The organism is Microbulbifer sp. S227A, assembly GCF_049800935.1.
The window spans coordinates 287,095-330,245 of the sequence record NZ_JBNAFZ010000004.1 but is presented as its reverse complement, the minus strand read 5'-3'; the positions used below and the strand labels follow the sequence as shown (position 1 = coordinate 330,245).

Here is a 43,151-nt window from a genome sequence, read left to right as displayed (position 1 = left end):
ACCGCCCGATTTTGTCCGAACAGCGGGATGCGCTCAGAAGTTGAGCGACAGGTCCCGGTGTACCGAGTTGCACTTGGCCAGGAACAGCGCCTGGTCGCGGCTGAAGCGCGGCTGTTGACGTGCGCCGACAGTCTCCGAGATCCCGGCGATATAAGCTTCTATGCCCGGACGCACGGTCTGCTCGGCGGCGGCGCGCCAGCGCAGTTGCTCTTCATAGGCGGACAGCGCCTTGGCGTATTCCGACGCGGCCTTGGCACGATCTTCCTTGCCGTCCCGCAGGGCCCTGCGGGCCTGCGACAGCGGCGAGGACACGTCACGCGCGCCGGCGATCTTGGCGAAGGTCTTGCCAAGTTCGTCCACCGCCGATTCCGCCTCGGCCCGGTCGCCATTGTCCACCAGGTCGGACAGGGCCCGCAGGTCGGCTTCCAGCGCCGCAAACTCGGCATTGGCATCCATGATCGTGATGAACTCTGCCGCCGATTCCACCGCCTCGTCAGACGCCCGACGATATTGTACCCGTGCCGTTTCCTCGGCCTTGGTCAGGGTGGCAAAGGCGTCATGCGTCGCGTCCCAGCTCTCGGGGATGTCGGCGGCGATGATGTCCTTCTCGGCTTCCAGCTCGGCGATATGCTCTTCGATGCTTGCGCGCCGATCCGCATCGGTGTCGTCGTTCAGGAACCGGGCAGACTCGCGAAGCTCGTCGATTTCGACATCCAGCTTGCGCATGTCCTTTTGCAGATCCCGAACCACCCGCATCACCGGACGATATTCACCCGCCGCGGCCTGAACCGCAGCCTCGCCCGCCGAAATGTCACCAAGCAGTGCCACCGCGTTGGATGCGCTGTCAAACCCGCCCTTCAGCCCGGACGCCATGCTGGCTGGCAGCACCGACAGGTCGAGCGCCTTGGCCGTGGAAATCGCGCCATTGATCGCATCGCCGTTCAGCTTCACCTGATCGAGCACATATTCTTCGAGGCATTGCTGCAGCTTGGGGTTGCGTGGCGGCGGCGAGGTTTCCGACAGGAAGCTCATCCGGTTCGGCAGGTAGTTCACCAGCTGCGGATAATATCCGACAATCGCCAGCGCCACGAGTTGCAGAGCGATAAAGGATATCACGCCCTTGTAGATCTGCACCGTCTTGACGATGGCCGGGGCAACCCCGCGCAGGTAGAACAGCGCAAAGCCGAACGGAGGCGTCAGGAACGAGGTCTGGATGTTCAGACCGATCATGACCCCCAGCCACACGGCGGTGATGTTGGCCTCGGGATCCGCAAGCAGGATCGGGGCGACAATCGGCACCACGACCACGGCGATCTCGATAAAGTCGAGAAAGAAGCCAAGCACAAAGATCACCGCCATCACGATGACGAACTGGGTCCAGAACCCGCCGGGCAGCGAATTCAGGAAGTCACGAACCAGCTCTTCGCCGCCAAAGGCCCGGAACGCCGCCGTCAGCATGGCGGCCCCCAGCAAGATGATGAACACCAGCGACGTGGTCTTGGCGGTTTCGATCATCACTTCGTGCAGCGTGTTCTCGATCTTGAGAACCCGGATGCCGCTCCAGATCAGCGCGACAATCAACAGAACCACCGCCGTGACGCCGATCACGATGCCCGTCATGTCGCCACCGACCACCATGATCGCCTTGATGTTCATGTTGTAGCTGGACAGGGCAAACACGATCAGACCGAGCGCGACAAAGGTCAGCAGCGCCGGGTAATAGGTGAATTTGTTTTTTTCGGTGATCCGGTAACCGGCCATGATGATCGCACCGGCGGCCCCGATGGCCCCCGCCTGGTTCACCGTGGCGATACCCGCGATGATCGAGCCCAGAACCAGGAAGATCAGCGCAAGCGGCGGGATCAGCGTCAGCGAGACATTGACCCAGAACCCGAAATCCCGCGTGCCTTCATAGGGCACTGCCGGAGCGGATTTGGGACGCAGGATCGCGTAGACAAGGATAAAGACCATATAGACCAGAACCAGCACGATGCCCGGAACAAAGGCCCCCAGGAACATTTCACCGGCACTGGTCGAGGCGACATCAAAGACGCTCGGCATGCTGAGCTCACCGGTGGCATCCTTGTAGAGCGCTTTGCGCGCGGTGCTGGCCTGGTCAGAGGCGCTGGCCAGCTGGTCGGCAAGGATGATCAGCACGATCGACGGCGGAATGATCTGTCCGAGCGTACCGGATGCGGCAATTGTACCGGTGGCCAGCGATTGCGAATAATTGTTGCGCAGCATCGCCGGCAGCGAAATCATCCCCATCGCAACCACGGTTGCACCGACAATACCAGTCGTCGCCGCGAGCAGCGCGCCCACGAACACAACCGAAATGCCCAGACCGCCGGGAACCGGGCCAAACAGCCGCGCCATGGTCACCAGCAGGTCTTCGGCGATCTTGGAGCGTTGCAGCATGATGCCCATGAAGATGAATAGAGGAATCGCGATCAACGTATCCCGTTCGACCTCCCAATAGACCCCGCGCAGGTTGGTCACCCCCGCGGTCAGCCATTGCGATGGCCCGCCCGAATGGAAATAGGCGTCTGGATTGCCCGCGAACAAATAGCCGCTGCCAGCGGCCAGCGCGATCGTGATGATCGCCGATCCCGGCAACGCAAAGGCAACCGGGAAACCCGATGCCAGCGCCGAGGCCATGATGACGATCAGGATGAAGAGAAATAGGAGTTCCATACGTGCGGCCTCAGTGTGAAATAGCTGCGAATTCGCGCTTGCCCGGTTCGTCGCGCGCATCGGCGACGGCTTCGAACAGGTAGCTGACGAACTGGATGAGCATCGTCACCGCGAAAATCGCGAGGAACGCCGCCATCTGGTACTTGACGAACATGCCGGCGGTGCCGACCTGTGACACCTCGAAATTCGCCACCGGCGAGTTGATGATCGCCTGTTTCGAGCCGAGCCCGATGATGATGATCGTCCAGGTGGTGACAATGCCAAGGCAGATACAGCCGATGGAATTGACCCGCCCCTTGGTGCGCGCGGAAAAGCCCGCATACAGCACATCGACCCGCACATGGCCTTCTTCCAGCAGTGTATAGGCCGAGGCAAAAAGGAACAGCGCCGCGTACCAGTAGCGCACGAGGTCCCCCATCAGCGCCTGCTCATAAGAAAACACAAAGCGGGACACCACGATCAGCAGTTCGGCAACCACGATCAGCAGCGCCAGCCAGATGAACCCGAGCGTGCGCGAAAAGATCGCGGCGACAAAGCCCAGGATGATCAGCGGCACATGGACATAGGGGCCGATAAAGCGCGAGCGGGTCAGTTCCTTGGCCATGTCTTCCGAGACAAGTGCCGTCAACAGACCCTCGACCCGCAGGAACGCGATGGTGAAATCGGCAACCCCCACGAACAGCACCGCGAAATAGCAGCCGCGTATCAGGTAGGCGTTGAAATCGCTGATGATCCGCGCATCGTATCGGAGCGTGCGGTTCGGCGTTCGCATGACCAGCAACCCGGCAAGCACCAGCGCCAGACCATAGGTGGCGACCAGGACCCAGACACGGCTGTCGGCTCCGGAGAACAATGCCCCGAGCGTCGGGTAATCATACCAGACGATGAGCACGTTATTGATCAAAAAAGCAAGAAGGACCAGCAATGTGGCCCAGCCGAAATACCGTACATAGGGTGCGGGTGCACCGCGAGGCGACAGAATCTCTGCCTCAGTGGTAGCGTTCATCACGATTTTCCCAATCATGGGGCCCGGTTGTTCACGTCGGGCCAGTCTCGCGCGGGGTGGTCAGCGGAGCGTCTATAGAATGGCAGGGGGCAGCCCGCAAGCTGTCCCCTGCCCGGTTGTTGGCGCCCGGCGTCTAGCCGATATCTAGGATCCGGTTGCGCTGCTTGGTGAACTCGATCTCGGCGATGGCACGCCAGCCACCGATCTCGCGCAGCGCGGCCTGGTAGGCGTCGTTGATCTTGGCGGCGAGCGGCGAGTGATCGCGGGTTTCCTCGAACACTTCCTCCGCGGCGCTGCCGAACGCGTCCCAGACCTCTTCGTTGAAGGCACGCACCTGCACGCCATGCTCGTTCACCAGCTTGGTGAGATATTCGCCGTTCTTGGCCGATGCCTCTTCGATCTGCGCCGCCATTTCCTCGTTACAGCAGGCGGTGATCACGGCTTGTTCGTAATCCGACAGGCTCTCCCACCAGGACTTGTTCATGCCAAAGCCCAGACCGCCGCCCGGCTCGTGCATACCGGCGGTATAGTAGTATTTCGCGGCTTCGTAGAACTTCATGAAGTAGTCGTTATAGGGACCAACCCACTCGGTCGCTTCGATGGCACCGGACACCAGGTTTTCATAGATCTGACCACCCGGCAGCGACACGGTGGACACGCCCAGCTTGGTCATCACCGCACCGGCAAGACCCGGGATACGCATCTTGAGACCGTTCAGGTCATCCGGCGACAGGATTTCCTTGTTGAACCAGCCGCCGGCCTGCGCGCCGGTACCGCCACAGGTGATGGTCTTGAGCCCGAATTCACCGGCCAGCTCGTCCCAGAGTTCCTGGCCGCCCGCGAACTTGATCCAGGCGTTCCATTCCGGCGTGGTCATGCCAAACGGAACCGAGGTGAAATAGTTGAAGCCCGGGTGCTTTCCGCCAAAGTAATACTCGGCGCCGATATAGGCTTGGCTGTTGCCGCTGGCGACTTCGTCGAAAACGTCGAACGCGCCGACACGCTCGCCTGCCGCGAAATACTCGGTCCGCAGCGCGCCGCCGGAAACCACCGTGATTCGCTCGGCCAGACGCTGGGCCGACAGACCCAGACCGGGGAAGTCCCGGGGCCAGGTCGACACGATGGTGATCGTTTTGCCGCCCTGTGCGATTGCCGGTGCCGCCAGAGCCGCGCCGGTGCCTGCAATCGCAGCCCCTTTCAAAAACTTACGACGTTCCATATTCCCATTTTCCTCCTGTTGGGTCGGTACAGTCTTTTTATTGCGGGCGTCCGGCCTTGGTGCCGATCCGCCTTCAACGTCGCGTCAGCGTATTCGGAAGCCACCGAATTGCAATGGCCTTTGATCCCGAATGCGACACAAATGGCGGTTTAGCGTCATCGCCTTGCCATGCCAATCGCCTTTCCGCGTTCCTTTCCGCAGCGGCAATTGGAACCGATCATCGGCACGCGGCACCGCGGGCCGTCGCAGCGGTCCGGGCGATCATTTGGGCCGATGTGGCAATTGTTTCCGGGCCCTGAACCGGCACGATCCCTGGCCCGGATTGTTCGCACAACCCGCCAGCAAGACGCCCGCGCCTATCCTGAATGCTCCTCGGCGGTGGCGGCCTCGTTTCCCGGCAGGTGGACAACGCGGCTTCCGTCCTGGAAATCCCTGAGCGACAGCGGCCAGACCGTGCCCGGCCAACGCACTTCCATCTGGCGTTTGCGCGGCCGATAGACCGCCGTGTACAGCGTGCCAAAGCCAACCGAAAAGGCCGTCGAATAGAGCGGCGGTTTGAGAAAGGTATTGATAAAGGTCTCTTGCGGGTCGCGGTGCAGGCTCAGGCGGTGCAGCAGATAGCGCTCGCGTTCGACCGTGGCGGTGAACCGCGCATGGCTGACCCATTCCACCGCTTCCTGGTGATTGGTGGCGACGGCGGCATGGGTGACAACCGCCGGGCGATCCGGTGACATCATAACGGTCAGATAGTTGCGTTTGCGGTCCAGCACCGTGACGTTGTAGCTCATATGCGTCGGAATGCGGGCCAGCGCCTCGCCCGCCTCTTGCGTCGTCTTGCAGGTCTGCAGGACATAGCGCAGGATCAACGGCACCCCGAACCCCTCGCCCACGACACGCCGTCCGCCAAAGGTCAGCGACAGGGCAAGCCCCGCATCGTTCACCCCGTCCACCAGCCCCCAGAGCCCGTCGCTCGTGCCCATGACCGAGCGGCCCATCCAGTCGGTCTTGAGGATCAGGCTGTCAAAAGCGTTGGGGCTGTAATCATAGTTGCGCACCAACACCGGCTCCTTGCCGGTCCAGATCGCTTGCGAACATCCCGACAGGTAAGGCGGCGGGCAATAGAAACTCAGGAAACGCGACGCCTGATCGCCGCCCCCCGCCAGTTCGCAGAGCTGGTCATAGAGCGCCACCATCTCGGGCATATGCTGTTTCAGCGCCTGGCGGCTTTCCATGTAGGTCGGGCGCACGCTATCGCCCTCCCGCAACCACCATCTCCGGTAGTCGGGCCAGTATTCAGAAAACAACCCGGCCCATATGGGGCCGGGTGTCTCTTCGCTGATTGCACGCCAGAGCATGCGGACCCCTTACATGATCTTGAAGGCAGGATCACTCAGCGCCGGCTCGGCCTGCGCAACGGAAAGCGGCTTGGCCGAGACGCTTTGCTTAATCCCGTGGATCCAGCGCTTGGCCCGCTCATTGAGTTTGAATCCCTTGGTCATCGACCGCTCGCGGGTCACGAGGATACCGATATCCGCGCCCTCATAGCGATAGTCGCCCGGTTGCAGGATGCGCAGGAAGAACGCTTCGTTCTCGCTCTCGACCGCGCGGCGGTGATAGTCAAATCGATCAAACACCACCCGACCGTCGGACAGCATCTTGTAGATGCCGGTCTCGGGCGCCTGGGTGCAGATGTCAACGCTGTCCTCGGTATGTTTGATCACCATCTGCGACCAACTGTCGATCATCTCGGGATCGGCCCAGCGGGCGTTCAACTCGTCCACGTCGAGATCGAATTTCTTGCGCGAGAATTCCAGAAGGTGGAACAGGAACAGGGGCGCGTCCGCATGGGCAAAGGCCGCGTGGTTGGTCATCGAGGACGCCCCGGTGATGCGCGGATTCAACTCGCCCAGCCAGAGTTCACCGGTTTTCTTGTCGATCAGGAAATCCAGTTCGAAATAGCCGCGATAGCCTTCCTTGCGCAGTTGCTCGCCGAACTTGAAGGTCAGGTCGCGCGCCTGGTTGCGCACCTTGGGCGGAAAGGCGGTAGACAGGATTTCATTGCCGCACCAGCCGCCGCGATAGGGGGTCAGTTCCTTGAAACCCACCAGCTCGGTCATCAGCGGGCCGACAATGGTGCCCTCCTTGGTGGCGCAAGCCTCGATCGCCGACCCCCGGCAATCGATCCGCTTCATGATCTTGATCTCGCCCTCGCCGACGATCTCGTGTTCGTGGCGGCGGAAATCGGCCTCGTTCTTGATGAAGAAGGTCGTATGCCCGGAATCGCCAAAGGCCGATTGCAAAACAAGGTCATTGCCGATCCCGGCCTTGTCGCAGGTCTTTTTCAGATCCTCATAGGATTTCACCTCGGCCAGCACGTTGGGCACCGATGGCACGCCGGCCTTGTTGCCGATCCGAACGGTCTCGATCTTGTTGTCCATCTTGGTGCGCAGCTTGGCCTTGGGGAACCACACATCGGCCCCCAACTCCTTGGACAGGCGCTCGGTTTCCTCGTCGAACATCAGGAAGACAAATTTCGGCTTGCCCCCCCGGCGCTTGACGAAATCGATCACTTCCTTGTGTTGCAGCAGGTAATTGTTGATATCCTCGATCGACTGGAATTCCGCGTGCGGCTGTTCGGACGGCACGAATGTATTCGGGTGTTTGCCGTCATAACAATCGATGTAGCAGATATATTTGAAATTCTTCACCCATTCATCAATGCCGAGCAAATTGAAATTGGTTGCCGAGATGAAATAGACCGGGTCTTCGTTGCGGTGAAAGAACCGGCGAATTTCCGAAATGTTTTTCAATACTTTAGAGGCCATGTCTTTCTCCCAGTTCTTATTCTGCCGCAGTTTTCAGATTTGTTTCGGCATGTTGTGCAAGTGCCTCGGGCGTAAATACACGCAACCCGAGATCGGCCCGGTACCCATGAATCTCGTTAACATCCAATGCCCGCATAAACGCGAGGATCTCGCTGCTGATCACCTGCCCCGGCACCAGGATCGGGAATCCGGGCGGATAGGGTATGATGAAACTCGCGGACACCACTTCCTGTCCGCTGTCGAGCGCCTGTTTCAGCGAGCCGTCCAATTCCATGTAGTCGCAGTTTTCCCCTTCGTAGCTCAGGAAAAAGGCTGAGCGGATATCACCTTCTGACGTGTCCTGATCGGTGCGGAAAGCATCGTGGAAACGGCTGAAATCCGGCAGCGGCGGCAAATCCTCCATCAGGTTCCTGACCCGGCGGTCAAAGCCCAGCCGTTCCATCCGGCTGGCATCGTCCAGCAGGTCGTCCAGCCCCTTGGCGATCTCGACCAGAACCTCGATCAGATAGGCCACGCTTGACCGTGTGGTGCCGATATTGGTCATGAACAACACGGTATTGCGCGAGGTCTTGTTGATCTGGATGCCATAGCGATCCATCAGGATGTCGGTCTTGAACGTGTCGCCATCCCACCCGGTGCCGCCAACCGCGAGGGTCACGCGCGTCGGGTCAAGCGCGAACTCGTCCTGCTGCCAGCAATCCCATATGTCGGTCCAGCCCTGCTCGGCATCGAAATAGCTGGTGACACCGCTTTCGCGATGGCTCTCGGGGATCATGTCCCCGGCGGCAAGTACCTTGAAATACTTCTGCAACAAGGGATGCGTGGCAATCGACCGGCGCATCGACATCGCCGCTTCGACCTGCCGTTGCACGAACTCAAAGCCTTCGAGTTCGACCTGCCGCCGCCCCACGTCAAGGCTGGCGATGATCTGGTAATTCGGCGAGGTTGACGTATGCGTCATATAGGCTTCGTGGAACGATTGTTCGACCTCGCCCTTGAAGTCCTGGTCATGCACGTGGATCATCGACCCCTGCCTGAGCGAGGTCAGCGTCTTGTGCGTGGATTGCGTGGCATAGACCCGCACCCGTGCATCCGGCGGCGGTATCAGCCGCGTGTTCAGCAGCGTCTCGGTATCCGCATCGGCCAGGTCGGCCTGCTGCTTTTCATAGGCGGCGCGATGTTTGCCCGTCTTGAACCGGGCGCGCAGTTCCGACGCCGCGTGCATGGCGGTGCGCGGCCGATAGGTCGGGCTGAACCGGGCAAAGGCAAACCAGGCTTCGTCCCAGAGGAAGATCAGGTCCGGCTTGATCGCCAGGCATTCCTCCATCACCCGTTCGACATTATAGACAATCCCGTCAAAGGTGCAGTTGGTCAGGAGCAGCATCCGCACACGATCAAGCTTGCCCGCCGCCTTGAGCGCCAGAAGCTGGTGCTTGATCTCGCGGATCGGCACCGCGCCATACATCGAGTATTCATTGAGCGGATAGCTGTCGAGATAGACAACCTGAGCACCGGCCAGCACCATGCCGTAATGGTGGGATTTGTGGCAATCCCGGTCCACCAGAACGATGTCGCCGGGGCTGACCAGGGCCTGCACCACGATCTTGTTGCAGGTCGACGTGCCATTGGTGGCGAAAAAGGTCTGTTTTGAGCCGAAGGCCCGGCTGGCCAGTTCCTGCGCCCGCTTGATCGGACCATGGGGTTCAAGCAGTGAATCAAGCCCCCCGGAGGTGGCCGAAGTCTCGGCGAGAAAGATATTGGGCCCGTAAAACGCCCCCATATCCTGGATCCAGTGGCTGCGGCTGATCGATTTGCCGCGGCTGATCGGCATGGCGTGGAACACGCCAGTGGGTTGCTTGGAATATTCCACGAGCGCGGTAAAGAACGGCGTCTTGTAGCGCGACTGTACCCCGCGCAGGATATTCAGGTGCAGCTCCAGGAAATCTTCCTGATTATAGAACACCCTGCGGCAAATCCCGAGTTCGAGCCCGGCGATGTCCTCGACCGAGCGTTCGGTGATCAGATAGGCGTCCAGCTCCGGGCGGGCCCGCGCGATCAGGCGGCAGAGCTCGGGGCCGTAATCCTCGGGCTGCATCTCGTCGAACTGGTCCGAACCCCCTGCCCGGTCCAGGTATTTGTGCAGGATCGGTTGTTCGGTCCTGGAGCGCAGGGTCAGGCCCGGCCGCACCACGATGGCCTGGATGTTGTAGTTGAACAGCACCGCGATCAGCGCGTCCTCAAGGCTGGGAACCACCAGCGCCTGATAGACAAACGGGTCTTCGGAGCGGCGCATCCGGGACATGTTCGAGCGCAGCCAGCGCTCCTGGTCCTCGCCGACATTGTCGACAATCAGAACCTCGAAATAGGGTTTGCTGAGGGCACGCGCCTCGGGAGACAGCTGCGCCTCGTCGTCATGCTCCTCGCTGTCGGCGCTGTCGCGATCCAGCGGGATGTTGCGCCGCCGATAGGCGCCTGTGGTCAATGCGCGGGTCACCCTTCCGACGGAAAAGGCCAGATCGTCATAGTTCCCATGTCCAAGCTGGCGCCGCAGGTGGTCAAACGCCGCCATGCCCGGGAACGCCCAGTATTGCTCGATCAGGGCCAGCGAATTCAGAAGGTCTTCGGTCTTCTTTCTAAGCGTGGCCAGCCTTTTCTCGGAGTTCTCCTCGGTCAGCGCGCTGGTCGTGTCGCGAAGCGCGCTCCAGCGATCCGCCCGAAGTTGGATCGCTGAATAATAGTCAGAAACAGAATGCATCAGAAGTCCTCCTGAAGGACCAGCATCTGATCGTTGCACCAAAAGTTCAACAGGTTAGTTTGACGAATCCGTCAGCCATTGGAAATTTTGCCGGCAAAAGGAAGCGTCACGGGCGTGACCGCACCGGAATTGGGATCCGGTTGCCCCGCCGCACCGCCGTGGGTGGCGTCGGTGGGCACGTCGACATGCAGTCCGGCGCGGGTTCCCTGCCGTTGCATTTCGAGCGGGCCAAGGGTCTTGAGATAGGCATCGGTGCCGCTGTTGCGATCATAGACCGGGAAATCGGTCGAACGGTCGCGGAAGCTCTTGAGCACCTGGCCCAGCCCCTTCATCCCGGCCTCGCGCTGGCGGCGCACCATGTCGAGATCGATTTCGATCGGGAACATGTCCTCCTGGCCCGCCGACTGGTGCAGCACCATCGAGGTGGGATCGACCACGCAGGATTTGCCAACCCCGCCCGCGCCCAACCCGTTCACGTCAAAGACATAGCACTGGAACTGGGCGGCGGTGGCCCGCGCGATCGCCAGTTCGGCATCCCGGTCGGTGGTGCCGGTCAGAACCGGGTGCAACAACACCTCGACCCCCTGCGCCGTCAGCTGGCGCGTGGTTTCCGGGAACCAGATGTCATAACAGATCGACAGACCAAAGCGGCCCACTTCCGGCACGTCGAACACGCAGAAATCGGTGCCCGCCTCGACATCGGCCTCATAGGGGCGGAACGGAAACATCTTGTCATAGCTCGTCACCACGTCGCCATCCGGGTTGATGACAAAGGACGTGTTGCGCACCAGACCGTCTTCGCCCTTGATGAACATCGATCCGGGAATCAGCCAGACCTTGTGCCGACGCGCCGCTTCGCAGAACTGGGATACCGCGTCATTCTGTCGGGGCTGCGCATACCGGTGCAGCGGGCCGTAGGGCGACAATTCGCTGAACAGAACCATCTGGGTCCAGGGGAAACGCGCCATCAGGATGTCCAGTCTCTGGATCATGCCTTCGACATTGGATTGAAGCGCGGCAACGTGCATCTGCACGCCGGCGATAGCAAAGGGGGTCATACAACAAGTCTCCGTCTGTGCTGCGATCAGGGTGATCGGCACATGGTCTGCCTGTTTTGCCCATGTTTTCGTCATATGCAAGGGCGTCGCCGCGACAATCGGCACTCAGCCACCGGAACTGCCCAAGTCATGGGCAATCCGATGCGGTCTGAACACAGGCCGGGGCAGAAGATGCCTAGCGATTACCCAGGTAGTCCGCCATCCGTTCCACCGCCCGGCGGATATTGTCTTGGGAATTGGCATAGCTGAGTCGGATATAGCCCTCTCCGAGCACGCCGAAATCCGGGCCGCCAATCGTTGCCACCCCGGTCGTCTCCAGCAGATCCGCGGCCAGCGCCTTGGCCTTGAGCCCGGTGGCAGAAATGTTGGGAAAGGCATAGAACGCGCCCTTGGGGGTGATACAGCTGACACCCGGCAGGTCGTTGAGCAGCTCCACCACCAGCCGGCGCCGCGCGTCGAACTCCTGCAACATCACGCCCACCGCATCCTGCGGCCCGGTCAGCGCCGCCAGCGCCGCATATTGCGCCGGGGCATTGACACAGGACCAGGCATTGACCGCCAGCTTGCGCGCCTTTTCATAGAGATCGTCCGGCCAGACCGAATAGCCCAGCCGCCAGCCGGTCATCGCATAGGTCTTGGACCAGCCGTTCAGCAGGATCAGCCGGTCGCGGATTTCCGGATAGCTCAGCAGGCTGACATGTTCCTCGCCATCATAAAGCATCTGGTCATAAATCTCGTCGGACATGATCGCGATGTCCGGACGATCCGCCAGACCGGCAACCAGCGCGTCGACCTCGGCCTTGGGTGTCACGCCACCACAGGGATTGGCGGGTGAGTTGACGATGATCAGCCGGGTGTCCGGCGTGACCAGCGACAGCAATTCTTCGGCGGAAAACCCAAACCCGTTCTCTTCGCGGATCGGCACCGGGATCGGGCGCGCGCCGGTGAACTCGATCATCGAGCGATAGATCGGGAAACCCGGATCGGGATAGAGTATGTCGGCCCCCGGCTCGCCGAACATCATGATCGCGGTGAACATGGTGACCTTGCCGCCGGGGACGATCAGCACGTTGTCCGGGTTGACCTCGGTCGCGAAACGCCGATGCAAATCCGCCGACACCGCCTCGCGCAGCTGCGGAATGCCGGTGGCCGGGGTATATCCGTGGTGCCCGTCGCGCAGGGCCTTGATCGCGGCCTCGACGATATGCTCGGGCGTGCGGAAATCCGGCTGGCCGATGCCAAGGTTGATCACATCCATGCCCTGCGCCGCCAGCGCACCGGCCCGTGCCAGCACGGCAAACGCGTTCTCTTCGCCGATGCGGTCAAATCCAGCAATGGTCTTCATCATCATGTCCTTTGTTGCAATGGGCGGGGTCAATAGGTGGCGCGGCCGCCGGACAGGTCAAAGACTGCCCCCGTCGAGAACGAGTTTTCGGCACTGGCCAGCCAGACGATCATCGCCGCCGCCTCGTCCACTTCCAGGAACCGGTTGCGCGGGATCTTGGACAGCATGTAGTCGATATGCTCCTGGCTCATCTGGTCGAAAATCGGCGTGCGCGCAGCCGCCGGGGTGACGCAATTCACCGCAATGTCGAACCCCGCAAGCTCTTTGCCAAGCGACTTGGTAAAACCGATCACCCCCGCCTTGGACGCGGAATAGGCACAAGCATTGGGGTTGCCTTCCTTGCCGGCGATCGAGGCGATGTTGACGATGCGCCCGTAGTTGCGTGCCTTCATTCCGGTGATGACCGATTTGTTGGTGAAATAGGTGCCCGTCAGGTTGATCTGGACGATCTGCTGCCAGGCGTCGTTGTCATATTCTTCGACCGTGGCGTTGGGTCCGGCAATTCCGGCGCTGTTGACCAGGATATCGATGCGCCCGAATTTCGCTTCGGTGGCGCGGGTGGCCGCCTGAACGCTGTCCCAGTCAGAGACATCGCAACCGACAACCAGCACCCCCCGCCCCTCCAGTGCCGCCTGCGCGGCATCGGGGTTCATGTCCCACACCGCGACCTGCGCCCCCCTGGCGAGCAAGGCGTTGACAACCGCAAGCCCGATACCCTGCGCTCCACCCGTGACCACCGCGACGCGGTCCGACATACCCGGTTTCTCCGACAAATCCGACACCCTCCCCTGATCTGCAGCGCGGCCGCCATGTGGCGCCCGCGTGTTCCGGAACAGCTATGTCAGGATTTGCCGGAGGGGCAAGCGTGTTATTCGTCGCCGGTCAATCCGCCCAGCAGGCGGTCGCGCTCATCCACCAGCCGGATGCGGTAGCGGCGCATGGTCTTGCAGGCGAATTTGTTGTGGCGCGCCGCGTTGCTCTTGGGGTCGCGCCGGGCGTCGGCCTCGAGATCGGCGATACAGGTATCGACCTCTTCGATTTCGCGGATGGTTTCCGCCAGTTCCTTTGCCGTGTCGCTCATGCCGTCTCTCCTCTGTTGCCTGATCCGGGGCGGAACCTGCCCGCCCCTTGCCATGGTGTCCGCGCGCCCCAAACCGGTGCGCGCGGCTGTCCGCACACTCTATGCCCGGGATTTCCTCCGCTGCAAGTCTGCAATCCCCTACCCGCGTCCTACCCGCACCTGTCGCGGATCAGGCCCGGCGGCGGCGTCCACCGGCACGGCCCCCGCGCCCGCGCCCCTCTTCGCCAGCCTTGGCGGGAGCCTTGTTGGTGCGAATCCATTCGCCCCCGTGCGGATCGTTGTTGGTCAGGAAGTTGGCGGCACGGATCGCCTCCATCTCCTTGCCCGCGCGCGACTTGGTCGAGCCCATTCCGAACAGGGTGACAAAGGTCTCATCATCCATGCCGTCGGGCAGGACCACGCCGGCGGCGGCCACCTCGGCGCGTTTTTCCGCGATCCGGGAGGGCGGCACCGGCAGCGCCACCGGGTTCATGATCGCGCTGGTCATGCCCGCGCCCATCGCCATCGGCAGGAAGGCGTTGTTGATGCCGTGCCGGTTGGGCAGGCCAAAGCTGATGTTTGACGCGCCACAGGTCGTGTTCACGCCCAGTTCCTCGCGCAGGCGGCGGACCAGGGTAAACACCTGCAAGCCGGCGGTCGCCATGGCGCCGATCGGCATGACCAGCGGGTCCACCACGATATCATGCGCCGGAATGCCGAAATCGGCGGCGCGCTCCACGATCTTCTTGGCGACGGCAAACCGCACGTCCGGATCTTCGGAAATCCCGGTATCGTCATTGGAAATCGCCACCACCGGCACGTTGTATTTCTTGACCAGCGGCAGCACCAGTTCGAGCCGGTCTTCCTCGCCGGTGACCGAATTCAGCAGCGGGCGACCCTCGGCGGCCTCAAGGCCGGCTTCGAGCGCACCCGGCACCGAGCTGTCGATGCATAGCGGCACATCGACCAACCCCTGTACCAGCTCGATCATCCTGGTCATCAGCGGCGGTTCGGTCTCGTTCGGATTGGGGTTCGAGTTGTAGACCACCCCCGCATTCACATCGAGCACGGTCGCCCCCGCCGCAACCTGTGCCAGCGCGTCCTTTTCGACGGTCGAGAAATCCCCCGCCTCCAGTTCGGCGGCGAGCTTCTTGCGCCCGGTCGGGTTGATCCGTTCACCGATCACGCAGAAAGGCTGGTCGAATCCGATGATGGCGGTCTTGGTTTTGCTTTCGACGATGGTCCGGGTCATGGTTGGCCTTTCAGGACTGGTTTGCGGGACGGCCCGAAGCGCCGCCATGGGTGATGGCCCAGCTTGCATTGGTCTTGATCCCGCCCAGCGGGAAGAAATGCACGTTGGTGATGTTGAAATCCGGGTTCGCCGCCTTGTGCGCCGCCAGATCGGCCAGAACATCCGTCGGTTCATACGGCAGGAGCAGCTTGCTCACATCCATCGCCCGCTTTTGCAGCACCTTGAGCGACGGACCAACCCCGCAGGCAATCGCGAACCTGATCAGGGTCTGCAACTTGGCCGGACCGGCAATGCCGATATGAATGGGCAGCGTGATCCCCGCCTCGCGCAGGCCATCGGCCCAGGCGATGATTGGTTTGGCGTCAAAGGCGAATTGTGTCGCCAGCGCCATCTCTGCATCGGTGCGTTCCGAAAATTTCTGTTTCCATGCAAGTGCTTCTTCGACGTTCTTCGTGCTGCCATCCGGGTCGATATCCCGGTTGCCCTCGGGGTGTCCCGCCACGTGCAGGCGCTTGAACCCGGCCTTGTCGAACAACCCGCTTTCCATCAGCTGCATGGAGCTGTCGAATTCGCCGGCCGGATTGGTCACGCCCCCCGCCAGCAGCAACGCCTGTTCGACCCCCGCCTCGCCCTGATAGCGCGCGATCCAGTCGGCCAGCATTGCCTTGTCCTTGATGATCCGCGCCGGGAAATGCGGCATGACCGGATACCCGTCACGCGCAAGCCGTGCGGCGGTGGCGACCATGTCCTCGATCGGGGTGCCGTCGATATGGGCGATGTAAACCCGCGTGCCCTCGGGCAGCAAGTCGCGAAAATCCTCGACCTTCTCGGCGGTGCGGGGCATCACCTCGATCGAGTAGCCCTCAAGAAAGGCTTCGACCTGTGCATTCACCGGGGTGGTTTCCGGGGAGTTACGTTTCCTGAAGTTCAACAAAGCCATCGCGGCCTCCCAGAAAGATCTCGGGCTCATGCCCATCCATCGTTGTCGATCAGGGCCTTGATCCGGTCCCGGTCGTATTCGGTTTCCAGCCGCACTGCCTCGGCCTCGGCCACCTCGCCCGGTTCGCCTTCGACCACGTAGGGGGCGGCCTTGCGCCATTCGGCAAGATAGGCGTCGGTATCCTTGGCGTTGACCTTCATCGCCGCCCGGTCGATCGCCTGTTCAAAGCGTTCGTCCAGTTGCCGCTTGGCCCCACGACGCCCCTTGCCCACGATAACCTGGGCCGGGATGTCTCGCCAAAACACTACGGTGACGTCGGGCATGGCTGATTCCTTCCTCTTCCTGCGCCCTGTCTAATGCACCGTCCGGAACCCGCGACGCCTGTTTTCGACAGAATGGGCATGCGCAGCGACCTGCCCCGGCCTCTCCGAAGCCGTAACAAAGCGTAAACCACCGCGCGCGCATCTCAAGCACCCGTGACAATATAAAGCGCTGCCGCGGTCAGGGCATCTTGCGAAGTTCGAAATGCATGCCTATCGTGAAGGCAACTTGAAATCGGAGGGCGTGAAGAATGGCGCCCAAGCGTCCCAATGGTGCGGGCGCGTTCCCGAAAGCGGTCGAAAGCCCCGCGCCGAAAGCGCCCGATCCATCCGAGCTTTATGCCGCGCTGGATCTGGGCACCAATAGCTGCCGCATGCTGGTTGCCCAACCCAAGGGCAGCGGGTTTCATGTGGTGGACAGTTTCTCCAAATCCGTGCAGCTTGGCTCGGGTCTGGAGCGGACCGGGCGGCTGTCACGGTCGTCGATGGCACGCACGGTCCAGGCCCTGCGGATTTGCCAGCAGAAGCTCAAGCGCAACAAGGTTCTGCGAATGCGCCTTGTCACCACCGAAGCCTGTCGGCGGGCCAAGAATTCACGCGAATTCATCCGCCAGGTGCGCCGCGAAACCGGCCTGTCGCTCGAGGTCATCCAGCCAGAGGAAGAAGCCCGGCTGGCGGTGATTTCCTGCGCGCCACTGGTCAGCACCAAGACCGAGCAATTGCTGGTGGTCGATATCGGCGGCGGCTCGACCGAGCTGGTCTGGATCGACATCAGCTCGGTTCCGCGCCGGGACCGGCCCAAGGCGATCATGCGCCTGCATGCGGGATTCCACCCGCCCGAAAGCCCGTTTCCCGCCGCGAAGGTGGTTGACTGGATCAGCGTACCACTGGGCGTGGCGACCCTGCGGGACCAATTCCAGGATGTCGAGGACGACGCGGCCCGCTTTGCCTTGATGAGCTGGTTCTTCGAAGAGAACCTCTCGGAATTTGCGCCCTACAAGGATATTCCCGCCCGCGAAGGCTTCCAGATCATCGGCACCTCGGGCACCGTTACCACCGTCGCGGCCAGCCATCTCGGGCTCAAGCGATATGACCGCACCAAGGTTGACGGGTTGCGCATGAGCAGCGACCAGATCGACAAGGTGATCCGCAACTACCTGCGCCTTGGTCCCGCCGGACGCCGCAAGGACCCGCGCATCGGCGAAGACCGGCAGGCGCTGATCATGTCGGGTTCGGCGATCTTGCAGGCCCTGCTGCGGTGCTGGCCGACCGATCGGCTGTCGGTTGCGGATCGCGGGCTGCGCGAGGGGTTGCTCTATGCGCAGATGAGCGCGGACGGGGTTCTCGAAGACGGTCCGTTCTAGGGCATCGCCGCCGCCTTGCAGCCATCCGGCCGGGGCAGTAGAGACCAAAGCGATACGAATTGGGTGAGCACCATGGCCAAGACGCCGACAGGAAAGAACACGTCCGGACGCGGACAGCGCGACCTCAAGGTCAAGGTCAAGTCGGCGCGGGGGCGCAAGCTGAGTTCGACCCTGTGGCTGCAACGGCAGCTGAACGATCCCTATGTCAAACGCGCCCAGGCCGAAGGATATCGCGGGCGCGCGGCGTTCAAGATCATGGAACTGGATGACAAATATCGCTTTCTCGTGCCCGGCGCGCGGGTGGTCGACCTGGGCTGTGCCCCCGGCGGCTGGCTTCAGGTGGCGGTGAAACGCATCAACGCATTGGGCGAGAAAAAGGGCAAATCGGTGGGCCGCATCATCGGCGTCGATCTGCAAGAGGTCGAACCGGTGGCGGGCGCCGAGATTCACCAGCTCGATTTCATGGAAGACGATGCCGACACCCAGGTCAAGACGTGGCTGGGCAGCGCCGCCGACGTGGTCATGTCGGACATGGCCGCGGCGTCGTCGGGGCACAAGCAGACCGACCACCTGCGGATCATGGCACTGTGCGAGGCGGCGGCCTGGTTTGCCTTTGACGTGCTCGAAGAGGGCGGCACTTTTGTCGCCAAGGTGCTCGCCGGCGGGGCCGAGGGCGAATTGCAGAAACTGCTCAAGCAGAAATTCACCAGGGTCGCGCATGTGAAGCCGCCCTCGTCCCGCTCGGACAGTTCAGAGAAATTCGTCGTGGCGATGGGGTTCAGGGGCTGAGCCGTGCCCGGTCCTGTTTCGCCCGCTTTTCCAGCGCGCCGTTGAATTCTGCCCCAAGGATCAACAGGGCCGACATCAGGTAGAGGAAAATCAACGCCACCATCACCCCGGCCAGCCCGGCATAGGTGGCGCTGTAGCTGGCGAAACGGGCGAGATAAAAGGAAAAACCGGTGCCCGCCAGCCCCCAGAGCAGGATGGTCAGTATCACGCCGGGCAAAATCTGCGACAGCGTATGGCGATGCCCCGGCAGCCAGATGTGACAGGCGGCCACCCCCGCCCCGAGCAGCACCACCGCGAGCAGGGTCGCAAAGGTATCGCTGGCCAGCCATCCCATCACGTCAGAGGGCACCACATCCGCGACAAAACGCAGGTAGAGCGGCACCGCAAGCCCGATGGTGGCAACCGCCATCAACAGCGCGCCGCCGACCAGAACAAAGCTCATGCAGATCAACCGGGATTTCCAGAACGGACGCGGCTCGGTGTCGCGATAGGCCTGGATCATCGCCTTGCGCACCGCGTCGATTCCGTTCGAGGCGAAATAGACCGCCAGCACCCCACCCACCGTCAGCAGGCCGGAATTGGCCGAAGCCAGAACCGAGCGCACTTCGGAGGTGATGGGTTGGGCGATTTCGTCGGGCCAGGACCCGAAAACCAGGTCGATCAGGTTGTCCACGTCAATGTCCTGCGACAGCGACGCGGCCAAGGCCACCACGAACAGAACAAAGGGAAACAGCGCCATCATCATCGACATCGCCACGTGACTGCTCATTACCCAGCCGCCCTTGGCATTGAACCGCGCCGCCGCATCGACAAGCGCGCGTGCCATCAATGTGATCGTGGAAAATGCGGTCGTGTTCACGGCGGGTCCTGGTCCGGTTGAATCGGCGAAGATGAGCGGTCTGCCCCATGCGCCGGAACGCCGGGGCAATCGCGGAGAGGTTGCACAACCGCGGCACGGGATGCAACATCGCCCGGTGACTTTCATCGGTCACGGTCAGACAATGGGCGATCCATGGGCACGGGCCGCGACACGCCGGCCCCGGATCGGGCGAACAGGTGGCAAGGTGAATTCTCGGGACCCGTCAGGCACGACCCCGCATACCGCGCGCAAATCGGCGCTGGCCTTTTGGCGCGACATCCTGCTGATCGCGACGCTGGTCATCAGCGGGCTTTATGCCGGTGCCGGGTTTCTCATGCCGCTGGCGCTGGCGGCTCTGATCTTTGTTCTCATCACCGCGCTCAGCGACCGGATCACCGGGCTGCGGATCGGCGGCTGGCATCCGCCGCGCTGGCTGGGCTATCTGCTGGGCACCACGGCGGCGCTCATGGGGCTGTTCGCGGTGACCTCGGTACTGGCCAGCCAGGCCTCGCAATTCGCCCGTGCCCTGCCCCATTACGAGGCCCAGATGGATACGGCGCTGGCGCGCATCGCCGGTCTTCTGGGTGAAGAGATCGTGGCCTTTATCCGCACGAATTTCATACAGATCGACATGTCGCGCCTCGCGGTCAGCGCCATCGGCAGCGCCGGTTCCTTTCTCAGCACGTTCTTTCTCATCTGCCTTTACGTCGTGTTCATGATCGGCGAGCGCACGGTGTTCGGCGTCAAGATCGAACGCGCCGCACGCGACCGGAAACTGCGCAACGAGATCCACGGCATCACCGACGCCATCAGCAGCAGCCTGCAACGCTATGTCAGCGTCAAATCCTTTGTCAGCGGCCTCACCGCCCTGTTCAGCTATGCGGTGTTCCGCTGGCTGGGCCTGGAATTTGCCGAGACCTGGGCGGTGCTGACATTTGCATTGAACTTCATCCCCTCGATCGGTTCGGTGCTGGCGGTGATCCTGCCCGCGCTGGTGGCGCTGGTTCAATTCGACACCGTCTCGCCGTTTCTGGTCATCGCGCTTGGATGCGGCACGGTGCAGTTCCTAATCGGCAACTTTCTCGATCCGGCGCTGACCGGTCGGTCGCTGAACCTGTCGACCTTCATGGTGATCCTCGCCCTGACCTTCTGGTCGGCGATCTGGGGACTTCTGGGTGCCTTCATGAGCGTTCCGCTGACGGTCTGCCTGCTGATCGTATTCGCACAGATCCCCGTCATGCGCCCGGTTGCGATCCTGATGTCCAAGGATGGGCAATTGGCCAGCGCAACGGATACGGCGGCCGGAACCTCTGACGGGTCTGCATCCACATGAGCGACGCTCCCGACCCGATCTTTGTCGGCGCACGGATCTACCGCGCGTCGAGCTTTGCACCAAAGCACCCGCTTGCCATTCCGCGCGTGCCCTCGGTCACGGATCTCTGCCGCGCCATGAACTGGTTGCCTGCTGAACAGTACCGCCCGAGCCCCCGTGCCAAGCCGGTGGTCTTGCGGGCCTTTCACACCGCGGACTACGTTGCCGCGCTGCAAGCCGCCGAACACAGCCAGCAGGTCAGCCAGGCCATGCGAGACCGCCACGGGCTCGGGACGTTTTCGAACCCGATCCATCCGCACATGTTCCGCCGCCCCGCGACCTCGGTGGGCGGGGTGCTGCTCGGAGCAGCGCAGATCGCCAATGGCGGCGTCGCCTATGTGCCGGGCGGCGGCACCCATCACGGCCTGGCCGACCGGGCCAGCGGGTTCTGCTATCTCAATGACCCGGTCCTGGCGATCAAGGCGTTGCAACGCCAAGGGCTTGGCCGGATTGTCTATGTGGATATCGACGCCCACCATTGCGACGGGGTCGAGACAGCGTTCCTGGGGGCGCAGGACGTGCGCCTGATCTCGGTACACGAGGAAAACCGCTGGCCGTTTACCGGCGCGCTTGCGGATACCGCCGGGGGCGCGAGCTTTAACCTGCCGGTGCCGCGCGCCCTGAACGACACGGAATACGCGCTGATCCTCGATCGGGTCCTGCTGCCCGCCGTGGCACAGTTCCGCCCCGACGCGGTGGTGCTGCAATGCGGCGCGGACGCGCTGCTCGAGGACCCGCTGGCGCGGCTGGAACTCTCCAACAACAGCCATTGGGCCACCGTCGCCGCGCTGCGTGAGCTAAGCCCGCGCTTTCTGGTTCTGGGCGGTGGCGGTTATAACCCGTGGTCGGTTGCACGCTGCTGGACCGGGGTCTGGGCGACACTGTGCGGGGCCGCGATTCCCGACGAATTGCCACCCGCCGCGCGCCGGCTTCTGGCGGGGATGACATGGAACCGGCGGGCGGGTTTGCAGCCACCGGCGCATTGGATCAACAACCTGCGCGACGCTCCCCGGCATGGCGCGATCCGCGACGAAATCCGGGACAGGGTACAATGGCTGGCCCGCCGGCTGGCTGCGGAATTCACGCCCGTTCGGTTGCCATGCGATTGAACCGCCTCTGGTCACTGGCGCTTGCCGCGCCCCGGATGGTGATCCCGGTGGTCAGCGGCCAGCAACCGGTTGGTCACCGCGACAAGGAACGCGGTGCTCAGCCCAAAGCTCAGCAGGCCGGTCACCGCCGCGAAGGTCGCGAAAATCCGTGCCTCGGGCCCAAGTACAATGTCGCCATAACCAAGCGCCGTGAACGTCACCAGCGAGAAATACACCGATTCGTTCCAGCTCGGGAATATCCCGAAGATCAGCCACAGCGTCGACCAGATCCAAACCTCGATGGTCAGCGCAAAGATCAGGATGCCAAGCGCAAGCATCAGCATCACGGCAATCCGCGGGGCCAGGGTGCGATGGCGGATGCGTTGCGTCACGGCTTCGAGCACACGCGCACAAAGAGCAAGACAGCCCACATGGATCAGCAGGCAAATCCCGAGTATCGCGCTTCCCCAGAAAATCTGATGAACGACTGTCATAGGTGCAAGGTCCGTTTCTGCATTGCGGCACGACTATATCGCCGGGTGAAGGCGGGGGCTGTCAATGGCTGAGGCTGATTTCGGCCGTAATCGCGACATCTTGGCCCCATCCGCGCTCGGTGGTGGACAGCGGCGCAATCCGCGCCATCATCCGTGCAGGATAAGGAAAGGCATCACGTGTTGCTGACGGTGCGAGACATCCTCAAACGATACCCCGGCGCGGATCCGGAACGCCCGGTTCTGAACGGGGTGTCACTTGACCTAGCGGCGGGCGACACGCTGGCCCTGACCGGCGAGAGCGGTTGCGGCAAGAGCACGCTGTTGCATCTGGTGGGGGCGCTGGACGGGTTTGACGCGGGCGAAATCCATCTCGATGGCAAGGCATTGTCGGGCATGGATGACGCGGCACGGGCGGCATTGCGACGCAGGACGGTGGCATTGGTGTTTCAGCAATTCAACCTGATCCCGTCGCTGAACATCGCCCAGAACCTGGCCTTTCACGCGCGGCTTGCCGGACGCGACGACCCGGCGCATGTGGCGTTCCTGGCCGAGCGCCTGGGGTTGGCCGATCACCTGCACCGCTATCCCGAGCACCTGTCGGGCGGCCAGATGCAACGCGTTGCCATCGGCCGGGCGCTTGCCCTGCGTCCCAAGCTGTTGCTGGCGGATGAACCGACCGGCAACCTTGATGAACGCACCGGCGACCTGGTGTTCGAACTGATGCTGGACCTGGTGCGCCAGTCGGGGGCCGCGCTGTTCCTGGTGACCCATTCCAGCCGCATTGCCGAACGGCTCGACCGGCAACTGCACCTGAGCCGCGGGCGCGTGTCATGAGGCGGGCGGGTCTGGCTGCTCTGCTGTCCCATTGGCGCAAACAGCCGTTGCAACTGGTGACGCTGGTGTTCGGTCTGGCGCTCGCCACCGGGTTATGGTCAGCGGTGCAGGCAATCAACGGGCAGGCCCGGCTAAGCTATGCCGAGGCGGCGGAACAGCTCGCCGCAGGTCGCCTTGCCAGCCTTGCCGCACCGACAGGCCCGATCCCGCTCGCGCGGTATGTCGCGTTGCGCCGCGCCGGCTGGCAGCTCGCCGCGGTGCTGGAGGGCCGCCTGCGACCGGGTGGCACGGCGCTGCGCTTACTCGGGGTCGACTCGCTCAGCTTTCCGGCGCCGCCGACGCCGGTCTCTGGCGGCGCGAGCCTTGATCCCGCCGACATCCTGACCGCGCCCGGCCGTCTGTTTCTGCACCCGGAAACCGCCGCGCAGCTCGATGGCACGACGCTGCCCGCACCTATCGTCGTGGCGCGCGATGTGCCGGTCGGGATCGCGCTTACCGATATCGCCGTGGCCGAACGGTTGTTGAACCGCCCCGGCGAGATCAGCCGTCTGCTCGTGCTGCCCGATCAGCCGGCTGGCCTTGTCCCCCTTGCCAAACTTGCGCCCGACCTCGTTCTGAGCGGCCCCGAGGACGATGCCGAAATCAACCGCCTGACCGACAGCTTTCATCTCAACCTGACCGCCTTTGGGCTGCTGTCCTTTGCGGTCGGCCTGTTCATCGTGCACGGCACCGTCGGGCTGGCGTTTCAGCAACGGCGGGCGATGTTCCGCTCGCTGCGGGCGCTCGGGATCCCGCTGGCGGTTCTGATGCAACTTCTGCTCGTGGAACTGGTTCTGCTGGCGCTGGTTGCGGGCACGCTTGGCCTGGTCATCGGATATGCCATCGCCGCCGCCCTGCTGCCGGATGTCGCCGCCAGCCTGCGCGGCCTTTATGGCGCATCCGTCGCGGGCAGCCTGACCCTGCGCCCGGTCTGGATTGCCAGCGGTCTTGCGATTGCCGTGCTGGGTGCCCTGGTCGCCGGTGGGCAGGGACTCTGGCAACTGCATCGGCTGCCGATCCTGGCCGCGCCCGGATTGCAAAGCTGGCGGCTTGGCTCGGCGAGACGCGACCGGATGCAGGCGGTTGCGGGTCTCGGCCTGATTGGCGCGGGACTTCTGGTACAGTGGCTCGCGCAGGGGCTGGTGGCGGGCTTTGCCCTGCTGGCGGGGCTGATGCTGGGCGCGGCCCTGCTGCTGCCCCCGATCCTCGGGCAGGTGCTTGGCTGGTGCGCGGCCCGGGCACGGGCTCCGGTGGCGCAATGGGTCTGGGCGGACCTGCGCAGCCACATGCCGGGCCTGTCGCTGGCCTTGATGGCACTGCTTCTGGCGCTGGCCACCAATATCGGCGTCGGCACCATGGTGTCGAGCTTTCGGCTGACCTTTACCGGCTGGCTCGATCAGCGTCTGGCCGCCGAACTCTATGTCACCGCCCGCTCGGACAAGGAGGGCGCGGCCCTGCATCAATGGCTGATCCCGCGCAGCGATGCGGTTCTGCCGATCCGCTATGCGCAAACCCGCCTCGCCGGTCGGCCCGGGCGCCTGTACGGCGTGGTAGATCACGCCGCCTATCGCGATCACTGGCCGCTGATCCGCTCCACGCCCGATGTCTGGGATCGGCTGCACAACGATCGCGGGGCGTTGATCAACGAACAGCTCGCGCGCCGCGCGGATCTGTGGCCCGGCGACAGGATCGCCCTGCCCGCCGGTCAGAGCGCAGAGATCGTCGGCGTCTATTCCGATTTCGGCAATCCGAATCCGCAGGCCATCCTGTCGATGGCCGCGCTGTTGCGCCTGTTCCCGGCAGTATCCAACCGGCAGTTCGGCGTGCGGGTTCCCAGCGACCAAGCCCCAATGCTGGCAAGCGCATTGCGTGCCCAGTTCGATCTGCCGACTACCGCGATTGTCGATCAGTCGACGATCAAGGCGCGCTCGCTCGGGGTGTTTGAAAAGACCTTCGTGGTGACCGGGGCGCTCAATATCCTGACGCTGGGCGTTGCCAGCTTTGCCATCCTGACGTCATTGCTGACCCTCTGGACCCTGCGCCTGCCCCAGCTTGCGCCGGTCTGGGCGCTTGGCCTGACGCGCCGGCGGCTCGCCCGGCTTGAGGTTCTGCGCAGCGTGGCGCTTACCGCGATGACTGCCTGCCTGGCACTGCCACTCGGGCTGGCACTGGCCTGGGTTCTGCTTGCCATCATCAACGTCCAGGCCTTTGGCTGGCGCTTGCCACTTCACCTCTTCCCGCTCGACTGGGCGCGGCTTGCCCTGCTTGCCCTGGGGGCCGGAGCGGTTGCCGCGATCATCCCCGCGCGGCGTCTGCGCAGCACTCCGCCCGCTGACATGTTGAAGGTCTTCAGCAATGAACGCTAGGATTTGCACCGCCATATTCCTGCTGCTCGGCCAGATCGCATCGGCACAGGGGTTTGCCGGGCTGGGCACCGATGCGGAGGGGTTCGCGCTGCCGCAACGGGGTACGGCCCTTGCTTTTCCAGCCGATCACGGCGCGCATCCCGATTTCCGCATCGAATGGTGGTATCTGACCGCGACCCTGACCGGGGATGACGGTCGCGATTATGGCATCCAGTGGACGCTGTTCCGCTCGGCCCTGAAACCGCGCGAAGCGGATGGCTGGCACTCGCCGCAGGTGTGGATGGCCCATGCCGCCGTCACCAGCGAGGACAGCCATCTGTTCGATGAACGCCTCGCCCGCGGCGGAATTGGCCAGGCGGGGGTTACGGCCGCGCCGTTTTCCGCATGGATCGACGATTGGCAGATGACAGGTCAGCCGGACGGCGGCCTGTCCGACCTGCGTCTGACCGCACGGGGCATGGCGTTTCACTATGATTTGCACCTGCACGCGGATGGCCCCCTCGTGCTGCATGGGGATCGCGGGTTTTCGACCAAGACCAAAGACGGGCGGGCCAGCTATTATTATTCCCAACCGGCCTATTCCGTGAGCGGCACCCTGCACCTGCCACAGGGGCCGGTGCGTGTCACCGGTCAGGGGTGGCTGGACCGCGAATGGTCCTCGCAACCGCTGGCCGAGGACCAGAGCGGATGGGATTGGTTCTCGCTCTCTTTTGACAGCGGCGCGCGCATGATGGGGTTCCGTTTGCGCGATGGCAGGGCGGGTTACACCTCGGCAACATGGATCGACGCCGACGGGTCGAGCCGGGCCCTGCCCGACGGAGCGTTCCAGGTCGACCCGGTGGCCACCAGCCTTGTTGCGGGCCGGCGCGTGCCAACCACATGGCGCGTCGCCCTGCCCGATCAGAATCTGGACGTGACGGTCACCGCGCTGAACCCGCAAAGCTGGATGGGCACGTCCTTTGCCTATTGGGAAGGCCCCGTCCGCGTCAGCGGCAGCCACAGCGGCCGCGGTTACCTGGAAATGACCGGCTATGACTGAAGCTCGGCCAACCGACGCTCAAGCCGCGCCATCAGGAAATCCAGATCGCGGACGGTGCCCGCAGACAGGGGCTGGCCCGGGCGTCTCACCGTGTCATGGGCAATCGCCCCGCGCCGCGCCAGGATAAATTTGCGCACCGCCAGCCCCAGGCCCGGCTGGCTTTCATAGCGGATGACCGGCAGGTAGGCGTCAAAGATATCCTGCGCCCGCTCGGCATCACCCGCCTGGTGCGCGGCAACAACCCCGACCATCATTTCCGGATAGGCAAACCCGGTCATGGCCCCGTCGGCGCCGCGCCGCAACTCTTCGGGCAGGAATTGACCGCCATTGCCGCAAAGGATCGAAATCCGCCGCGCGCCGGCCTCGGAGGCAGTGCGCAGCGCCCCGATCTTGTCGAGCCCCGGCCAGTCTTCGTGTTTGAGCATCACGCAATTCGGGCACTCTTCCACGATCTTCAGAATGGTTCCGGCCGAGATGACAACATTCGTCACCAGCGGGAAGTCCTGCAAAACAAAGGGGATATCGCCAAGCGTTGCCGAGACATCGCGGTAATAGCCCAGTATCTGCGCATCGGTCCTCAGCGACCAGGGCGGAGCCACCATGACGCCGACGGCACCGATCTCGATCGACCGCTCCGCCAGCGACCGGATCGCGGCGAGACCGGGCGCCGAGACCCCAACGATCACCGGCAGTTCCGTGCGCCCCACCACCCGCCGGATCACGGTTTCGGATTCGTCCGCCGACAGCTTGCCCGCCTCGCCCATGATCCCGAGGATCGTCAGCCCGGTTGCGCCCTGTTCGGCATAAAACGCCACCATCCGGTCGATGCTGGCAAGATCAAGTGCGCCGTCCGGCAGGAACGGCGTGACGGCGATGGTAAACACCCCCTTCGCGGTTTCATCCAGCCGGTTCATGTCAACGCTCCCCTGCCACAGCCAAGTTGCGGCAAACGCTAGCCAGCGGCGCGGGCAAAGGGAACCGCAAATCGCCACCCGCCACCGGCCTTCGGATCATGCGCCACCGCACCCGAGACAGCGGCGAGATCAACCTGTATCATCGACCGCAGGGCTGCGGCAAATTTCCGCCCAGCCCAGGATTAACGATTTCGTAATCATTAATGAGACAATAATCACGGATTGTTGCAAATTGTTTCCCGCTTGACGATTGGATGCGACCATGGCGCCAGACCCAGCCAATCCTAGCAAAGCCGACCCGCCCGATGGCATGCTGTCATATGACTGCGCCGATATCGCCGATGCCTTTGCGCGGGCGGGATCGCCTGCCCCCTATGTGATGTGGCGCCCGCAGCTTGGCATGGTGGAATGCCGGGCGACGGCGGCGTTTCACGTCGCCTGCGACCGGCTCTCTGCCGATGCGCAGACCATCGCGCTGGATCATCTTGACCTTGCCTATTTCGGCGCGATGAAGGATTGGCTGGCCATTCTGGAACCGGATCCGGAGGAGACCGGCTATCGATACCGGCATTTCGGACAGGGGATCACGCGCTTTTACGGGCGCGACATGACCGGCAAGACAACTGCCGCGTTCCCCGATCATATCCGCCGGTTCTATGACGCGATTTTCAACGACACCCGCCAGCGCAAGGAGCGGGTTCTGACCGTGCACCAACCCCCGGATCAGGTATTCGTGACCCTGTGGCGTCGCCTGATCGTGCCGGTCGTCGACGAAACCGGCGAGGTGGTGCAGTTCCTGACATCCAACAACCCCGAGAATGAATTGCGCGCGGGGCTCGAGATTCTGCCCGCTTCGGTTCTCATCGTGGATGCGGATCATATCGTGCGCTATGCCAACAAGACGGCCCGCCAGAATTTCGACGCGGGCAATTTCGGCCCCTGGACACGGTCGATGTTCGACTATGCGGGGCTCGATCTCGAAATCGCGGAGCGGCCCGACGGCATCCTGGCGCATGGCATCACCCAGACCAGCATCTGCCGCCATATCAAGCACCAGCGCATCGGACAGTTCCACGCCACGGTCAGCGCCGCACTCTACAAGGGTACGGCGTTTTACGTGGTGCTGCTGCAACCGATGAACTGAGACGCGCGCCAGACGGTCCGCAAACCGCCCGGCGCGCACCCGGCTCAGAATATGAAATCGCCGCTGTCCAGGTCAGCCATGCGCACCCCTTGCAGCAGGATCGTCAGCCCGGCCCCGTCATCGATAAAGGCGGTCTGAACCGGCGATGGCGAACCGTCGACATAGAGCGGGGTCTCGGTCAGATGATTCGACACCAGATCATTGAAACTGGTGATCTCGGACACCGCCTTGAGGTTGATCTTTTCCGCGTTGCTCGCCGTATTGAAATCAACGATCACGTCATTGCCGTCATTGTTGCGGAAAATGAACTTGTCATTACCGTCGCCGCCGATCAGCGTGTCGTCGCCCCCCCGGCCCTGAATGGTGTCGGCCCCGCCGCGCCCGTCGATCTGGTTGTCTTTTGAACTGCCGATCAGGCGGTCGTTGTCATTGCGCGACCCGCGGACATTCTCGATGTTGTTCAGGGTGTGGCTGAACTCTTCACCGTTCCAGATTCCGGTGGCCGAGCGCTGGCTCAGGTTGACACTTACCGCCTCGACACCCGACCGGTCATATCTGACCGTATCGATCCCCGCGCCCCCGGAGACGAAATCCTCGCCCTGGCGCAGGATGAACGTCTCGTTTTCCTTGCTGCCATAGATGATGTCGTCGTGATCCGTGGCGCGCAATTGCGAAACATGCCCCTCGCCAACGATGCGGTCGATGGTGAATCCCGGGCTGCCATCGACAACGGTGCCGAATTTCAGGTTGGCAAAGATGCCGTCGGTCTGGTCCATGTAATCCAGCCGCACCGTTCCGCTGGTGCCTTCGATCTGGATCAGGTCCTCGCCTTCGCCGGGCCGGATCTGAATCCAGCCCTGCGCACCGGGATCGATCAGGAACATGTCGTCAAAGGCGGTGCCGATGATCCCCATGCCGCCTTCGGGCTTGGAATAGTCAAGTTGCAGCGCGTTGTTCAGATCCTCGAAGAATACCAGCCCTTCTTCGTCCAGGCCGTTATCGATACGCAGGACGCCAAAATCCTCTTCCCCATCGATAAGCGCAAACAGCCCCAGGGCACCGGCATGCGGCAACAGCGTCAGAAAACCGTCGCCCATCGAAAACGAGCTGAGATCGACGAGATCCTCGCCAAGCCCGACCTCGACCGTTTCATAGGTTCCGCTCAGCAAATAGGTGTCATCGCCCGCGCCGCCGACAAAGTAATTGTCCCCGCTGCCGCCGCGCAGCGTGTCCCGGCCATTTCCACCGTCCAGGAAATCGTTGCCGCCCAACCCTTTCAGAAGATCGTTGCCGCCCAGCCCGCTGATGTTGTCAGCATCCGATGTGCCGTTCAGAATGTCTCTGCTGTTGGTTCCGGTAATATCCATATTCGTCTTCCATTTCGATAACTACGCAATTCCCGCCATGCCCGGCTTGGGAGACCATGACGCCGGGCCAGTCGGCCGCAACATTTGAGAGCCGATCTCGGGCCATCTGACAATCAGAGAATGCCACTTGGTTGACATTTTTCGCGGAGGGCGTGGCCAATTCCGTCGTCGCGGGCAAAGTGACATTCGGCGTTCTCCGTTACCAAAAGATTGACCTGCGCAAGAGTACAGACCGGCAAATCGAGTCATCTTTCAGTTGTTTTGACCCATGTTCCTCCGCCGCCACATACGCGAAACACCCCAGGATCGCGCGATTGGTTTGCGTTCCCTGCACAGCGTCGGGCAACGGGCCCCAAGCTATTTCGTGGCAGCGACCGGTTTCTACACGGGGCGCAATCTGCGGGTCTTTGGCCTATTGTTTCCGGCTGGCGAATCAACGCCTGCGGGGCCGTCCCCCGCCCGGCGGCCGGTGGATCGGCGGACGTGCGGTGGGAGGCCGCGCGATCGGGTGGGACGGGCGCGGCGGTCGGGCACCGGGCGGCGGGCGGTGCCCGGGCGGGCGTGTACCCGGTGGCGGGCGATGCGGTGGCCTTGCGCCGTGATAGTAATAATCGTTCCACAGCATCGAATCGTAATAGATGCCAACGCCGGCATTGACGCTGGTCGACGCGGGATCACAGGCCGACAGAGCCAGCGCAGACCCGGCAAAAGCCAAGGCGATCAACGATTTGCGGAGCATTCCGACAGAACCGGCCATGGGCTATCTCCCCGCCCGAAACGAGGCGAACATGCGGTTGACCCCGGCGATGCCGTCGGTGGGCGATCCGGCCTCGATCACCACGACGGCGATGGCCATGCGATCGCGCGGCAGGTCGATGGCAACTGCGGTGAAACTCACCGCCCGGCCATTGCGCCGCCCATGACCCGCGAGCGTTCTGGCCGCCCGTCCGCCGATCAAGCGCTCGCCCTGCCGCTCGACAACAGAGTCCCTGACGAGGAACGGCCCGATCTCGGCCAGATAGTCCCGTGCATCGCTGAAAGTCCTGACGCCCGGTGGCGACACAAAACCCACCCATACACCCTGCCCGGTCGCGGGCTGCAACCCGATGACGCGGTTCACGGGGCGGGTGTCGCGGGTCCTGGGATCCGCGAGATCGCGCGGCCCGCCCACATGGACGGTCCAGAAATCCGGCGCATCGAAGGTGAACAGCGTACTGCCCCCTTCGGTATAGCTCACCGGGGTATCGGCCCCGGCGGTGGAGGCGGCGAGGCCAAGCGACACCGCCAGGATCGCGGCGGCAAGCGAGGGGAGTGTCGGCATTCCGGCATGTCCTTTGTTCGGCCCGATCCTCTCACCGTGCCGACGATCTGTAAAGATGCTGAAAGCCGGTCGGCCACGGGCACGGATCAGCCGCCGATCCTGCGATAGACACTGTTCATGCGATAGGATTTTCGCGGCCCCGAAACGCGCCAGATCACGCGAAACTCGGGCCATGGTGTGAAATCATATGCGCCGTCATATTGATCCGGCGCGCACCAATGCCCGGTATCACCGCCCATGGGCGGGACATCGTGGAAAAACCGGCCATCGTCGAAATGCACCGACAGGGGCGGGTGCCAGAAATACCGGCGTGTCGCGGTGAACGGGGGGCCATCGCCGATGCGCAGCAGACCGGTTTCCTCCAGGCGCAACCGGTCGCCATCGGCACTCCAGGTCGCATGCCCGTCAAACCGCGCCCGCGTGCCATCCGCATGATCGATCTCGCGCCGCAAGCTCCAGCGGCCGGCAAAATACTGCAAGACACGCGCCCGTTCAGGCATGACACATCCGCATAGTCCGGGCAAACCGTCTCATCTCATCTCTCCCGACTTGTCGCCACGGCACCACCGGTCTATGAGGCGGCGCAAGTCCTGCACAATCACAAAAAGGTGCCGCTGCCAATGATCCCCCGCTATTCCCGCCCCGACATGGTCGCTATCTGGAGCCCGGAATCCAAGTTCCGCATCTGGTACGAAATCGAGGCGCATGCCTGTGACGCCCAGGCCGATCTCGGGGTGATCCCGCGCGAAAACGCAGCCGCTGTCTGGAAGGCCAGGGATGTCGAGTTTGACGTTGCCCGCATCGACGAGATCGAGGCCGTCACCAAGCATGACGTCATCGCCTTTCTGACCCATCTGGCCGAAATCATCGGCAATGACGAGGCCCGGTTCGTTCACCAGGGCATGACCAGCTCGGATGTGCTCGACACCACGTTCAACGTGCAACTGGTGCGCGCGGCGGACATCCTGATCGAGGACATGAAAGGCCTGCTTGCGGCGCTCAAACGCCGCGCGATCGAACACAAGGACACCGTGCGCATCGGCCGCAGCCACGGCATCCACGCCGAACCCACCACCATGGGGCTGACCTTTGCCCGCTTTTATGCCGAGATGGACCGCAACATGGCCCGCCTGAAGGCGGCGCGCAAAGAGATTGCCACCGGTGCGATCTCGGGCGCGGTCGGCACCTTTGCCAATATCGATCCGGCGGTCGAAGAGCATGTCTGTGCCAAGCTGGGACTTGAGCCCGAACCGATCAGCACCCAGGTCATTCCGCGCGACCGGCACGCCGCGTTTTTTGCCGCGCTTGGCGTGGTCGGCAGCTCGATCGAGAACATCGCCACCGAGATCCGCCACATGCAGCGCACCGAGGTTCTGGAAGCCGAGGAATTTTTCTCCAAGGGCCAGAAAGGCAGCAGCGCGATGCCCCACAAGCGCAATCCGGTGCTGACCGAGAACCTGACCGGCCTGGCGCGTCTGGTGCGCATGGCCGTGGTGCCGGCGATGGAAAACGTCGCGCTCTGGCACGAACGTGACATCAGCCATTCCTCGGTCGAGCGCAACATCGGCCCCGACACCACGATCACCCTGGATTTCGCCCTCGCGCGCCTGACCCAGGTGGTGGACAAGCTGGTGATCTATCCCGACAACATGCTGGCCAACATGAACAAGTTCCGCGGCCTCGTGATGAGCCAGCGGGTATTGCTGGCGCTGACGCAAGCAGGCGTATCGCGCGAAGATTCCTACAAGCTGGTCCAGCGCAACGCGATGAAGGTCTGGGAAGAAGGCAAGGATTTCAAGACCGAGCTGCTTGGCGATGCGGACGTGCTCAAAGCGCTGTCGCCCGAAGAGATCGAGGAGAAATTCGATCTCGGCTATCACACCAAGCATGTGGACACGATTTTCGCGCGGGTTTTCAAGGACTAGCACCTGCGGACAATTCCTGCGGTCATGGCCCATATTGGCGCGATCACGCCAATGTGGGCCATTTTCGTTTTGCGATATCCGGCATGCGCGCTACAGTTTCCGGTAATGCCCAAGATCAATGCTCGAAACCTGACTGGAGATCATTCATGACCCTCAAGACTGTCGCAGCAGCCCTGGTGCTTGTTACCCTGCCCGCCCTGTCATTCGCCATGTGCTCGGATCGCGAACACCAGGCACAATCCTGTGCCCCCGGCATGACATGGGATGCGGTATCCCAAAGCTGCGTCGCCCAGACCAGCAGCTGAGACCACGCAAAGGTGACATTGCGCACGCGGAGAGCCGGATTTTCCGCGCGCCTTGTCACGTGTTACCGAATTCCCGTTTGAACTGAACAAGTTGGAGCCGAACATGCGCTTTCTTATCCCGTTGCTGCTCGCCGTGCCGGGGCTGGCCTTTGCCGCCAGTGACGATGCGCCGCCGAAACCGACCAACACCACCAAATCCTGCAAGGGGGTCAAAGTCTGGGACCCGGCGACGCAGAAATGTGTGACTCCCAAAGACGCCTCGCTGGATGGGAACGGGCTCTATGACGCCGCGCGCGAGCTTGCCTATGCGGGCCGTTATGACGATGCCCAGGCTGTGCTGATCGCGATGCCGGATCAATCGGATGACCGCGTACTGACCTATTGGGGGTTCACCCATCGCAAGCTGGGCAATCTCGAACTGGCGAACCTGTTCTATGCCCGCGCGATCGAGCGCAATCCCGACAATATCCTGGCCCGGTCCTACATGGGTCAGGGATTTGTCGAAGAGGGCCGGATCGACGATGCCATCGCGCAATGGCACGAGATCAAGGACCGCGCCGGAGCCGGAAGCTGGGCCGAGGCGTCCTTGCGCGAGGCGATCCGCACAGGGGTGACGTATAGTTACTGATTTTCAGGCTTTGTTTACGGCTTCCGGCCTAGTCTGGCCTGGTTCAAGGATCAGGTCATGAAGGCGCGGCCAGAGCATGCAGCAGCTTACACAGGTTTCCACATTGCCGATGGCGGCAACGGGCAATGTCACTTCGCAATCGCCGGCATCGCCGCCCGTCAGCGCGCTTGATTCCAAGGCCAAGGCGGCGATTGTCGTACGCCTGTTGCTGAACGAGGGCGCGGACCTGCCGCTCGAGGACCTGCCCGATGAGTTGCAGGCCCGGCTGATTCAACAGATGGGGTCGATGGGTCTGGTGGACCGGACGACGCTGTTTTCGGTGGTCGAGGAATTTGCCGGGGTTCTGGATGGCGTCGGGCTGTCCTTTCCCAAGGGGCTGGCCGAGGCGATTTCGGCAATGGACGGCAAGATCAGCCCGCAAACCGCCGCGCGCCTGCGCAAGGAGGCCGGCGTGCGACAGGCGGGCGATCCCTGGGCGCGGCTCAGATCGCTGCCGCTCGAAGACCTGGTTCGCATGGCCCAGGCCGAGTGCATCGAGGTTGCCGCCGTGCTGCTGTCAAAGCTCGACACCGCCAAGGCGGCAGAGTTGCTTGGCGCCCTGCCCGGCCCGCTGGCGCGGCGCATCACCTATGCGGTGTCGCAAACCGGCGATGTCACCCCCGACGCGGTGGACCGGATCGGCCTGTCGCTGGCGTCGCAGCTTGACCACAAGGCCCCTGTCGCCTTTGATGACGCCCCCGGCGCGCGCATCGGCGCGATCCTCAACCAGTCTGCCGCCGCCACCCGTGACGACATGCTGACAGGTCTGGACGAAACCGATCAGGAATTTGCCAGCACGGTGCGCAAATCGATCTTCATCTTTGCGCATATCCCCGATCGCATCCGTCCGCGCGACGTGCCCGGGCTGGTGCGCGCGGTGGAACAGGATGTTCTGGTCACCGCCCTCGCGGCAGCGACCGAAGACGATACCAAGGCAGCGGCGGAATTCCTGCTCGGCAACATGCCCAGCCGCCTGGCGGACAGCGTGCGCGAAGAGGTCGAGGAAAAGGGCAAGGTCAAGGCACGCGATGGCGAGGCCGCCATGACAGAAGTGATCGCGGCAATCCGAACCCAGGAACAGGCCGGTGAACTGGAACTGGTGGTGCCCGAAGAGCCCGAAGAATAACCCATGTGCACCGCAACGGATGCCGCGCTGTTGTACATGTGCGCTTGCAGGCAACACCCGACATGCCGAATGTCCGGATGTCAGGCGGCGGTCCATGATGCCGGATTGACGCCAGAGGCCTGATCCGAACCGGTTCAATCTCAGGTGCCGCCGGCAATGCACGGCAAAACCAAGCCTGAGATGGACAGTGCTGAACATAGCAACTATCACCGGGCCATGACCCAGGTGCAACCGACACGACTTTTCCCTTTTTGCCCACGCATGGCACCGTGATGGGCGATAATATTCTCGGCGATGTGCGCGGTCGGGCCATCCTGCTCATGATCACGGCGATTTTCTGTTTCACCCTGATGGACGCCTCGGCCAAGGCGCTGGCACCGCGCATCGGCATCCTGCCCACGGTCTGGGCGCGGTACACCGGTCAGATGGCGCTGGTTCTGGTACTGATTGCGCCCCGCCTGAAAACCGTGATCCGCACCCGACATCCGATGCTCCAGTTCCTGCGCTCGATCCTGTTGATGGGCGCAACCGCATTCTTTTTCACCGGGATCAGCATGATTCCCCTGTCTGACGCGGCGGCGCTCATGGCGCTGAACCCTGTGCTGATCACGCTCGGCGCGGCGCTGTTCCTGTCGGAGCCGCTCGGGATTCGCCGGATCGGCGGCATCATCGTCGCCTTGATCGGGGCGCTTGTCATCCTTCGCCCCGGCAGCGCGGTGTTTTCGCTGTCCGCACTGCTGCCGCTTGCCGCCGCCGGGTGCTATTCGGCCTATTCGCTGCTGACCCGCCGCCTGGGGCCGGATGAAGATGTCTGGACCTCGCTGTTCTATACCGGGCTGGTGGGCACCGTGTTGCTAACCGCTGCCGTGCCCTTTGCCTGGCAGACGCCCGACCTGACCGCCTGGGGGCTGATCGGGGCGATCACGCTGTTTGGCACGATCGGGCAACTCGCACTGATCCGCGCCTTCAGCCAGGGCGAGGCAAGCATGCTGGCGCCCTATTCCTATACCGGGCTGGTCTTTGCTTCGCTTTGGGGCGCGCTGTTCTTCTCGGAGCTGCCCGACAACTGGACCATGCTCGGTGCCCTTGTGATCGCCAGCGCAGGTCTGTATGTCTGGCATCGCGAGACCTTTCGCCGCTGAGAGCCCTGAATGCCGGCAGAATTTTCTGAACTTTCCCGATCCGAACGCGCCAAGTATTTTACCGCGAACCTGTTCCTGCGCGCCCTGATCGGCGGCTTCAGGCTGGTGCCCTACAAGTTGCGAATTCCAGCGATGGGTTGGCTGGTTGCGCGGATCATGGCGCCTTTGGCCGGATTCGACCGCCGGGTGCGCGACAATCTGAACCTGACCTGTCCCGAGCTTGACCCGGCCGAGATCCGCCGCCTCTGTCGCGCGGTGTCCAACAATGCCGGGCGCTCGCTCATCGAATTCTACTCGGGCCAGGCCTTTGTCGACCATGCCCGCGCCGCGGATATCGGCGGCCCCGGCCTTGCCGCGTTGCAAGAGGCCCGTGACGCCGGGCGGCCCGTCATCCTGATGACCGGGCATTTTGGCAATTACGACGCGGCCCGCGCCAAGCTGATCTCGCTGGGTTTTGACATGGGCGCGCTGTACCGGCGCATGGCCAACCCGTATTTCAACGAACACTACCGCAAGATGCTGACCACCATCGGCACCCCGATGTTCGAACAGGGGCGGCGCGGCATGATCGAGATGGTGCGCCACCTGAAACAGGGCGGCATCATCGCGATTGTCGGCGACCTGCATGTGCAGGAAGGCATCGAGCTCGACTTCTTTGGCCAGCCCGCGATCACGTCAACCGTGCCCGCCGAGCTCGCATTGAAACAGAATGCGGCGTTGATCCCGGTCTATGCAATTCGCCAGCCCGACGGATTGAACTTCCGGATCGAGATGCATGAACCGATTGCCCATTCCGATCCCGCGACCATGACGCAGCAGATCAACGACGATCTCGAAGCCCTGGTACGCGCGCATATGGAACAGTGGTTCTGGATTCACCGGCGCTGGAAGCCCGCCTAATCGGTGGCGGCCGCGGCGACGATCTCTCCCGGGCCGGAATATTGCAGCAAGACAACAGCCGGCAAATCCCCCGTCAGCTCGGTTTCAAGATGAAGCGGCGCGCGCCCATCCCATTCCCCCAGGACCGACCATGCGTCAACCACGTTGGCATAGTCCAGTTCATGCCCGGCATTCTCGCCACGCGTGATCCTGACGGTTCTCAGCGGAGAAAACCGCACGAGTTGAACGCTCATCGATCCTGCCGGCGATTGGCCAAGACGTTCGGCACGGATCGACAATTGTGATCCCCTGCGTGTCGCCGACAGGGCGATTTCCGGCTTGCGCGCCTTCTGGCGTTCAATGATCTCGGCAACGTCCATGGCATGGGCGCCGACCACGTCATCGACCCCGTTGATGATCATTTGCGGCGTATAGATCATGTCGCGTCCGCCGACATCGGCATAGCCACGTTGCCGCCGGGCATTCGTGGCCAGCGCATATTCGTCTTTCCAGCCGATATAATCCCAGTAGTCCACATGCAGCGCCAGCGCGATGACATCGTCGCGCGCCGCCAGCCGGTGCAGGATGGCGTCGGCGGGTGGACAGGAGGCACAACCCTGCGAGGTGAACAATTCAACGACAACGCTGTGTTCCTGTGCCCTGAGCGGCGTGGAAAGGACGGCACAGACGACAAGCATTGCCGTGACGAAGAGTTTCATGGTGGACCCGCATTTCAAGTTGCCCCGACAGGTCTAACCACGCGGCTGGCAAATGGCCAATCAAGGTTTTTTGAAATTCCGTGGCCGGCGTCCGGTGTCGCGCCACGGAGGATCGCTATTGATCCGCCGCCGCTCCTGATGCAGACAAAAGTGAGCCAATTCCGAAATCCACGACTCTCAAGAGGGAGGCCACAGATGCCCATCACCGTTGGACAGGACACAGCCAAGGCACGCAAGTCGCTGAGCGTCAATGGCAAGACCATTTCCTATTATTCCATCCCCGCCGCCACCGAGGCCGGGCTTGGCGATTTTTCCGACCTGCCGGCGGCCTTGAAGGTCGTTCTTGAAAACATGCTGCGATTTGAGGACGGCAAGACCGTCAGCGTGGATGACATCCGTGCCTTTGCCGAATGGGGCAGGAACGGTGGCAAGAACCCGCGCGAGATCGCCTATCGGCCCGCCCGCGTGTTGATGCAGGATTTCACCGGGGTGCCCGCCGTGGTCGACCTTGCCGCGATGCGTGACGGGATCAAGGCCCTGGGGGGGGATGCGCAAAAGATCAACCCGTTGAACCCGGTGGATCTCGTGATCGACCATTCGGTGATGATCGATGCATTCGGCAATCCGCGCGCCTTTCAGATGAATGTGGATCGCGAATACGAGCGCAACATGGAGCGCTATACCTTCCTGAAATGGGGGCAGACCGCGTTCGACAATTTCCGCGTTGTGCCGCCGGGCACGGGGATCTGCCACCAGGTCAACCTTGAATACCTGTCCCAGACCGTCTGGACCGACACCGATCAGCACGGCCAGGACGTCGCCTATCCCGATACGCTGGTTGGCACTGACAGCCACACCACCATGGTCAACGGCGCGGCGGTTCTGGGCTGGGGTGTTGGCGGGATCGAGGCCGAAGCGGCGATGCTGGGCCAGCCGATCTCGATGCTGATCCCCGAGGTTATCGGTTTTAAACTGACCGGCAAGATGGTCGAGGGCACCACCGGCACCGACCTGGTTCTCAAGGTGGTCGAGATGCTGCGCGCCAAGGGCGTCGTCGGCAAGTTCGTCGAATTCTATGGCGACGGGCTTGACGCCCTGCCGCTGGCCGACCGCGCCACCATCGCCAACATGGCTCCGGAATACGGCGCCACCTGCGGGTTTTTCCCGATTGACAACGAAACCCTGCGCTATCTGCGCAACACCGGGCGCGACGAGGACCGTATCGCGCTGGTCGAGGCCTATGCCAAGGAAAACGGGTTCTGGCGCGGCGCGGAGTATGCGCCGATCTATACCGATACGCTTGAACTGGACATGGGCACCATCGTGCCCGCGATTTCCGGCCCCAAACGCCCGCAGGATTATGTGGCGCTGACGGCGGCGGCGTCGTCGTTTGAAAAGGTCGTCGCCGATTTCCGTGGCATCGACATCGGCCAGCAGGCCAAGGAAATGCTCGATGAAGGGCCGGCAGCAACGAAACAGGTCGAGATCCGCAAATCCGCCGGGGTCGAGGGCGAGGATTATCAGCTGCGTGATGGCTCGGTTGTCATCGCCTCGATCACCTCCTGCACCAACACGTCCAATCCCTATGTGATGATCGGCGCAGGGCTGGTGGCGCGCAAGGCGGCGGCGCTCGGGTTGACCCGCAAGCCATGGGTCAAGACCTCGCTGGCACCGGGATCGCAGGTTGTCTCGGCCTATCTCGAAGCGGCGGGGCTTCAGGATGATCTCGACAAGATCGGGTTCAACCTTGTTGGCTATGGCTGCACCACCTGCATCGGCAACTCGGGACCCTTGCAGCCGGAGATCTCGAAATCGATCAACGAGAACGATCTGATTGCCACTTCGGTCCTGTCGGGCAACCGCAATTTCGAGGGCCGGATCAGCCCGGATGTGCGCGCCAACTATCTTGCCAGCCCGCCGCTGGTGGTGGTCTATGCGCTGGCCGGTGACATGAATATCGACATCACCAGCGAACCGATTGCCCAGACCCCCGAGGGCAAGGATGTCTATCTGAAAGACCTCTGGCCCTCGGCGCAGGAGGTGGCCGAACTGGTCGAGCAGACCGTGACGCGCGAAGCGTTCCAGTCGAAATATGCCGACGTGTTCAAGGGCGACGAGAAATGGCAGGGGGTCGAGGTGCCGCAACAGGAAACCTATGACTGGCCCGCAACCTCGACCTATATCCAGAACCCGCCCTATTTCCAGGGCATGTCCAGGGAGAAGGGCGTCATCACCAATATCGAGGGGGCACGGGTTTTGGCGTTGTTGGGGGACATGATCACCACCGACCACATCAGCCCGGCGGGATCGTTCAAGGACAGCACCCCGGCGGGCCAGTATCTGATCGAGCGTCAGGTGCCGGTGCGCGAATTCAACTCCTACGGCTCGCGCCGGGGCAACCACGAGGTCATGATGCGCGGCACCTTTGCCAATATCCGCATCAAGAACGAGATGCTGGACGGTGTCGAAGGTGGCTATACCAAGGGGCCCGATGGCGCGCAGACATCGATCTATGACGCGGCCATGACCTATCAGGCACAGGGGGTGCCGCTGGTGATCTTTGGCGGCGAGCAATACGGCGCGGGTTCGTCACGCGACTGGGCGGCCAAGGGCACTGCTCTGCTCGGGGTCAAGGCGGTGATCGCCGAGAGCTTTGAGCGCATCCACCGCTCGAACCTGGTTGGAATGGGCGTGATCCCCTTCGAATTCACCGGCGGCGACACCCGCAAGTCCCTTGGCCTGTCCGGCGATGAAACCGTTTCGATTTCGGGGCTCGACACGATTTCCCCGCTCGAAACCGTGCCCTGCACCATCACCTATGCGGATGGAACGACCAGGGACATCCAGATCAAGTGCCGGATCGATACCGCGATCGAGATCGAGTATATCGAACATGGCGGCGTGCTGCATTACGTGCTGCGCGATCTGGCCAAGGCCGGTTGAGGTGAACGCCAAAGCACATCCCGGCCGCCTCGCCGAGGGGTCGGGATGACGCGCGTTGCATTGGTCACGGGCGCGGCGCGCGGGATCGGGCGCGCCATCGCCACGGATCTGGGACAGGATCACGCGCTGGCGATCACCCATCGTGACAGCGATCCTTCTGGCCTGCGGCGCGAACATCCCGGCCTGCTGGCCATCAAGGCCGATTTCACCGAAGGGGACGCCGCGCGGCAGGTGATCGACGCGGTAATCTCGGCCCACGGGCGACTTGATACGCTGGTGCTGAATGCCGGGGCGATCATGGAGGATGACGCGGCCAGCCCCGCCGATCTTTTCCAGGTCAATCTGTTGGCAAATGACGCCCTGATGCGCGCGGCGCTGCCGCATTTGCAACCGGGGGCGCGGATCATCGCGATTTCCTCGGTGAACGCGGTGCTGCCGGCCCTGTCGGCTGTGCTCTATTCCGCCAGCAAGGCGGCGCTGAACACATGGGTGCGCGGCATGGCCAAGAACCTTGGCCCCAAGGGTATCCGGGTCAACGCCATCGCCCCCGGCGCGATCAATGCCCCCGATGCCCCTCGCGACCCGGAGTTGACGCAGCTTTTCGTCGACAACACCGCGTTGGGACGCATCGGGCGCCCCGAAGACATTGCCAAGGTCGTGCGGTTCCTGGCCTCGGACGCGGCGGATTTCATCACCGGTGAGATCCTGACCGTTTCCGGCGGCTACCGGCTTTAGGGCCCGGCCTTTGCGGCCTCGATGGCGGGCCGCAGGGTTTCGTCGATCACCCGCTGCGTAACCGGCCCGGCGATGCGCAGCAGGATGGTTCCCGAACCGTCGATCAGATAGGTTTCCGGCACGCCGTAGACCCCCCAATCCAGCGCCATGCGCCCGTCGCGATCCGCGCCGATCCGGGCATAGGGATCGCCAAGCTCGGCCAGAAACCCCGTGGCATTGGCAGGTTCATCCTTGTAGTTCACGCCGTAGATCGGCAGCCCCTCATCGGCCAGCGCCTCGAGATTGGGATGCTCGACCCGGCATGGCGCGCACCAACTGGCCCAGTAATTGACAAGCTTGACCCCGTCTTCGCGCAGCGTGGCATCGTCAAACGGCACCTTGCCCGGCAATTCGCTCAGCACCACCGGCGGGGCCGGTTGATCCTTGCGCGCCGACGGCAGGGCCTCGGGGTCGTCGCGAAACATTCCCACCGCCGCCAAGAGCGCAAACCCCGCAAAGATCAGCGGCGGGGCGATCATCAGGGGTGAAATCCTAGCCATTGCGCGACATCCGTTTTTCCAGCTTGGCCATCTCGGCCCGCACCTTGCGTCCGCGCCAGATGCTGAGCAGCACCAGAATCGCCAGCAACAGCAGCGACGCCACATAGGCCGAGATCACCGTCTCGGCGTATTTTCCCAGATCGGGCATCATGCCCCTACCCTTTCCCGCGCCAGCAGCGCCTTGATGCGGCGGGCTCGAATTTCGGTGCCCGTGCGATACAACAGCAGCGCCACGAACAACAGCACGAACCCGATGATGCAGAGCAGCAGCGGATAGAAAAACACGTTGCTGACCTTTTCCTCGGTATCGGCTCCGGTGATGGCGGCGGTGCGCATGATCGACGCCCCCTGGTGCAGGCCCTGGTTCCAGAAATTCACCGCATAGCGCGACAGGATGGCAAAGACCGACCCGACAAGGCACAGCACCGATGTCAGGTCGGCGGCGGTATCCGGATTGTCGATGGCTTCCCACAGGGCGATATAGCCAAGATAGAACAGGAACAGGATCAGGAACGAGGTCAGCCGCGGATCCCATGCCCACCACGTGCCCCACATCGGCTGGCCCCAGATTGCGCCGGTGGCCAGGGCGATCATCGTCATGACCACCCCGATCGGGGCCGCCGCCCGCGCCGCAAGCGCGCTCACGTGATGGCGCCGCACCAGCCAGATCAGCGAGGTCGCCAGCATCATCAGCCACGCATTGATCG

The 43,151-nt window shown here is 62.8% G+C and carries 39 protein-coding genes (1 of these 39 running past the window's edge); 16 read left to right on the top strand and 23 right to left on the bottom strand.

The window, feature by feature from the left end; translation table 11 throughout:
• Positions 1 to 33: 33 nt before the first annotated feature.
• The 13 genes from ACP15R_RS12070 to ACP15R_RS12010 form a co-directional block, all read right to left on the bottom strand.
• On the bottom strand, positions 34 to 2,694 hold the full coding sequence (locus ACP15R_RS12070) for a TRAP transporter large permease subunit (RefSeq protein ID WP_424986661.1): 2,661 nt from the start codon (positions 2,692 to 2,694) through the stop codon (positions 34 to 36).
• Positions 2,695 to 2,704: 10 nt separating this feature from the next.
• The gene (locus ACP15R_RS12065; RefSeq protein ID WP_424986660.1) at positions 2,705 to 3,700 is read right to left on the bottom strand and encodes a TRAP transporter small permease subunit; all 996 of its coding nucleotides are present in this window, start codon (positions 3,698 to 3,700) and stop codon (positions 2,705 to 2,707) included.
• Positions 3,701 to 3,833: 133 nt separating this feature from the next.
• The gene (locus ACP15R_RS12060) at positions 3,834 to 4,919 is read right to left on the bottom strand and encodes a TRAP transporter substrate-binding protein (RefSeq protein WP_424986659.1); all 1,086 of its coding nucleotides are present in this window, start codon (positions 4,917 to 4,919) and stop codon (positions 3,834 to 3,836) included.
• A 356-nt stretch (positions 4,920 to 5,275) separates the two neighbouring features.
• Complete coding sequence (locus tag ACP15R_RS12055) at positions 5,276 to 6,274, bottom strand: C45 family autoproteolytic acyltransferase/hydolase (protein WP_424986658.1); 999 nt, start codon at positions 6,272 to 6,274, stop codon at positions 5,276 to 5,278.
• Positions 6,275 to 6,283: 9 nt separating this feature from the next.
• Positions 6,284 to 7,744 (bottom strand): biotin carboxylase, encoded by a 1,461-nt coding sequence (locus ACP15R_RS12050; RefSeq protein ID WP_424986657.1) that lies wholly within the window; start codon positions 7,742 to 7,744, stop codon positions 6,284 to 6,286.
• Positions 7,745 to 7,760: 16 nt separating this feature from the next.
• Positions 7,761 to 10,499 (bottom strand): aminotransferase class I/II-fold pyridoxal phosphate-dependent enzyme, encoded by a 2,739-nt coding sequence (locus ACP15R_RS12045; RefSeq protein ID WP_424986656.1) that lies wholly within the window; start codon positions 10,497 to 10,499, stop codon positions 7,761 to 7,763.
• A 71-nt stretch (positions 10,500 to 10,570) separates the two neighbouring features.
• A complete protein-coding gene (locus ACP15R_RS12040) occupies positions 10,571 to 11,557 on the bottom strand; it encodes a carbon-nitrogen hydrolase family protein (RefSeq protein ID WP_424986655.1) in 987 nt (328 codons plus the stop codon).
• A 175-nt stretch (positions 11,558 to 11,732) separates the two neighbouring features.
• Positions 11,733 to 12,902 carry a pyridoxal phosphate-dependent aminotransferase gene (locus ACP15R_RS12035; RefSeq protein ID WP_424986654.1) on the bottom strand — a complete coding sequence of 390 codons (1,170 nt, stop codon included), beginning with the start codon at positions 12,900 to 12,902 and terminating at the stop codon, positions 11,733 to 11,735.
• Positions 12,903 to 12,931: 29 nt separating this feature from the next.
• Positions 12,932 to 13,657 (bottom strand): SDR family NAD(P)-dependent oxidoreductase, encoded by a 726-nt coding sequence (locus tag ACP15R_RS12030; RefSeq protein WP_424986653.1) that lies wholly within the window; start codon positions 13,655 to 13,657, stop codon positions 12,932 to 12,934.
• A gap of 113 nt (positions 13,658 to 13,770) precedes the next feature.
• Positions 13,771 to 13,983, bottom strand: a complete 213-nt coding sequence (locus ACP15R_RS12025; protein WP_424986652.1) for a hypothetical protein — start codon at positions 13,981 to 13,983, stop codon at positions 13,771 to 13,773.
• Between the two features lie 169 nt (positions 13,984 to 14,152).
• Positions 14,153 to 15,214, bottom strand: a complete 1,062-nt coding sequence (locus tag ACP15R_RS12020; RefSeq protein WP_424986651.1) for a methyltetrahydrofolate cobalamin methyltransferase — start codon at positions 15,212 to 15,214, stop codon at positions 14,153 to 14,155.
• 10 nt (positions 15,215 to 15,224) lie between these two features.
• Positions 15,225 to 16,154 (bottom strand): hypothetical protein, encoded by a 930-nt coding sequence (locus tag ACP15R_RS12015; RefSeq protein WP_424986650.1) that lies wholly within the window; start codon positions 16,152 to 16,154, stop codon positions 15,225 to 15,227.
• A 26-nt stretch (positions 16,155 to 16,180) separates the two neighbouring features.
• A complete protein-coding gene (locus tag ACP15R_RS12010; RefSeq protein ID WP_424986649.1) occupies positions 16,181 to 16,477 on the bottom strand; it encodes a virulence factor in 297 nt (98 codons plus the stop codon).
• A gap of 248 nt (positions 16,478 to 16,725) precedes the next feature.
• Between ACP15R_RS12010 and ACP15R_RS12005 the strand changes: the two genes are divergently transcribed.
• Both ACP15R_RS12005 and ACP15R_RS12000 read left to right on the top strand, forming a co-directional pair.
• Positions 16,726 to 17,838 carry a Ppx/GppA phosphatase family protein gene (locus tag ACP15R_RS12005; protein ID WP_424986648.1) on the top strand — a complete coding sequence of 371 codons (1,113 nt, stop codon included), beginning with the start codon at positions 16,726 to 16,728 and terminating at the stop codon, positions 17,836 to 17,838.
• Positions 17,839 to 17,910: 72 nt separating this feature from the next.
• Complete coding sequence (locus ACP15R_RS12000) at positions 17,911 to 18,627, top strand: RlmE family RNA methyltransferase (RefSeq protein WP_424986647.1); 717 nt, start codon at positions 17,911 to 17,913, stop codon at positions 18,625 to 18,627.
• Here the strand turns inward: ACP15R_RS12000 and ACP15R_RS11995 are convergent.
• A complete protein-coding gene (locus ACP15R_RS11995) occupies positions 18,617 to 19,486 on the bottom strand; it encodes a YihY/virulence factor BrkB family protein (RefSeq protein ID WP_424986645.1) in 870 nt (289 codons plus the stop codon). The two genes, ACP15R_RS12000 and ACP15R_RS11995, sit on opposite strands and share 11 nt — an antisense overlap.
• A 205-nt stretch (positions 19,487 to 19,691) precedes the next feature.
• On the opposite strand from ACP15R_RS11995, the gene ACP15R_RS11990 reads away from it, so the two are divergent.
• Both ACP15R_RS11990 and ACP15R_RS11985 read left to right on the top strand, forming a co-directional pair.
• Entirely contained in the window at positions 19,692 to 20,819 is a 1,128-nt protein-coding gene (locus ACP15R_RS11990; protein ID WP_424986644.1) for an AI-2E family transporter, read from the top strand.
• Entirely contained in the window at positions 20,816 to 21,967 is a 1,152-nt protein-coding gene (locus tag ACP15R_RS11985) for an acetoin utilization protein AcuC (RefSeq protein WP_424986643.1), read from the top strand. The genes ACP15R_RS11990 and ACP15R_RS11985 overlap by 4 nt, the downstream gene beginning before the upstream one ends.
• An 11-nt stretch (positions 21,968 to 21,978) precedes the next feature.
• Here ACP15R_RS11985 and ACP15R_RS11980 read toward each other — a convergent pair whose 3' ends face one another.
• Complete coding sequence (locus tag ACP15R_RS11980; protein WP_424986642.1) at positions 21,979 to 22,440, bottom strand: potassium channel family protein; 462 nt, start codon at positions 22,438 to 22,440, stop codon at positions 21,979 to 21,981.
• Between the two features lie 177 nt (positions 22,441 to 22,617).
• Here ACP15R_RS11980 and ACP15R_RS11975 point away from each other — a divergent pair, with 177 nt between their 5' ends.
• Genes ACP15R_RS11975 through ACP15R_RS11965 form a run of 3 tightly spaced genes read left to right on the top strand, consistent with a single transcriptional unit; the run spans position 22,618 to position 26,718 of the window.
• Positions 22,618 to 23,274, top strand: coding sequence for an ABC transporter ATP-binding protein (locus ACP15R_RS11975; RefSeq protein WP_424986641.1), 657 nt, complete (start codon positions 22,618 to 22,620; stop codon positions 23,272 to 23,274).
• The gene (locus ACP15R_RS11970; protein WP_424986640.1) at positions 23,271 to 25,679 is read left to right on the top strand and encodes an FtsX-like permease family protein; all 2,409 of its coding nucleotides are present in this window, start codon (positions 23,271 to 23,273) and stop codon (positions 25,677 to 25,679) included. Before ACP15R_RS11975 ends, ACP15R_RS11970 begins: the two co-directional genes overlap by 4 nt.
• Positions 25,669 to 26,718: a lipocalin-like domain-containing protein gene (locus tag ACP15R_RS11965; RefSeq protein WP_424986639.1), complete on the top strand. Its 1,050-nt coding sequence runs from the start codon at positions 25,669 to 25,671 to the stop codon at positions 26,716 to 26,718. Before ACP15R_RS11970 ends, ACP15R_RS11965 begins: the two co-directional genes overlap by 11 nt.
• Here the strand turns inward: ACP15R_RS11965 and ACP15R_RS11960 are convergent.
• A complete protein-coding gene (locus tag ACP15R_RS11960; protein WP_424986638.1) occupies positions 26,709 to 27,632 on the bottom strand; it encodes a dihydrodipicolinate synthase family protein in 924 nt (307 codons plus the stop codon). The two genes, ACP15R_RS11965 and ACP15R_RS11960, sit on opposite strands and share 10 nt — an antisense overlap.
• A 262-nt stretch (positions 27,633 to 27,894) precedes the next feature.
• Between ACP15R_RS11960 and ACP15R_RS11955 the strand changes: the two genes are divergently transcribed.
• On the top strand, positions 27,895 to 28,776 hold the full coding sequence (locus ACP15R_RS11955; RefSeq protein ID WP_424986637.1) for a hypothetical protein: 882 nt from the start codon (positions 27,895 to 27,897) through the stop codon (positions 28,774 to 28,776).
• 44 nt (positions 28,777 to 28,820) lie between these two features.
• Here the strand turns inward: ACP15R_RS11955 and ACP15R_RS11950 are convergent, their stop codons facing one another.
• The 3 genes from ACP15R_RS11950 to ACP15R_RS11940 form a co-directional block, all read right to left on the bottom strand.
• On the bottom strand, positions 28,821 to 30,143 hold the full coding sequence (locus ACP15R_RS11950; RefSeq protein WP_424986636.1) for a calcium-binding protein: 1,323 nt from the start codon (positions 30,141 to 30,143) through the stop codon (positions 28,821 to 28,823).
• Positions 30,144 to 30,903: 760 nt separating this feature from the next.
• A complete protein-coding gene (locus ACP15R_RS11945; protein WP_424986635.1) occupies positions 30,904 to 31,464 on the bottom strand; it encodes a hypothetical protein in 561 nt (186 codons plus the stop codon).
• 86 nt (positions 31,465 to 31,550) lie between these two features.
• Entirely contained in the window at positions 31,551 to 31,964 is a 414-nt protein-coding gene (locus ACP15R_RS11940) for a DUF6314 family protein (protein ID WP_424986634.1), read from the bottom strand.
• 120 nt (positions 31,965 to 32,084) lie between these two features.
• Between ACP15R_RS11940 and purB the strand changes: the two genes are divergently transcribed.
• The 6 genes from purB (at position 32,085) to ACP15R_RS11910 (ending at position 37,529) form a co-directional block, all read left to right on the top strand.
• Positions 32,085 to 33,389, top strand: a complete 1,305-nt coding sequence (gene purB / locus ACP15R_RS11935) for an adenylosuccinate lyase (protein ID WP_424986633.1) — start codon at positions 32,085 to 32,087, stop codon at positions 33,387 to 33,389.
• A gap of 146 nt (positions 33,390 to 33,535) precedes the next feature.
• Positions 33,536 to 33,694 carry a carbohydrate-binding module family 14 protein gene (locus ACP15R_RS11930; protein WP_424986632.1) on the top strand — a complete coding sequence of 53 codons (159 nt, stop codon included), beginning with the start codon at positions 33,536 to 33,538 and terminating at the stop codon, positions 33,692 to 33,694.
• Between the two features lie 103 nt (positions 33,695 to 33,797).
• Complete coding sequence (locus ACP15R_RS11925) at positions 33,798 to 34,322, top strand: tetratricopeptide repeat protein (RefSeq protein WP_424986631.1); 525 nt, start codon at positions 33,798 to 33,800, stop codon at positions 34,320 to 34,322.
• Between the two features lie 76 nt (positions 34,323 to 34,398).
• Positions 34,399 to 35,487, top strand: a complete 1,089-nt coding sequence (locus ACP15R_RS11920; RefSeq protein ID WP_424986630.1) for a flagellar motor switch protein FliG — start codon at positions 34,399 to 34,401, stop codon at positions 35,485 to 35,487.
• Between the two features lie 272 nt (positions 35,488 to 35,759).
• On the top strand, positions 35,760 to 36,629 hold the full coding sequence (locus ACP15R_RS11915; RefSeq protein WP_424986629.1) for a DMT family transporter: 870 nt from the start codon (positions 35,760 to 35,762) through the stop codon (positions 36,627 to 36,629).
• 9 nt (positions 36,630 to 36,638) lie between these two features.
• Positions 36,639 to 37,529 carry a lysophospholipid acyltransferase family protein gene (locus ACP15R_RS11910; RefSeq protein WP_424986628.1) on the top strand — a complete coding sequence of 297 codons (891 nt, stop codon included), beginning with the start codon at positions 36,639 to 36,641 and terminating at the stop codon, positions 37,527 to 37,529.
• On the opposite strand, the gene ACP15R_RS11905 is transcribed toward ACP15R_RS11910, so the two are convergent.
• Positions 37,526 to 38,227 (bottom strand): DUF1223 domain-containing protein, encoded by a 702-nt coding sequence (locus ACP15R_RS11905; protein ID WP_424986627.1) that lies wholly within the window; start codon positions 38,225 to 38,227, stop codon positions 37,526 to 37,528. The two genes, ACP15R_RS11910 and ACP15R_RS11905, sit on opposite strands and share 4 nt — an antisense overlap.
• Positions 38,228 to 38,422: 195 nt before the next feature.
• Here ACP15R_RS11905 and acnA point away from each other — a divergent pair, with 195 nt between their 5' ends.
• Together acnA and ACP15R_RS11895 are read left to right on the top strand one after the other, a co-directional pair.
• Positions 38,423 to 41,170: an aconitate hydratase AcnA gene (acnA, locus tag ACP15R_RS11900; RefSeq protein ID WP_424986626.1), complete on the top strand. Its 2,748-nt coding sequence runs from the start codon at positions 38,423 to 38,425 to the stop codon at positions 41,168 to 41,170.
• A gap of 45 nt (positions 41,171 to 41,215) precedes the next feature.
• The gene (locus tag ACP15R_RS11895; protein WP_424986625.1) at positions 41,216 to 41,905 is read left to right on the top strand and encodes an SDR family NAD(P)-dependent oxidoreductase; all 690 of its coding nucleotides are present in this window, start codon (positions 41,216 to 41,218) and stop codon (positions 41,903 to 41,905) included.
• Here the strand turns inward: ACP15R_RS11895 and ACP15R_RS11890 are convergent.
• The 3 genes in view from ACP15R_RS11890 to ACP15R_RS11880 are tightly spaced (each overlapping or abutting the next) and all read right to left on the bottom strand, a layout consistent with a single transcriptional unit that may run on beyond the window.
• Entirely contained in the window at positions 41,902 to 42,444 is a 543-nt protein-coding gene (locus ACP15R_RS11890; protein ID WP_424986624.1) for a DsbE family thiol:disulfide interchange protein, read from the bottom strand. The two genes, ACP15R_RS11895 and ACP15R_RS11890, sit on opposite strands and share 4 nt — an antisense overlap.
• Complete coding sequence (gene ccmD, locus ACP15R_RS11885; RefSeq protein WP_424986623.1) at positions 42,437 to 42,595, bottom strand: heme exporter protein CcmD; 159 nt, start codon at positions 42,593 to 42,595, stop codon at positions 42,437 to 42,439. Before ccmD ends, ACP15R_RS11890 begins: the two co-directional genes overlap by 8 nt.
• On the bottom strand, positions 42,592 to 43,151 hold the 3' portion of the coding sequence (locus ACP15R_RS11880; RefSeq protein WP_424986622.1) for a heme ABC transporter permease. 214 nt of this gene lie beyond the right edge of the window; the window shows 560 of its 774 coding nt (coding positions 215–774); its start codon lies beyond the right edge, outside the window — the gene reads right to left on this strand; it ends in the stop codon at positions 42,592 to 42,594. The genes ccmD and ACP15R_RS11880 overlap by 4 nt, the downstream gene beginning before the upstream one ends.

Coding starts and splice junctions, on each gene's coding strand:
- ACP15R_RS12060 (WP_424986659.1), bottom strand. CDS start 4,919: ATGGAACGTCGTAAGTTTTTGAAAGGGGCTGCGATTGCAGGCACCGGC.
- ACP15R_RS11895 (WP_424986625.1), top strand. CDS start 41,216: ATGACGCGCGTTGCATTGGTCACGGGCGCGGCGCGCGGGATCGGGCGC.
- ACP15R_RS11920 (WP_424986630.1), top strand. CDS start 34,399: ATGCAGCAGCTTACACAGGTTTCCACATTGCCGATGGCGGCAACGGGC.
- ACP15R_RS12035 (WP_424986654.1), bottom strand. CDS start 12,902: ATGAAGACCATTGCTGGATTTGACCGCATCGGCGAAGAGAACGCGTTT.
- ACP15R_RS11985 (WP_424986643.1), top strand. CDS start 20,816: ATGAGCGACGCTCCCGACCCGATCTTTGTCGGCGCACGGATCTACCGC.
- ACP15R_RS11965 (WP_424986639.1), top strand. CDS start 25,669: ATGAACGCTAGGATTTGCACCGCCATATTCCTGCTGCTCGGCCAGATC.
- ACP15R_RS11970 (WP_424986640.1), top strand. CDS start 23,271: ATGAGGCGGGCGGGTCTGGCTGCTCTGCTGTCCCATTGGCGCAAACAG.
- ACP15R_RS12025 (WP_424986652.1), bottom strand. CDS start 13,983: ATGAGCGACACGGCAAAGGAACTGGCGGAAACCATCCGCGAAATCGAA.
- ACP15R_RS12000 (WP_424986647.1), top strand. CDS start 17,911: ATGGCCAAGACGCCGACAGGAAAGAACACGTCCGGACGCGGACAGCGC.
- ccmD (WP_424986623.1), bottom strand. CDS start 42,595: ATGATGCCCGATCTGGGAAAATACGCCGAGACGGTGATCTCGGCCTAT.
- ACP15R_RS12045 (WP_424986656.1), bottom strand. CDS start 10,499: ATGCATTCTGTTTCTGACTATTATTCAGCGATCCAACTTCGGGCGGAT.
- ACP15R_RS12065 (WP_424986660.1), bottom strand. CDS start 3,700: ATGAACGCTACCACTGAGGCAGAGATTCTGTCGCCTCGCGGTGCACCC.
- purB (WP_424986633.1), top strand. CDS start 32,085: ATGATCCCCCGCTATTCCCGCCCCGACATGGTCGCTATCTGGAGCCCG.
- ACP15R_RS11945 (WP_424986635.1), bottom strand. CDS start 31,464: ATGCCGACACTCCCCTCGCTTGCCGCCGCGATCCTGGCGGTGTCGCTT.
- ACP15R_RS12070 (WP_424986661.1), bottom strand. CDS start 2,694: ATGGAACTCCTATTTCTCTTCATCCTGATCGTCATCATGGCCTCGGCG.
- ACP15R_RS11930 (WP_424986632.1), top strand. CDS start 33,536: ATGACCCTCAAGACTGTCGCAGCAGCCCTGGTGCTTGTTACCCTGCCC.
- ACP15R_RS12005 (WP_424986648.1), top strand. CDS start 16,726: ATGGCGCCCAAGCGTCCCAATGGTGCGGGCGCGTTCCCGAAAGCGGTC.
- ACP15R_RS11980 (WP_424986642.1), bottom strand. CDS start 22,440: ATGACAGTCGTTCATCAGATTTTCTGGGGAAGCGCGATACTCGGGATT.
- acnA (WP_424986626.1), top strand. CDS start 38,423: ATGCCCATCACCGTTGGACAGGACACAGCCAAGGCACGCAAGTCGCTG.
- ACP15R_RS11955 (WP_424986637.1), top strand. CDS start 27,895: ATGGCGCCAGACCCAGCCAATCCTAGCAAAGCCGACCCGCCCGATGGC.
- ACP15R_RS11910 (WP_424986628.1), top strand. CDS start 36,639: ATGCCGGCAGAATTTTCTGAACTTTCCCGATCCGAACGCGCCAAGTAT.
- ACP15R_RS12050 (WP_424986657.1), bottom strand. CDS start 7,744: ATGGCCTCTAAAGTATTGAAAAACATTTCGGAAATTCGCCGGTTCTTT.
- ACP15R_RS12020 (WP_424986651.1), bottom strand. CDS start 15,214: ATGACCCGGACCATCGTCGAAAGCAAAACCAAGACCGCCATCATCGGA.
- ACP15R_RS12010 (WP_424986649.1), bottom strand. CDS start 16,477: ATGCCCGACGTCACCGTAGTGTTTTGGCGAGACATCCCGGCCCAGGTT.
- ACP15R_RS12040 (WP_424986655.1), bottom strand. CDS start 11,557: ATGACCCCCTTTGCTATCGCCGGCGTGCAGATGCACGTTGCCGCGCTT.
- ACP15R_RS12015 (WP_424986650.1), bottom strand. CDS start 16,154: ATGGCTTTGTTGAACTTCAGGAAACGTAACTCCCCGGAAACCACCCCG.
- ACP15R_RS11890 (WP_424986624.1), bottom strand. CDS start 42,444: ATGGCTAGGATTTCACCCCTGATGATCGCCCCGCCGCTGATCTTTGCG.
- ACP15R_RS12055 (WP_424986658.1), bottom strand. CDS start 6,274: ATGCTCTGGCGTGCAATCAGCGAAGAGACACCCGGCCCCATATGGGCC.
- ACP15R_RS11960 (WP_424986638.1), bottom strand. CDS start 27,632: ATGAACCGGCTGGATGAAACCGCGAAGGGGGTGTTTACCATCGCCGTC.
- ACP15R_RS11925 (WP_424986631.1), top strand. CDS start 33,798: ATGCGCTTTCTTATCCCGTTGCTGCTCGCCGTGCCGGGGCTGGCCTTT.
- ACP15R_RS11905 (WP_424986627.1), bottom strand. CDS start 38,227: ATGAAACTCTTCGTCACGGCAATGCTTGTCGTCTGTGCCGTCCTTTCC.
- ACP15R_RS11915 (WP_424986629.1), top strand. CDS start 35,760: ATGGGCGATAATATTCTCGGCGATGTGCGCGGTCGGGCCATCCTGCTC.
- ACP15R_RS12030 (WP_424986653.1), bottom strand. CDS start 13,657: ATGTCGGACCGCGTCGCGGTGGTCACGGGTGGAGCGCAGGGTATCGGG.
- ACP15R_RS11940 (WP_424986634.1), bottom strand. CDS start 31,964: ATGCCTGAACGGGCGCGTGTCTTGCAGTATTTTGCCGGCCGCTGGAGC.
- ACP15R_RS11950 (WP_424986636.1), bottom strand. CDS start 30,143: ATGGATATTACCGGAACCAACAGCAGAGACATTCTGAACGGCACATCG.